51 protein-coding genes, 1 tRNA gene and 1 other RNA gene (2 of these 53 only partly in view) are annotated in these 56394 nt (G+C 63.8%); 23 read left to right on the top strand and 30 right to left on the bottom strand.

What is annotated here, in order from left to right:
* The 3 genes from J2Y68_RS19605 to J2Y68_RS19595 all read left to right on the top strand — a co-directional run.
* Positions 1-85 carry the 3' end of a carbohydrate ABC transporter permease gene (locus tag J2Y68_RS19605; protein ID WP_307843849.1) on the top strand. 932 nt of this gene lie to the left of the window's left edge, so only the last 85 of its 1017 coding nucleotides appear in the window; its start codon lies beyond the left edge, outside the window; its stop codon occupies positions 83-85.
* Positions 85-978, top strand: coding sequence for a carbohydrate ABC transporter permease (locus J2Y68_RS19600; protein ID WP_309995978.1), 894 nt, complete (start codon positions 85-87; stop codon positions 976-978). The genes J2Y68_RS19605 and J2Y68_RS19600 overlap by 1 nt, the downstream gene beginning before the upstream one ends.
* A 117-nt stretch (positions 979-1095) precedes the next feature.
* A complete protein-coding gene (locus J2Y68_RS19595) occupies positions 1096-1416 on the top strand; it encodes a putative quinol monooxygenase (protein WP_309995975.1) in 321 nt (106 codons plus the stop codon).
* A gap of 90 nt (positions 1417-1506) precedes the next feature.
* Here J2Y68_RS19595 and J2Y68_RS19590 read toward each other — a convergent pair whose 3' ends face one another.
* From J2Y68_RS19590 to J2Y68_RS19565, 6 genes are read right to left on the bottom strand one after another with little or no spacing between them, the layout of a single operon-like run.
* Positions 1507-2031 (bottom strand): flavin reductase family protein, encoded by a 525-nt coding sequence (locus tag J2Y68_RS19590; RefSeq protein ID WP_105693877.1) that lies wholly within the window; start codon positions 2029-2031, stop codon positions 1507-1509.
* A 1-nt stretch (position 2032) separates the two neighbouring features.
* Positions 2033-2404 carry a cupin domain-containing protein gene (locus J2Y68_RS19585; RefSeq protein WP_284985261.1) on the bottom strand — a complete coding sequence of 124 codons (372 nt, stop codon included), beginning with the start codon at positions 2402-2404 and terminating at the stop codon, positions 2033-2035.
* Positions 2405-2406: 2 nt separating this feature from the next.
* On the bottom strand, positions 2407-3873 hold the full coding sequence (locus tag J2Y68_RS19580; RefSeq protein ID WP_309995970.1) for a 4-hydroxyphenylacetate 3-hydroxylase family protein: 1467 nt from the start codon (positions 3871-3873) through the stop codon (positions 2407-2409).
* Entirely contained in the window at positions 3873-4565 is a 693-nt protein-coding gene (locus J2Y68_RS19575) for a DUF2848 family protein (protein ID WP_309995967.1), read from the bottom strand. Before J2Y68_RS19575 ends, J2Y68_RS19580 begins: the two co-directional genes overlap by 1 nt.
* A gap of 10 nt (positions 4566-4575) precedes the next feature.
* A complete protein-coding gene (locus J2Y68_RS19570) occupies positions 4576-5370 on the bottom strand; it encodes a carbon-nitrogen family hydrolase (protein ID WP_309995964.1) in 795 nt (264 codons plus the stop codon).
* Positions 5367-6710 (bottom strand): MFS transporter, encoded by a 1344-nt coding sequence (locus tag J2Y68_RS19565; protein WP_284985266.1) that lies wholly within the window; start codon positions 6708-6710, stop codon positions 5367-5369. Before J2Y68_RS19565 ends, J2Y68_RS19570 begins: the two co-directional genes overlap by 4 nt.
* A gap of 230 nt (positions 6711-6940) precedes the next feature.
* Between J2Y68_RS19565 and J2Y68_RS19560 the strand changes: the two genes are divergently transcribed.
* Entirely contained in the window at positions 6941-7582 is a 642-nt protein-coding gene (locus J2Y68_RS19560; protein ID WP_309995961.1) for a GntR family transcriptional regulator, read from the top strand.
* On the opposite strand, the gene J2Y68_RS19555 is transcribed toward J2Y68_RS19560, so the two are convergent.
* Entirely contained in the window at positions 7579-7872 is a 294-nt protein-coding gene (locus J2Y68_RS19555) for a DUF503 domain-containing protein (protein ID WP_309995959.1), read from the bottom strand. The two genes, J2Y68_RS19560 and J2Y68_RS19555, sit on opposite strands and share 4 nt — an antisense overlap.
* A 159-nt stretch (positions 7873-8031) precedes the next feature.
* On the opposite strand from J2Y68_RS19555, the gene J2Y68_RS19550 reads away from it, so the two are divergent.
* From J2Y68_RS19550 to J2Y68_RS19525, 6 genes are all read left to right on the top strand, one after another.
* Positions 8032-10023: a cellulose biosynthesis cyclic di-GMP-binding regulatory protein BcsB gene (locus J2Y68_RS19550; RefSeq protein ID WP_309995957.1), complete on the top strand. Its 1992-nt coding sequence runs from the start codon at positions 8032-8034 to the stop codon at positions 10021-10023.
* Complete coding sequence (locus J2Y68_RS19545) at positions 10013-11701, top strand: ArnT family glycosyltransferase (protein WP_309995954.1); 1689 nt, start codon at positions 10013-10015, stop codon at positions 11699-11701. Before J2Y68_RS19550 ends, J2Y68_RS19545 begins: the two co-directional genes overlap by 11 nt.
* Complete coding sequence (locus J2Y68_RS19540) at positions 11701-13659, top strand: glycosyltransferase family 2 protein (RefSeq protein WP_309995951.1); 1959 nt, start codon at positions 11701-11703, stop codon at positions 13657-13659. Before J2Y68_RS19545 ends, J2Y68_RS19540 begins: the two co-directional genes overlap by 1 nt.
* A gap of 122 nt (positions 13660-13781) precedes the next feature.
* Positions 13782-14960: a GGDEF domain-containing protein gene (locus J2Y68_RS19535; RefSeq protein ID WP_309995949.1), complete on the top strand. Its 1179-nt coding sequence runs from the start codon at positions 13782-13784 to the stop codon at positions 14958-14960.
* Complete coding sequence (locus J2Y68_RS19530) at positions 14957-15454, top strand: hypothetical protein (RefSeq protein WP_309995946.1); 498 nt, start codon at positions 14957-14959, stop codon at positions 15452-15454. The genes J2Y68_RS19535 and J2Y68_RS19530 overlap by 4 nt, the downstream gene beginning before the upstream one ends.
* A complete protein-coding gene (locus tag J2Y68_RS19525; protein ID WP_309995943.1) occupies positions 15451-16869 on the top strand; it encodes a putative bifunctional diguanylate cyclase/phosphodiesterase in 1419 nt (472 codons plus the stop codon). The genes J2Y68_RS19530 and J2Y68_RS19525 overlap by 4 nt, the downstream gene beginning before the upstream one ends.
* Positions 16870-16953: 84 nt before the next feature.
* On the opposite strand, the gene purL is transcribed toward J2Y68_RS19525, so the two are convergent.
* The 3 genes from purL to purS are packed head-to-tail and all read right to left on the bottom strand — an operon-like array spanning position 16954 to position 20283.
* On the bottom strand, positions 16954-19263 hold the full coding sequence (purL, locus tag J2Y68_RS19520; protein WP_309995938.1) for a phosphoribosylformylglycinamidine synthase subunit PurL: 2310 nt from the start codon (positions 19261-19263) through the stop codon (positions 16954-16956).
* Positions 19260-20030 carry a phosphoribosylformylglycinamidine synthase subunit PurQ gene (purQ, locus tag J2Y68_RS19515; RefSeq protein ID WP_309995935.1) on the bottom strand — a complete coding sequence of 257 codons (771 nt, stop codon included), beginning with the start codon at positions 20028-20030 and terminating at the stop codon, positions 19260-19262. Before purQ ends, purL begins: the two co-directional genes overlap by 4 nt.
* A gap of 1 nt (position 20031) precedes the next feature.
* Complete coding sequence (gene purS / locus J2Y68_RS19510) at positions 20032-20283, bottom strand: phosphoribosylformylglycinamidine synthase subunit PurS (protein WP_011773385.1); 252 nt, start codon at positions 20281-20283, stop codon at positions 20032-20034.
* Positions 20284-20634: 351 nt separating this feature from the next.
* Here purS and J2Y68_RS19505 point away from each other — a divergent pair, with 351 nt between their 5' ends.
* Both J2Y68_RS19505 and J2Y68_RS19500 read left to right on the top strand, forming a co-directional pair.
* Entirely contained in the window at positions 20635-20820 is a 186-nt protein-coding gene (locus J2Y68_RS19505; protein WP_309995932.1) for a hypothetical protein, read from the top strand.
* 122 nt (positions 20821-20942) lie between these two features.
* Complete coding sequence (locus J2Y68_RS19500; RefSeq protein ID WP_211713976.1) at positions 20943-21233, top strand: DUF1540 domain-containing protein; 291 nt, start codon at positions 20943-20945, stop codon at positions 21231-21233.
* A 69-nt stretch (positions 21234-21302) separates the two neighbouring features.
* Here J2Y68_RS19500 and J2Y68_RS19495 read toward each other — a convergent pair whose 3' ends face one another.
* A complete protein-coding gene (locus J2Y68_RS19495; RefSeq protein ID WP_309995928.1) occupies positions 21303-22250 on the bottom strand; it encodes an NAD(P)-dependent oxidoreductase in 948 nt (315 codons plus the stop codon).
* Positions 22251-22410: 160 nt separating this feature from the next.
* Here J2Y68_RS19495 and J2Y68_RS19490 point away from each other — a divergent pair, with 160 nt between their 5' ends.
* Both J2Y68_RS19490 and J2Y68_RS19485 read left to right on the top strand, forming a co-directional pair.
* The gene (locus tag J2Y68_RS19490; RefSeq protein WP_309995925.1) at positions 22411-25341 is read left to right on the top strand and encodes an exo-alpha-sialidase; all 2931 of its coding nucleotides are present in this window, start codon (positions 22411-22413) and stop codon (positions 25339-25341) included.
* A 256-nt stretch (positions 25342-25597) separates the two neighbouring features.
* Positions 25598-28774 carry a S8 family serine peptidase gene (locus tag J2Y68_RS19485; RefSeq protein WP_463675855.1) on the top strand — a complete coding sequence of 1059 codons (3177 nt, stop codon included), beginning with the start codon at positions 25598-25600 and terminating at the stop codon, positions 28772-28774.
* Positions 28775-28853: 79 nt separating this feature from the next.
* Here J2Y68_RS19485 and J2Y68_RS19480 read toward each other — a convergent pair whose 3' ends face one another.
* The 4 genes from J2Y68_RS19480 to J2Y68_RS19465 all read right to left on the bottom strand — a co-directional run bounded on the left by J2Y68_RS19480 (position 28854) and on the right by J2Y68_RS19465 (position 31284).
* Positions 28854-29258 carry a serine protease inhibitor gene (locus tag J2Y68_RS19480; RefSeq protein WP_309995923.1) on the bottom strand — a complete coding sequence of 135 codons (405 nt, stop codon included), beginning with the start codon at positions 29256-29258 and terminating at the stop codon, positions 28854-28856.
* A 29-nt stretch (positions 29259-29287) separates the two neighbouring features.
* Entirely contained in the window at positions 29288-30226 is a 939-nt protein-coding gene (locus J2Y68_RS19475; RefSeq protein WP_309995920.1) for a 3-methyladenine DNA glycosylase, read from the bottom strand.
* Positions 30213-30728, bottom strand: coding sequence for an SSI family serine proteinase inhibitor (locus J2Y68_RS19470; RefSeq protein WP_309995917.1), 516 nt, complete (start codon positions 30726-30728; stop codon positions 30213-30215). The genes J2Y68_RS19475 and J2Y68_RS19470 overlap by 14 nt, the downstream gene beginning before the upstream one ends.
* Before the next feature lie 94 nt (positions 30729-30822).
* Positions 30823-31284, bottom strand: a complete 462-nt coding sequence (locus tag J2Y68_RS19465; RefSeq protein WP_235521240.1) for a MarR family winged helix-turn-helix transcriptional regulator — start codon at positions 31282-31284, stop codon at positions 30823-30825.
* A gap of 95 nt (positions 31285-31379) precedes the next feature.
* On the opposite strand from J2Y68_RS19465, the gene J2Y68_RS19460 reads away from it, so the two are divergent.
* The 3 genes from J2Y68_RS19460 (at position 31380) to J2Y68_RS19450 (ending at position 32418) form a co-directional block, all read left to right on the top strand.
* On the top strand, positions 31380-31604 hold the full coding sequence (locus tag J2Y68_RS19460) for a hypothetical protein (protein ID WP_235521238.1): 225 nt from the start codon (positions 31380-31382) through the stop codon (positions 31602-31604).
* 98 nt (positions 31605-31702) lie between these two features.
* Entirely contained in the window at positions 31703-31936 is a 234-nt protein-coding gene (locus J2Y68_RS19455; protein ID WP_309996151.1) for a hypothetical protein, read from the top strand.
* 98 nt (positions 31937-32034) lie between these two features.
* On the top strand, positions 32035-32418 hold the full coding sequence (locus J2Y68_RS19450; protein WP_309995914.1) for a LapA family protein: 384 nt from the start codon (positions 32035-32037) through the stop codon (positions 32416-32418).
* A 110-nt stretch (positions 32419-32528) separates the two neighbouring features.
* On the opposite strand, the gene J2Y68_RS19445 is transcribed toward J2Y68_RS19450, so the two are convergent.
* The 3 genes from J2Y68_RS19445 to J2Y68_RS19435 all read right to left on the bottom strand — a co-directional run bounded on the left by J2Y68_RS19445 (position 32529) and on the right by J2Y68_RS19435 (position 36750).
* Positions 32529-32828, bottom strand: coding sequence for a DUF4193 domain-containing protein (locus J2Y68_RS19445; protein WP_211713967.1), 300 nt, complete (start codon positions 32826-32828; stop codon positions 32529-32531).
* Positions 32829-32982: 154 nt separating this feature from the next.
* A complete protein-coding gene (locus J2Y68_RS19440; protein WP_309995912.1) occupies positions 32983-35478 on the bottom strand; it encodes a beta-glucosidase family protein in 2496 nt (831 codons plus the stop codon).
* Positions 35479-36750, bottom strand: coding sequence for an MFS transporter (locus J2Y68_RS19435; RefSeq protein WP_309995908.1), 1272 nt, complete (start codon positions 36748-36750; stop codon positions 35479-35481).
* 133 nt (positions 36751-36883) lie between these two features.
* Here J2Y68_RS19435 and J2Y68_RS19430 point away from each other — a divergent pair, with 133 nt between their 5' ends.
* The gene (locus J2Y68_RS19430; protein ID WP_309995905.1) at positions 36884-37480 is read left to right on the top strand and encodes a TetR/AcrR family transcriptional regulator; all 597 of its coding nucleotides are present in this window, start codon (positions 36884-36886) and stop codon (positions 37478-37480) included.
* A 71-nt stretch (positions 37481-37551) separates the two neighbouring features.
* Here J2Y68_RS19430 and J2Y68_RS19425 read toward each other — a convergent pair whose 3' ends face one another.
* From J2Y68_RS19425 to J2Y68_RS19410, 4 genes are all read right to left on the bottom strand, one after another.
* Positions 37552-38898 (bottom strand): aspartate kinase, encoded by a 1347-nt coding sequence (locus J2Y68_RS19425; protein WP_309995904.1) that lies wholly within the window; start codon positions 38896-38898, stop codon positions 37552-37554.
* 180 nt (positions 38899-39078) lie between these two features.
* Positions 39079-39672 carry a hypothetical protein gene (locus J2Y68_RS19420; RefSeq protein WP_309995903.1) on the bottom strand — a complete coding sequence of 198 codons (594 nt, stop codon included), beginning with the start codon at positions 39670-39672 and terminating at the stop codon, positions 39079-39081.
* 23 nt (positions 39673-39695) lie between these two features.
* Positions 39696-41693: an alpha/beta hydrolase gene (locus J2Y68_RS19415; protein ID WP_309995902.1), complete on the bottom strand. Its 1998-nt coding sequence runs from the start codon at positions 41691-41693 to the stop codon at positions 39696-39698.
* Positions 41694-41791: 98 nt separating this feature from the next.
* Positions 41792-42310 carry a DUF427 domain-containing protein gene (locus J2Y68_RS19410; protein WP_309995901.1) on the bottom strand — a complete coding sequence of 173 codons (519 nt, stop codon included), beginning with the start codon at positions 42308-42310 and terminating at the stop codon, positions 41792-41794.
* Between the two features lie 75 nt (positions 42311-42385).
* Between J2Y68_RS19410 and J2Y68_RS19405 the strand changes: the two genes are divergently transcribed.
* The 3 genes from J2Y68_RS19405 to J2Y68_RS19395 all read left to right on the top strand — a co-directional run bounded on the left by J2Y68_RS19405 (position 42386) and on the right by J2Y68_RS19395 (position 44501).
* Positions 42386-43459, top strand: coding sequence for a hypothetical protein (locus J2Y68_RS19405; protein ID WP_309995900.1), 1074 nt, complete (start codon positions 42386-42388; stop codon positions 43457-43459).
* Between the two features lie 50 nt (positions 43460-43509).
* Positions 43510-43836 (top strand): PadR family transcriptional regulator, encoded by a 327-nt coding sequence (locus J2Y68_RS19400; RefSeq protein ID WP_309995899.1) that lies wholly within the window; start codon positions 43510-43512, stop codon positions 43834-43836.
* A 224-nt stretch (positions 43837-44060) separates the two neighbouring features.
* Complete coding sequence (locus J2Y68_RS19395) at positions 44061-44501, top strand: hypothetical protein (protein WP_309995898.1); 441 nt, start codon at positions 44061-44063, stop codon at positions 44499-44501.
* 20 nt (positions 44502-44521) lie between these two features.
* Here J2Y68_RS19395 and recR read toward each other — a convergent pair whose 3' ends face one another.
* The 5 genes from recR to J2Y68_RS19370 form a co-directional block, all read right to left on the bottom strand.
* Positions 44522-45121, bottom strand: coding sequence for a recombination mediator RecR (gene recR / locus J2Y68_RS19390; protein WP_026541824.1), 600 nt, complete (start codon positions 45119-45121; stop codon positions 44522-44524).
* Between the two features lie 33 nt (positions 45122-45154).
* Positions 45155-48316, bottom strand: coding sequence for a DNA polymerase III subunit gamma and tau (locus tag J2Y68_RS19385; protein ID WP_309995897.1), 3162 nt, complete (start codon positions 48314-48316; stop codon positions 45155-45157).
* A gap of 33 nt (positions 48317-48349) precedes the next feature.
* An RNA gene (gene ffs, locus J2Y68_RS19380) (signal recognition particle sRNA small type) lies at positions 48350-48446 on the bottom strand.
* Positions 48447-48553: 107 nt separating this feature from the next.
* Positions 48554-49237 (bottom strand): M15 family metallopeptidase, encoded by a 684-nt coding sequence (locus J2Y68_RS19375; protein WP_309995895.1) that lies wholly within the window; start codon positions 49235-49237, stop codon positions 48554-48556.
* 92 nt (positions 49238-49329) lie between these two features.
* Entirely contained in the window at positions 49330-49653 is a 324-nt protein-coding gene (locus tag J2Y68_RS19370; protein WP_211713955.1) for a YqfO family protein, read from the bottom strand.
* Positions 49654-49957: 304 nt separating this feature from the next.
* On the opposite strand from J2Y68_RS19370, the gene J2Y68_RS19365 reads away from it, so the two are divergent.
* Positions 49958-50042: transfer RNA gene (locus tag J2Y68_RS19365), tRNA-Ser, on the top strand.
* 47 nt (positions 50043-50089) lie between these two features.
* Here the strand turns inward: J2Y68_RS19365 and J2Y68_RS19360 are convergent.
* Positions 50090-51019 carry a LysR family transcriptional regulator gene (locus tag J2Y68_RS19360; RefSeq protein WP_309995893.1) on the bottom strand — a complete coding sequence of 310 codons (930 nt, stop codon included), beginning with the start codon at positions 51017-51019 and terminating at the stop codon, positions 50090-50092.
* Positions 51020-51142: 123 nt separating this feature from the next.
* Here J2Y68_RS19360 and J2Y68_RS19355 point away from each other — a divergent pair, with 123 nt between their 5' ends.
* Positions 51143-54616: a proline dehydrogenase family protein gene (locus tag J2Y68_RS19355; RefSeq protein ID WP_309995891.1), complete on the top strand. Its 3474-nt coding sequence runs from the start codon at positions 51143-51145 to the stop codon at positions 54614-54616.
* A gap of 168 nt (positions 54617-54784) precedes the next feature.
* On the opposite strand, the gene J2Y68_RS19350 is transcribed toward J2Y68_RS19355, so the two are convergent.
* Together J2Y68_RS19350 and J2Y68_RS19345 are read right to left on the bottom strand one after the other, a co-directional pair.
* On the bottom strand, positions 54785-55981 hold the full coding sequence (locus tag J2Y68_RS19350) for an amidohydrolase family protein (protein ID WP_309995889.1): 1197 nt from the start codon (positions 55979-55981) through the stop codon (positions 54785-54787).
* A 19-nt stretch (positions 55982-56000) separates the two neighbouring features.
* Positions 56001-56394, bottom strand: the 3' portion of a protein-coding gene (locus J2Y68_RS19345; RefSeq protein ID WP_309996147.1) for an amino acid ABC transporter ATP-binding protein. 359 nt of this gene lie beyond the right edge of the window; 394 of the gene's 753 nt are visible here — the last part of the coding sequence; its start codon lies off the right edge, out of view; it ends in the stop codon at positions 56001-56003.

Raw genomic sequence — 56394 nt, 5'->3', positions numbered from 1 at the left:
GCTGGCCATCGCGACGCTGATCTTCTCCGGTTTGGTCTTCGCGGTCAACAAGCTCACCGGCGGCGATAAGGATGTGAGCCTGTAATGAGTACCAAAGTTTCGACACCGGAAATGAAGTCACTGCACTTCCAACCGCGGAAACCGGCAACCTCGACGGGCGACAAAGTGGTGGGAGCAGTCTCGCACACGGCTTTGACCATTTGGACGCTCATTGTCATCCTGCCGCTCCTGTGGACGTTCATGTCCTCCTTCAAGACGTCCAGCGAGATTTTCGCCTCGCCGTTCTCCTTGCCGGCCGAATGGAAGCTGGACAACTACATCAAAGCCTGGAGCGAAGCCGGGATCGGCAGCGCGTTCCTGAACTCGGTGATTGTTGTCGCCGTGGCCTTGGTGATCGTGATGGTTCTGGGCGCCATGTGCGCCTACGTCCTGGCCCGCTACACCTTCCCGGGCAGCAGGGCCATCTACTACCTGATGCTTGCCGGCCTCACCTTCCCGATCTTCCTGGCCATGGTGCCGTTGTTCTTCGTCTTGAAGAACATGGGCCTGCTGAACACGTTGCCCGGGCTGATCCTGGTCTACGTTGGCTTCGCGCTTCCGTTCACGGTGTTCTTCCTGTTCTCCTTCTTCAAGTCGCTGCCTCACGAAATCACCGAAGCAGCTGCCCTTGACGGCGCAGGGGAGTGGCGGACGTTCTTCCAGGTCATGTTGCCGATGGCCAAGCCGGGGCTTGCCTCGGTTGCCATCTTCAACTTCCTGGGCCTGTGGAACCAGTTCCTCATTCCGGTGTCCATCAACGCTGCCGGCCCGCGCGTCCTTTCCCAGGAACTCGCGGCCTTCGCCGGCCAGATGGGCTATGCGGTGGACTACGGCGCGCTGTTCGCAGCCGTCAGCGTCACGGTCATCCCGGTGCTCATCGTCTACGTGATCTTCCAGCGCCAGCTGCAGGGTTCCGTTTCGCAAGGAACCTCTAAGTAGTACAACCACGCCAAATAAGCGTTCGACGGCGGTCGTCACCTGAGGTGGCGGCCGCCGTCGGGCTTTAACTCTGGAAGGATGGGAACGGATCTGTAGTGCAACGAAAGGCAGCAGCCCGTGATCTTTATTGTGGTCAAATTCAACGTCAAGCCCGACTGGTCCGAGCGGTGGCTGGACCTCGTAGCCGACTTCACTAAGGCAACCCGCGAGGAGTCTGGCAACCTGTGGTTCGACTGGTCCCGCAGCGTGGATAACCCCAACGAGTTCGTGCTGGTGGAAGCGTTCCAGGACGATGCCGCTGAGGCCCACGTCAACAGCGAACACTTCAAGAAGGCCATGGCCGACATGCCCCAGGCGCTGGTGGAGACTCCCCACATCATCAGCCGTCAGTTCGAAGGCAGCGGTTGGGACCGCATGGGCGAGCTGACCATCGAGTAATCCGCCAGCCAACAGCAACGCGGGGTCACTTACGGCCCATCCTGAGGGGGATTATGGGCCGTAAGTGACCCCGCGTTGCTCTATGGGAACTCAGAACATCCAGGGGATCTCTGCGTGTCCGAAGTCGGAGAAGGAACCGAAGCGTCCGGCCTTGAACGCGAGCACCTCTCCGTCCCGGTCCCGGCACGTGGTGACCTGGCCGAAGAAGACCTGGTGGTCACCGACGTCGTACTGCTGCACAACGGTGCAGTCCGCCTGGGCGAGGGCGCCCTTGATCACCGGCAGCCCACTGTCGGTGATGTCGAAGTCGCCGTCGCCGAAGCGATCGCCGCCCCGGACAGCGAAACGCCGGGCCACCGACTCCTGTTTGGCGCCGAGGATGGAAACCGCGAACTTGCCGCTCTCCATCAGTGCCTCGCCCGTCCGGGTCCCGAAGTTCAGCGAGATCATGAGGATGGGCGGTTCCAAGCTGATGGAGGTCAGCGAACTGATGGTCATCCCGTACTGCTCATCCTGGTGCTGGGTGGTGACCACGGCGACGCCGGTGAGGAAGCGGCCCATGGCGCGGCGCATCCCCATGGCATCGGGGATGGTGAAGGCTGGTGCCAGGCTCATGTCAGTTGCTCCGCTCGGCTGGTACGGAATCCGTGTAGTACCGGACTTCGAACATCTTGGCGCCATTCTCGGAGACCCACGGCCCGTGTTCCATTCCGGGAGGACGGGTGGCCCAGTCGCCGGCCTTGAACGTCTTGCCCAGGCGCTGGTCCACGAAGGAGCCCTCGAAGATGAAGACTTCTTCCCAGAAATCGTGGGTCAGGACGCCGTTGGGGGAGGTGTCCGTGCCAGGCTCGAACTTCAGAATGCGGGTGACGCTGTCGTTGTCCGAATCCCGTGCCAGGATGGCCTCGGACAGGCCTTCGATGGGCGGGTTGCAGGGTGCGAAGTCCACCGAGGAGACGGGGGTGAACTCGAATTCGGGCTTTGCCATGGTCAGATTCCTTCCGGTGCGGAGTCGATGCCGTAGGAACCCAGGAACGTGTCCAGCTCCGCCACCAGGGCGTCGTAGCCGTAGTTCCGGTAGGTGTAGGCGCCGCGGACCACGAATGGAGCGCCGGCATAGAACATCTCGTACTGCTGGTGGCGGCCGGCGAACTCGGAACCGATGATGTCCCAGGCGAGTTTGAAGAGCTTGACGCGCTCCTCGCTGCTGACGCCGGGGGACTGGACGTAGCGTTCCATGTCCGGCCGGGTCACGCTGCTGGTCATGTCGGCGACGCTGGAGGGCAACTGCAGGACGCCGCCGCCCACCAAGTCCCGGAGGATCGAAATCACTCGCGGGTACGTCTCGGACTGCAGGCCCATGGCCCCGTACAGTGCACTCTTTCCCGGGACCCTCATACCGGCGTCGTCCGTTGTGGCCGTGTACTCGGCAGCCAGTACGGCAGACTCTACGGACTGGACAATCGCGGCGAGTTCGCCGAGCTTCTCCTGGACACCGGGGATTTTGTCCGTGCCGTTCACCTGCGTGACCTTGCGGGCAACGGAGGCGATGAACTTCAGCTTGGTGGAGAACCGGATCTGGGCCTGCCAGTTACCCAGGGCGTGGGCGCCGGTGTCGAAGAACTGGCGGCGCAGGGTGTCGATGTTCCGGTTAATGAAGACGCGGTCCCACGGGATGAGGACGTCGTCGAACACCACCAGGGCATCCGGCTCGTCGTAGTGGCTGGTCAGCGGGTAGTCGAAGTCGCTGGTGGCAGCCGGTGCGAAGGGGCGGCGGCAGTACAGCTTCAGGCCGTCAGTGGCAACCGGGATGGCGAAGCTGACGGCGAAGTCCACGTCGTCCGGGCCCAGCGGTTTGATGCAGGTGACGAAGACTTCATCAGCGATCGCGGCACCGGTGGCGAGCATCTGCGAACCGCGGACAATGATGCCCTCCTCGGTTTCACGCACGACGCCGACCTGCAGGTACTCGCCTTCCCAACCGGACGCTGTGGTTGCGCGGGAAACCTGCGGGGGAATGATCGCGTAGGAAAGGTACAGGTTTTCGGACAGGATCTTCTTGTAGTACCGCTCCACGTTGCCGGCGAAGTCGCGTTCCTCGTTCTTGAAGACGTCCGCGTGCGATCCGAAGGCGGCAAAGAAGGTGCCAACGTGGTCAGGGCTCCGGCCCACCCAGCCATGGGTGTGCTTGGCCCACTTCTCGATGGCCTCGCGTCGCAGCACCAGTTCTTCCTGGGTGCGGGGAGCAGCGAAGGTGCGGTTGGCCGGGCCGTCAATTTCTTCGGAGTGGAACTGCATGCCGTTGGCGGGATCGGCTGCGATGTCGAACAGCTCGGACATGGTGTGGGCAACCTTCGCGAAGGCCGGGTGTTCCAGGACGTTGCCGACCACCTCGCCGTCGAGGATCACTGTCCGGCCGTCGTTCAGGGACTTCAGGTACTCTTTTCCGGTCCTCATCAGAGTGAGCCTTTCTTGATTTTGTAGTTATGTTCAATGGTGGTCCCATTCGGGAAGGAGAGCTCCAACTTCCAGGAAGTTCCGTCAACAAACTTTCCGTTCAGCAGCGGCAGGGTTCCGCCGAGGCACATGAAGTCGGCTTCACCGATGTCCGTGCGGGCCAAAAGGCGTTCGACGACGTCCGCCGGCTTCCGCAGGCCGCTCAACGGGCCATCCTGGTACAACTCGCCATCCACCCAGGAGCGTGCAGTGCACTGGTCAAGGTCGAGGTTCTCCAAGGATTCGACGGCGATCACCTCACCGGCGACCGGCTTGGGGCACGCCCGCTTGGAATCGCCGATGTCCGTGGCTTCGATGTCACGGTCGGTGTGGTCGGATCCGATGCCCAGGTAGAACTTCCCCTCGTGGCGGATGTAGAGGGGTTCGATCTCACCGGAGGTCAGGTTGTCCGAAGCGTCATGCTCGCCCGAGGTCTCGAACAGGTCAGAGTCCATGCGGTAGAACATAGGCACTTCCGGCGGTGGTGCTACTCCGATGGCCGCCAGTTCATCGATGTGGTGTTGGACTGCTTCAGGATCACGGCCTGTGTAGCCGGCCACCACTCCGTGGAAATCCGTGAGAGTGATTGTTTTTTCCGTTCCCACCACCCTGAAAGTGGGTGGGACTTGCCTTGTTGTTTGCTGTGTTTGCATTTATTTTCCTCTAGACAGTCAAGGTGTCGTATGCGGCGAGGCGGTCGCCGATGACGGGAAATTCGGTGCGGACTGCGTTCACTTGCTGCGGGTCGATGTCCACCATGAGCACGGCTTCTCCGGAGTCCGCTTCGGCGATAACTTTGCCTGCGGGGTCCACCACCCTGCTGTGGCCGCCCAGCTCGGCACCTTCCTGGCTGCCGGCGGCGTTGCAGGCAATCACGAAGATCTGGTGCTCCACGGCCCGTGCAGTGGTGAGCAGGCGCCAGTGTTCCCGCCGCGCTGCAGGCCAAGCTGCGGGGACGATGACGATCTCCGCACCCCGGGTGCTCAGCTCCATCCACAATCCGGGGAAGCGGAGGTCGTAGCAGGTGATGCCCGCAACGGCACCGAACGGCAGCTGGACAACAGGCAGTGATGACCCTGCCGTGAGCAGGCTCGCCTCCTTGGACTTGTAACCGAAGACGTGGACCTTCCGGTACGTGTGGACCACGCTGCCGTCCGGTCCCAGCAGGATGGAGGTGTTGCTGAGCCGGCCGTCCTCGTGGGCTTCAATGATGCTGCCGAGGTGGAGGTGGACGCCCAGGTCCGCGGCCACCCGTGCGCACATGGACACCGTGGGCCCGGTGAGTGTTTCCGCCAGGGCCTGGTATTCATCGAAATGGAAGTAGCCGGCGCTCCAAAGTTCAGGAAGGACTATCAGCTCGGCGCCCTTGATGTCCCGCAGGGTGGCTTCGACGCGGTCGATCCGCTCTTCACGTGTTTCGGAGTCGGGGCTGGCTACCTGGACGAGTGCGATTTTCATGCTCGGTCCTCATCCAGGTCGCTGAGCCGCAGGCCCTTGGTTTCCTTGGCGAACATCACAGAGACCATGGAGATCAAGCCCATGGCGGCGAGGTAGATTCCGATCGCGTAACCGGTGCCGAAAGCGCTGTACAGGGCCAGGGCGATGATGGGGGACAACGAGCCGGCGATCAGCGAGGCAAGGTTGTAGGACACGGAGGTACCGCTGTAGCGCACATCGGTGGGGAAGAGCTCGGAGAAAAAGGCTCCGATGACCGAGCTGTACGCTGCGAAGATCAGCAGTCCACCCACTGCGGCGGCGATGATGCCCCACAGTTGCCCGGTGTTCAGCAGGAAGAAGAAGGCGAAAGCCCAGACCACGGTGGCAATGGAGGCGCCGATCAGGATTGGTTTGCGGCCGACTTTGTCCGCGTAAAGGGCCAGGATGGGAATGGCGACCACTGCCACGGCCTGGCCGATCATGACGGCGGTGAGGCCTGTCTGCCTCTGCAGCCCCATGATCTGGGTGACGTACGTGATGATGAACAGGGAGTAGATGTAGAAGCCTGCGTTCTCGCCCATGCGGCTGCCCGTGGCGATGAGGATTTCCCGCCAGTTGCGGCGGAAAAGGATGGCCAGCGGCATCTTGCGTTCCGGGCTGCCTTCGGCTTCGCGCTTCCGCTGTGCTTCCTTGAACAGCGGAGTCTCCTGGACGTAGAGCCGCAGGACGAGGCCAATGATTACCAGCAATGCAGACAATCCGAAGGCGATGCGCCAGCCCCAGGCCAGGAATTCGCTCTCCGGCATGGTGGCGGCCAGTATGGCCAGGACACCGGCTGCCATGAGGTTGCCGAGGGGCGGTCCCATGTTGGGCCAGGAGGCCCAGAAGGCGCGACGCGCACTTTCGTTGCTGTGTTCGGAGACGAGGAGGACCGCGCCGCCCCATTCGCCACCGAGGGCAAATCCTTGAATCAGGCGGAGGAGCAGGAGGAGCAGTGGAGCGGCCACGCCGATCGCAGCGTAGGAGGGAATGAAGGCGATGAGGGTGGTGGCTACGCCCATGAGCATGAGGCTGGCCACCAGGGTGGCGCGGCGTCCGTACTTGTCGCCGAGGTGCCCCAGGACGATTGCTCCGATAGGCCGGGCCAGGAAGCCCGCCGCAAACGTTCCGAGGGCCAGCATGGTGCCCACCAGGGGATCATCCGTGGGGAAAAAGAGTTTGTTGAATACCAGTGCAGCGGCAGTCCCGTAGAGAAAGAAGTCGTACCACTCGACGGCGGTACCGGCCAGGCTCGAAGCAGCCACGACGGGCAGGCTGGAATGCTTCTGCTGCCTCAGTTCTGCTTTCTTCAAATCGGTCATAGTGGGGATCCTTTTGCGGTTGGGACAGGGGGCTCTGGGGAACAAGCCCGGGAGGTCCCAGGAAATTGAGGGGTTCCGTACGTGAGCGGAGTCACTGGGAAACCGTCACTGAACAACACTGTAGACGGGCTGTATACAACCTGTCTATATTTATGGAAGAAGTTTCCTGGAGGTATTAGGGACGGCCCTGAATGCAACTCGTATACTGGGCTTCGCGAGAAAGGCTCTGCATGATCCAGATGACCCCAGCTGCACAATCGCAGCCGGAAGTGGCGTACCAGTGGATGAAAAGCTATATCGCGGCCCTTCCCCGCGACGAGGAAACATTCCTCAACGAGGGAGTCCTGGCCAAGACCACGGGCACCTCCCGCACCCCGGTACGCGAAGCCCTGCTCCGGCTCGAAGCCGAAGGATTCGTCAAGCGCATCCCGCACAAAGGCGCTTATGTCCCACCAATCTCGGACCCGGATGTCCGCGCCATTTTGCAGGCCAGGTCCGTGGTGGAGAAGTGGGCTGTCCAGTCGCTCGAATCCATGGCCGAAGCCCAAATCGACGCCTTCCAGGCCATCATCGACCAACAGCGCGAAGCGAAGAAGGATCCCTCGAGGTTTATCGAGTTGGATACCGAGTTCCACACACTGATGGTCCGTGCAGGTGGCAACCCCGTCCTCGCCGACTTCTACGCCTCGCTACGGCAAAAGCAACTGAGGATCGGCGTCAAGGCCGTCTCCCGGGGGACGGACCGCGCCGGCGATGTGCTCCGCGAGCATCAGCTCATAGTGGACGCCCTGCGCAGCCGGAGCCTCGACGCAGCGCACCAGGCCATCGATTCCCACCTGGAATCCACGCGACTGGCCGTCATCGGCTACTAGTCCTCGCTGTGCAGCTCCCGCTGGCGGGCGCTCAGCAGCTCAAACTCGGGCCGGGCAGCCACGAACCGTTCAACGGCGTCGAGCACTTGCTGGAGATGCGCGTGGTCCGGGGCCACCAGGGCGGCGCCAACCAGTGCGCGGCGGTGCTGGTCCTGGAACCCGGTCTCTGCGGCTGAAACCTCGAAACGCCGTTTCAATTCCGCCACAAGGGGTCGCACCAGCGAGCGCTTCTCCTTCAGGCTATGGATATCGCTTAAGAGGACATCGAATTCGATCCAACCGATCCACATGGTTCATTATCACCGCAGGTCAGCGTGATGGAACCGTGAGGACTTGATGGAATCTTGAGGAAATGCAGTAACGCACCTTGAGTTGGGGTTGGCAGTGTCTATGAGGTTGGCCCAAAAGGCTGACGGACTCATTCGCTGCTAGTTACCAGGACTGACATCGTGCCCTTAGCCCCTGCCCGAATCCGAACCAGACCCCATACCCGTTTCCGTGCCGCGGCTGCGACGCTGGCCTGTGTTGCCTCTTTGGCCTTGTCCGTTGCCGCTATTCCGGCGGCCGTGGCTGCGCCCTCCCAAGGCTCCACCCTGCAGGCATCGTCCAGCGTTTCGGCCCTCGCCGGGCAGGCGGAGCAGGTGCTGGTGGTGCCGGTGACGGCGGGCCTGGAGCCCACTCGGGTCAGGGGAACAATCGTGGTGTCCGGGAAGCCGGAGGGCACGGTCCGGGCAACGGTCAACGGGCGTGTAGTGCTCGAAGCCGGCGCTGCTGCCAGCATCCCCCTCGACGCGGCCGTCAGCAGCGCCGACGTGCTGACCCAGCAACTGACAGTGGGCCTGCAGTTCGTCCCCGCAACCCAGACCATGTGTGTCCTCTCCAACGCCACGGCAACCCTGAACAACATGGTGGTGGACTTCAGCGGGACCGCCAAAGCACCCACAACGGTGGGGGAGTTCTTCCCGGCGTCCGTTCCCGCCGTCGTGCTTCCCGTCCCGACCGATCCGGGCGCCGATGTGTCCGCGGCCATCATGACTGCCTCGGCAGCGATGTCGCACCGCTACCCGGACGCCGCAGTCGCGGTGGTTCCGGAAAGCGAACTTGCGGCGCGCGTGGCAAACCTGCCTGCGGGCAGTCGGATCCTCAGCGTCGTCGCCGACCCAGGCGAGGTGGGCACCAAGCTCGCCACCGCCGCCGGACTGCCGCAGCTCATCCTTGCCGGCCACGACGAACAACTCCGCACCGCTGCCAGGGCCCTGGCCAGCGACAAGACAGCGCTCGCAGTAACGCCTTCGGTCACCGGCCTGACCTCTGCGCTTCCCGCGGCACCGGGCCTGGCGCAGAGCATCAAGGACCTCGGGAGCGCCACGCTTAAGCTTTCGGGGTATGGCACGCCGGAATCGTATGTTGGTGTCTCGCAATCACAGTTTGGCGGACCGGTTTCCTCGGTGAAAGTCCAGCTCAAGGGCACGCACACGGCCGTGCCGGATAACGCCCACGCGCAGCTTTCCGTCTTCTGGAACGACTACCTGCTGAGTTCCCAGAACCTCGACGGCGGCGACAACTTCACCGTGGACGCTGAGGTTCCAGCCGGGCAGCTTCAGGGGAAGAACGGCCTGCGTATCCGGCTGGCCGCCCTCCCCGCCGGCGGTGACTGCTCCGGACCGGCGGGCGTCATGCCCATGGAAGTCACACTTGATACGGCGGGCAGCACCGTGACCGCTGTTCGTGGTGAGTCAACCAAGGCTGGCTTCGCGCGCTTCCCGCAGGTCTTGGGCCAGAGCGTTCCGGTAGCCTTCGGCGACGGCAGCGCGCAGGCGAACACCGTCAACGCCGCCACCTTGGTCGCTGCGCTCCAGCGGGACAGCGCCACGCTCCTGGACACCCGGGTTGTGGGTATCGATGCGCTGGCCGATTCGAGCGAGTCCGGGCTGGTGGTCGGTGCCACGGCAGAGATGGCCAACAAGCTCTCGGCACCCCTGCGCTTGGCGGAGTTCCGCACCATCTCACCGGACGACGTCGAATATGGCGTGGGCGTATCGGCGCCGTATGGCGTGCTGGAAGCCTTTGAACAGGGCGGCCGGAACCTGCTCCTGCTGGGTGCATGGGCCCCCGAGGGCGACGTTGCGGCAGCCGCCACGCTCCAGGGGCAGTTGGCCGCGCACGTGGGTGGGGTTGAAGGCGGTTGGGGTTCCTTGTCCCGCAACCTCCTGGTGACGCAACCATCGGGAACCCCGGTGTTGTTGGAGAGCAACGTGGTTGTTCCGCAGAAGGCCGTCACCGATGACTACCGTCCCTACGCCTGGTGGATCGGCGGGGCCGTGCTGGTCCTCGGCCTCGCGTTCGCGCTGCGCACCGTGCTCATGAGGAAGCGCGCCAGGGAAGCGCAGGCCTACGTGGACGCTGAGCTGAAATCTTCCGAACCGGGTCATGGCAACTAGCCTCGCCACGCGCCGTGCCGGCCACCGCAAAGCGGCAGTACCTGCGGCCTTGGGTTTGCTGGCCCGGGCATGGGAACGGCTCGGCGCCCCGGTTGCTGGCCGGAAGGTCCCGGGCACCAGGATCGTCGCCGTCCTGTCCGCCGTGGTTGGCTACCTCGCCTGCCTGTACACGATCGGGCACGGCACCAACCTGGACTACTCCGACGCCCAGAGCCACCTGACCATCGCGCGCCGGATCTTCGACAGCAAGGCCCCGGGCTTCGAGCAGCTGGGAACCGTCTGGTTGCCTATGCCGCACCTGCTACTCGCGCCCTTCGTGCTGAACATGTGGTTGTTCAGCACCGGCTGGGCGGCCGGGCTCCTGGGAATCCTGGCGTTGTCCGCCACCACCACCGGCCTGTACCTGATCGCAGCCCGCCTGGGGTTGGGCCGGGCCGGTCGACTCGCTACCACACTGGTTGTCCTGGCCAACCCCGCGGTCCTCTACGTCTACACCACCGCGCTCACCGAGCCCGTGCTGATCATGTGCATCGTGGGCGGCATGGCGGGGCTTGCGCATTGGGCCACAAGCCGGCGTCGCATGAGCGCCGGCGAACTGGCTGTCTTCGCCGGCATTCCGTCAGCCGCCGCCGTGCTGTCGAGGTACGAAGGCTGGGCGCTGGTGATGACCGGGACCTTGTTCGTGCTCATCGTCGGCAAGCGCCGCACGGGCTCCTGGCGCGAAGCACTCACTATGGCCGGCGGTTACGTAATGATTCCGGCAGCCGCCGTGCTGTGGTGGATCTCCTACAACTGGGCCATCTACGGCAACCCGCTGGAGTTCATGTTCGGGCAATACTCCGCCTACGCGCAGCAGAAAAACATTACCGACGGCGGACTGTTGCCCACCAAGGGCAACCTGGGGCTCACGCTGACTACTTTCCATTGGTCGCTGCTGGAGACAGCCGGCGTCCTCGTCCTCGCTGTGGCGGCATGCGGCGCCGTCGTGCTTGTCTTCAGGAGGGGCTTCGCGAACAGCACCCTGCTGGTGGCAGTGACCGGCAGTGCCTACGCATTTGCGCTGCTGAGCCTGTTCCTGGGCCAGACTGCCATCAACAACGACCATTCGCTGCCGTCCACGTGGTGGAACAACCGCTTCGCACTGACCGCCTTGCCGCTGGTAGCGATCCTTGTTGCCGTGTTCGTCCAGGAAATCACGCGGTCCCGGCGGTTCAGGCCCTGGGTAATCGGCGCATTGCTGGCAGGACTCGTGGCGCAAAACATGTGGTGGCATGAGGACCCTACCGCTCGCCTTGCCGTTCTGGCAGAAGGCCGGATGTCCGCAGAATCCACCACCCATTCAACCGCTGCAGCTCGCTGGCTCAACGAGCATTACGAGTCCGGCGGGATCCTTATGGATGAAAGCGCCCGCGGCAATGCGGTCCTCCCTGTCATGGGCATCCCGCTCAAGGAAATCTACAACCGTGCCTCCGGCGACTACTTTGGCCCTGCCCTGGAGGACCCCGCGAAGTACGCCAAGTGGGTCTTCGTCAATGTCGAGGCAGGCTCGGGCGCCCGGGACTCCGGCCCCACCGACCTGGTGTACCAGGCGATGGTGAAGGACCCCGGTTTCAACGTCCGCTACTCGATCGCTTTCTCCACACCAACGCACCGGATCTATGAAAGGTCCTCAGACTGATGACACCTTCTTCCCACGTTGCGGACGCCCAGCTCAACCGGAAGTCGATCGGCCAGACCCTGCTCGAAGCCGGACTGGTCACCCCCGGGCAGCTTCAGCGGGCACTGGACCGCGCCGCAAGTGAAGGCGGCCTGCTGGGACGGCACCTGATCCTGGAGGCAGGGCTGGACCGCCGTCGGATTTATGAAGTGCTGGCCCAGCAGTGGCAGGCTCCGTTGGTTGACCTGGTGGCTGAGCCTGCCGACGACGCACTCATGGAGATGCTCGGTTACAGCGAGCTCGGTGAGCCGTTCTGGCTGCCGTGGCGGATGGAAGGCGATGTCCTCACTGTCGCCACCGCCGTGGCACCCACGGCGGCCATTGCGCATGAAGCGGCCCTGACGTTCGGGGCCAACGACGTCCAGTTCCGCACCACCACCGACTGGGACATCAATCAATCCATCCAACGATCCTTCCGCCGCCACCTCCTCTACGAATCGGCCGAACGCCTTGCCGAAGAACGCCCGGGGGAGTCTGCGCGCACGGCCCTGACGCGCTGGCAGCGCTACCTGCCGGTGGTCCTCGGGGCAGGCGTCGTGGCCGCGTTTGTGGTGTCGCCCCTGACCGCCGTCATCGTTCTGCTTGCTGCGGCCAACATCGTGTTCCTGGTCAGCATCGGTTTCAAGTCCCTCGCGAGCCTCCGCCGCCCCTTCGACAGCTTGCACGAGGCCGCAGTCGCCAAGGCCCGGAACAGGGAAAGGGCCAGACGCGGCCTCCCTCCACTCGCGGAAGAACGGGTGCCCGACGCCGAGCTCCCTGTCTACACCATCCTGGTTCCGGTGTTCCGCGAGGCCAACATCATCGACAAACTACTGGCCAACCTTGGGCAGCTGGACTACCCGCGTTCCAAGCTTGACGTCCTCGTGCTCCTGGAGGAGGACGACGCCGAGACCATTGCCGCCGCAAAAGCTTCCAGGCCGCCGGAGTACGTGCGAATCCTCATCGTGCCCAAGGGCGACCCGCAAACCAAGCCCCGTGCGTGCAACTACGGGCTGACGTTCGCCCGCGGGGAGTACGTGGTGATTTACGACGCCGAAGACCGCCCGGACCCCGGCCAGTTGCGGGCATCCATCGCTGCGTTCAAGCAGGACGAGTTCGAGCGGCAACACCTCAACCCGAACCGCAAACCCCTCATCTGCGTCCAGGCAGCCCTCAACTATTTCAACGCAGACCAAAACGTCCTCACCCGTATGTTCACCATTGAATACACCCACTGGTTCGACTCCATGCTTCCCGGCCTGGACAACTCCGGGATTCCCCTGCCGTTGGGCGGCACCTCCAACCACTTCGTCACGTCCTTGCTCAAGGAAGTCGGCGCGTGGGACCCATGGAACGTCACGGAAGACGCGGACCTGGGCCTCCGGGCCGCAGTGGAGGGATACCGGGTGGGCGTCATCGACTCCACCACCTGGGAGGAGGCCTGCTCGCAAGTCCCCGCATGGATCAAGCAACGCACCCGGTGGATCAAGGGCTATATGGTGACCTCCGCCGTCAATACCCGGAACTCGCTGCGCTACATCCGGAGCACCGGAATCGCGGGCACCATCGGCTTCCTCGGCCTGATCCTGGGAACACCGTTGGCGTTCCTCGCCTACCCGTTGGTGGTCGGGTTCACGGTGGTCACGTACATCGGCTACGACATCGTCGGATTGGTCCTGCCTCAATGGCTGTTGGTGGGAGGTGTGGTGTCCATGCTGTTCGGCAACGCCATGATGATCGTCGTCTCCGGTGTAGCCACGCTGCGGCGCCATGGCTGGCGGATCGCCATCTTCGCGTTGCTCAACCCCTTCTACTGGGTGCTGCACTCGGTGGCGGCCTGGCGGGCCGCGTGGCAGATGCTGACGAGTCCCCACAAATGGGAGAAGACACCGCACGGGTTGGAAGCCGAGTACCACGACGACGGCCACTGGGCCGGGTGAGATATCCTCCTCGAAGTAAAAGGATCTTGAGTCAATCTTGAGGAAATGCCGCAGTGGGGTTGAGCGAGCAGCACCACACTGGGCTCAAAGACCGAAGCATAACCAGCTGAGGGGGTTGGGCCATGGTTCTCGATGCATTCTCTGTACGGGTTGCCTTGGGCGTGGTCACAGTGACGCTCTTCATTCTTTTCTGCGCGTCTTTCCACCGCACCCGCTCGCCCTACGCAGGCTGGTGGAGCCTAGCACTGCTGGAATTCATGGTGGGCAACGCTGCGTTCCTTCTCAACGGCACCACACACCAGCAATGGGCCAACCCCGTGGGTAACGTCCTGGTGGTGGCCGGGGCGTTCAGCGTCTGGGCCGGCGCGCGGTCGTTGCGGGACCTCAAAACAACGCCTTGGCAGTTGGCGGTAGGCGCCGGCATCACGGCTGTTGCTTCCGTTCTGGAGGACCCCGGAACCAACGTGTGGTCCGGGGGCTTCGTTTACCTGGCCATGATGACGGTTGGCATTGCGCTGGCGGCCAAGGATCTCTGGTTCATCAAGGCCTCCCACTCCCAAGTGCACAAGGCGCTCTCCCTGGCCGCGGGGCTTTTGGCCCTCTATTACCTGGGCCGTTGGGGCGTCTACGCCGCCGAAGGCCCCACCAGCGCTACTTTCCGCACATACTTTGGGCCCGCACCCTCAGGGCTTGTGTCCATGGTTCTTCTGGTCACGGTGTCCTTCAGCATGACGGCGCTGACCAGCGACCAGCTCATCAAGGGGCTCAAGGAACGGGCCGCCCGGGACCACCTGACAGGCCTGCTGAACCGGGGCACCTTCCTGGAGCTCGCCACCGGCGAACTCAACCGACTGCGGGCCACGGAGTCCGGCGTCGCGATCGTCCTGGCGGACCTGGACCACTTCAAGGCCGTCAACGACGAATATGGACACGGCGCCGGGGACGTCGCCCTCAAAGCTTTCGCAGCGGCCTGCACTGCCTCTGCCAGGTCCACCGACCTCATAGCCCGTTACGGTGGCGAGGAGTTCATTCTGTTCCTCCCGGGGGCTACACAGGAACGTGCTGAGAGCATAGCCAGCGAAATCAGTCGCCGCATGGCTGCAATGGCCGTACCTGAGGGTGTCACGTTCCCCACGATCAGCTACGGCGTAACGTCCAGCCCCCGTGCTGCGGCGGACCTGGCCTTCATGATCGAGGTGGCGGATGCGGCCCTTTACAGCGCCAAAGCACAGGGAAGAAACCGGATTGTTGGAGCAGACCGCCTCGAGGCGGCCATTATCGCGGACGAGGCACGATCATGAATGAACTCACCACCAGGATCCAGATCCAGCACAACCACGAGTTGTCCGCTTTCAGGCAGGACATCACCAGCGCACCCTACCAAGGCCTATCGCACCCGTCCCTGAACGCCAGCCGCCGCTCAGTAAGGATGAGTCCGGTGCAGTCGGTCGAGGACGGGAATGCCAACCTGACCATCGTGGCCGACGTCGAAGGACTCGCCTGGTTCACCGCGGACAAGGGCCTGCTGGGCAGCTGCATCACGGTGTCCATCGCCGGGCACCGCCGCAACACAGGTACCCGCGTCCACCTGCCGCTGGCCGAATGCGACGCCTGGATCGAGGCCATCCTCGGCGGATCCTGGATCACCCACGTTTACCGCGCCGGGAACAAGGTTGAACCGGACGGCCGGCTGGACATCGCCTCCTACCGGCTCTTCCTGGACGAGCGCAGGAACCCCGTTTCCAAACCCCAAGCCGTTGCCGACTCCACGTTGCGCCGCCTGGAAGAGTCGTGACCAGCACTGCGTCCGGCTCTCCAGCAGACCTCGACCCCAGGATCGGAAGGCTGGAACGGCATATCCAGGCCCTCATGGAGGAACTGCACCAGGCACGCTACGACCAGCATCGGGACACCCTGACCGATTCCCTGACAGGGCTGGGCAACCGCTTGGCGCTGATCAACGCCTTCGGTGACGCGCAGGACGCCGCGGCCCGGGGCGCAGCACCCCCGGCGCTGCTCCTCCTGAACCTGGACGGCTTCAAAGCCCTGAAGAACTCCGCCGGCCATGCCGCCGCGGACCAGATCCTGGTGACCGTCGCCATGCGCATCAGGTCGGCCGTCCGGGATGACGACGTCGTCACCCGCCTGGGTGGCGACGAGTTCGCCGTGCTGTTGCCGGCCACCCCGCAAACCCGGGCCACCGCCGTCGGGAACCGCATCCTGGCCGCGCTGGAACCAAACATCGACCTGGGAAACAATTCGGTCCGATGCGGGGCGAGCATGGGCCTGAGGATCGCCGAACCGCACCACAGCGCTGAGGATCTCCTCCAGGAAGCCGACCTGGCCATGGAGGAATCGAAAAGCGAGGGCCGGAACAAGCTCAAAGTGTTCGACCCCGGAACGTTGCATGCCAGGCAGCTTCAACGCCAGATCGTGGGCGAACTCCGCGACGCCATCCGTTCGGACCAGCTGGTCCTGTATTACCAGCCCATCGTGGAGCTTGCCACGGGACGGATCGAGGGGTCCGAGGCACTGGTCCGCTGGAACCACCCCGTGCACGGCCTCATCATGCCGGACCAGTTCATCCCGGTCGCCGAAGCCACCGGCCTCATCGCGGAGTTGGGCCGGTGGGTCCTCCGGACAGCCGCGCGGCAGTTGCGCGAGTGGAGGGTCAATCCCGCAACCGCACAACATCACTTTTCCATGCGGATAAACGTCTCCGCCGCGGACCTGCAGAGCCTGGAATTCGTGGACGACGTCAGCGAGGCCCTCGCCGAGGAGTCCCTGGCGCCGGAATCCCTGGTGCTGGAGTTAACGGAAAGCGCCATCATCCACAACAACGAGCTGGACCGTTACACCCTGGCCAGTTTGCAGAGGCTGGGCGTGGGGCTGGAAATCGATGACTTCGGTGCTGGCTATTCGTCCATGGGCTACCTCCGGAAGCTCCCCGTGGACCGCGTAAAAGTGGACCGGCAATTCGTGAAGGATCTCGGCAAAGATTCCGCGCAGCTCGGCTTCCTCGCCGCCATCCAGCAGGTCATCCGCTCCTGCGGCCTCGATGGCATCTGGGAGGGAATCGAAACGAAGGAGCAGGCCGAAGCCCTTCGAAGCATTGGCTGCACCAGCGGCCAAGGCTACTACTTCGGCAGGCCGTTGCCAGAGGCGGAGTTCACCGCGCAGCTGGCCCGGCAGCAAACCTGGCCGGCTTAAACAAGCAACGCGGGGTCACTTAAGGCCCATCCCGAGGGGATTTATGGGCTGTAAGTGACCCCGCGTTGCTTTAAGCGGGGAGGATCAGCCGAAGTACTTCGGCAGCGTACCTTCGTGCGCTTCGCTGAGGGCGTCCAAGGAGAGCTCGTCCACGCCGTTGATCTCCAGCTTTCCACCGGCAGCGTCAACGACGCCGATCCGGATGTGGGCGAAGCCGCGGGCCGTGCACATGTCCTTGAAGCGAACTTCCTCTGAACGCGGCACCGAAACGATTGCGCGGGCCTGGGATTCGGAGAAGAGGGCCGTGAACAGGTCCACGCCGTCACGTTCCATGAGTTCCTCAAGGGCAATGCGGGCGCCGACGCCGTAGCGCAGCGAGGACTCAACCAAGGCAGCCGCGAGGCCACCCTCGGAGAGGTCGTGGGCGGCGTCAACCATGCCATCGCGGGAAGCGTTGATCAGGATCTGGCCCAATTCACGCTCGGCCGCGAGATCGACCTTCGGCGGCAGGCCACCGAGGTGTCCGCGCAGGTTGGACCATTCCGAACCGTCCAGCTCCGCTGCGGTGGTTCCCAGCAGGTAGATGGCCTGGCCGTCCTCGCGCCAGCCTGACGGCGTGCGGCGTGCGACGTCGTCGAGCTTGCCCAGGACTGCCACCACGGGGGAGGGGTGGATGGGCGTGGTGCCGGTCTGGTTGTACAGGGAGACGTTGCCGCCCGTCACCGGGATGCCGAGCTCCATGCAGGCATCGGAGAGGCCACGGATGGCTTCGGCGAGCTGCCACATGACATCCGGGTCCTCGGGGGAACCGAAGTTCAAGCAGTCACTGACGGCCATCGGAACGGCGCCGGAGGTGGCGACGTTGCGGTACGCCTCAGCCAGTGCCAGCTGCGCACCCTGGTACGGCTCCAAGTAGGTGTAGCGGCCGTTGGCGTCGGTAGCCAGGGCAACGCCCAGGCCTGTCTCCTCGTCAACGCGGACCACGCCGGCGTCGTCGGGGAACGCCATGGCGGTGTTCCCGCCAACGTAGCGGTCGTACTGGTTGGTGATCCAGGACTTGCTGCACATGTTCGGCGATGCCACCAGCTCGGTGACCGCCGCAGCCAGCTCGGACGGAGCAGACGGACGGCCGGCGTCTTCGACGGAACCGGTGAACGTGTTGGCCTGGACCGAGTCCTGCCACTCCGGGCGGGCGAACGGACGGTCGTAGACCGGGCCGTCGTGCGCAACGGTGCGGGGATCGACGTCGACGATTACTTCGCCTTCCCAGGTGATGATGAGGCGACCAGTGTCGGTCACTTCACCCAGCCAGGAGTACTCCACGGCCCACTTGTCCATCACGGCTTCGAAAGCTGCGATGTTCTCAGGGGTGACCACGGCCATCATGCGTTCCTGCGACTCGGACATGAGGATCTCGCCCGGGGTCAGCGTGGGATCGCGCAGCAGGACGGAGGTCAGTTCGACCTCCATGCCGCCGTCACCGTTGGAGGCGAGCTCGGACGTGGCGCAGGAAATGCCTGCGGCGCCGAGGTCCTGGATGCCTTCAACCAGCGAGCCCTTGAAGAGCTCCAGGCAGCATTCGATCAGGACCTTCTCGGCGAAGGGGTCGCCCACCTGGACGGCCGGACGCTTGGAGGGCTTGGTGTCGTCGAAGGACTCCGAAGCGAGCACCGAAGCGCCGCCAATGCCGTCGCCGCCGGTGCGGGCACCGAACAGGACAACCTTGTTGCCCTTGCCGGACGCGTTGGCCAGGCGGATATCCTCGTGGCGCATGACGCCCACGGCCAGGGCGTTTACCAGCGGGTTGCCTTGGTAGACGGAGTCGAAGACCATTTCGCCGCCGATGTTCGGCAGGCCCAGGCAGTTGCCGTAGCCACCGATACCGGCAACTGCACCGTGCATGACACGGGCGGTGTCCGGGTGGTCGATTGCGCCGAAGCGCAGCGGATCCATCACGGCAACCGGGCGGGCGCCCATGGAGATGATGTCGCGGACAATGCCGCCGATGCCGGTAGCGGCACCCTGGTACGGCTCAACGAACGACGGCGAGTTGTGCGACTCGATCTTGAACGTCACGGCCCAGCCGTCGCCCAGGTTGGTGACGCCGGCGTTTTCGCCGATGCCCACCAGCATGTCCTTCTTCATCTCCTCGGTGACCTTCTCGCCGAACTGGCGGAGGTGGTTCTTGGAGGATTTGTAGGAGCAATGCTCGCTCCACATGACGGAGTACATGGCCAGCTCGGCGCCGGTGGGGCGGCGGCCAAGGACCTTCACGATCTCGTCGAATTCGTTCTGCTTCAGGCCCAGCTCGGACCACGGAAGTTCCGTGTCCGGGGTCTTGGCAGCGTGCTCAACGGTGTCGATGTTGAACTTCTTGGTGGTTTCCGTGGTCACTTGTCGCCTCCCACAATCTTGGTCAGTACGGAGGTGAAGAAGCCGAGGCCGTCGGTGTCGCGGGGAGCGCCATCCAGTGACTCGGGGCCGAAGCCGGTCTCCACAGCGTGCTCGGGGTGCGGCATGAGGCCCACCACGTTGCCTGCGGCGTTGGAGATGCCGGCGATGTCGCGGCGGGAGCCGTTCGGGTTGAAGCCCACGTAGCGGAACACCACGCGGCCTTCGGCCTCAAGGGCATCCAGGGTCTTCTCGTCGGCGATGTACTGGCCATCCTGGTTCTTCAACGGCACGATGATTTCCTGGCCGTCGGTGTAGTCCACGGTCCAGGCGGTGTTGGCGTTTTCCACGCGCAGCGTCTGGTCGCGGCAGATGAACTTCAGGTGGTCGTTTTTGATCATGGAACCGGGCAGCAGGTGCGACTCGGTGAGGATCTGGAAGCCGTTGCAAATACCCAGCACGGGGAGCTTTGCGTCGGAGTTGGCTGCGTCAATGATCTTGGACATCAGCGGCGCGAAACGAGAGATGGCGCCTGCGCGAAGGTAGTCGCCGTAGGAGAATCCGCCGGGGATGATGACAGCGTCAACGTCGCCCAGTTCGGAATCGGCGTGCCAGAGCGGAACCGCCGTGGCGCCGGCGAGCCGTACTGCACGGGCGGCGTCGCGGTCGTCAAGGGTGCCGGGGAAGGTGACGACGCCAACCTTGGCGCCTGCGAGCCTGGGCTCGGCGGCGACGGCTACAGCCTCGCCAATCAGGGGGATCGACGTCATATCAGGCCTCAACGACCTCGACGTTGACAACATCCTCGATCACCGGGTTGGACAGGAGCGTCTCGGCAGCTTCGCGGGCCTGGGCCAGGATAGCGTCGGTCACCTCGCCGTCGACGGTCAGTTCAAAGCGCTTGCCTTGGCGGACTGCGCTGAAGCTGTTGAAACCGAGGCGGGGCAATGCACCCACGATGGCCTTCCCCTGGGGGTCCAGAATCTCGGGCTTGGGCATGACGTCAACGACGATCCGGGGCATCCGGTAACTCCTGTGCGGTGAGTTGGGTGAACCTTAAATAAGGCTGCCGCGGAGATGCCGTCTCACGCCGTTCAGCCGCATCCAAACAGCGTGATGAACAAAGGGTTAAACACGGTTGTGAACTGCAATGTTTGAACGGCATGGGGGCGCTCCGCGAGCTTGCACACCTATTCTACCGGGACTGGCGCACATACCCTATTCAGCCCGTTTCCGCGAGGACACCCCGCCGTCATGGCAGAAATGCCCCATTTGAAGGCCCGACGGCGGCTCCCGCCAAGGCCTGCCGGTTCCCGGTGGGAAGGTTCGACGGCGGCGCTGGCCGCGGGTGGCCCGCATCACTAGGATTGCGGCATGGCTGAGAAACCGAAATCGATGGTGCTGGGCGTTGTGGCCGCGGCCGTTTTTGCCGGGCTTGGCCGGATGGTCGTCCAAAAAATCCTGTCCGACAGGGCGGCGCGGGAGCGTCATCTCACGGCGCCGCTGGATCAGGAAACGCGGGCAAAGATCAGCGAAGCACTGCGTACACCCCGCAAATAGCTTTCCATTAGCGCACGCACAAATGCGCTAATGGTTCGGGTTCAACCGTGGAATTCCGGCGTAGCTTGGAGGTACACGCGGGGTTCGCCCCAGTACCATTCAGGATCCAGCCAGGAGGAACAATGACCGAACACATTGCCGAAGTATCCGCCTGTAGCGTGGGCAGTTGCGGCTTCAACCACGACGGCTGCACCGCTTTTGGAATCACCATCGGTGGCACCCAGGACCACGCTTCCTGTGCAACGTTCATCGACACCAACGCGATGGGCGGCCTTCCCAAGGTCCTCGCGCATGTGGGTGCTTGCCAGCGCTCCGAGTGCGTCCACAACAACAACCTCATGTGCGAAGCGCACGACGTCAGGGTCGGCCCCGGCCGTGAAGCGGCTGACTGCCTGACCTACGAGCACGCCTGATTGTTCCGCGGCAAGCGGGCCTGCCCTCTTCGGAGGGCAGGCCCGCTTTTCCTTTCTCCCGAGTAGTCCCTAGCCGGCAACCTTGTTTGTGAGCGGATCGCCTGCCTTGACTGCGTTGACATTGGTGAGGATCAACTGGGATGCGCCTTTGGGGCGGTTGCCGGCCACATGCGGGGTGATGATCAGGTTCGGCGCAGCCCACAGCTCCGACCATGCCGGGAGCGGCTCCTGCTTGGTCACGTCAAGGGCGGCCACGCGCAGCCTTCCCTCCTGCAGGGCGGCCAGCAGTGCATCCTCGTCGACAGTGGCACCGCGGCCCACGTTGACGAAAATAGCCCGGGCCGGGAGGAGCCGGAGAATGTCGTCATTCAGGGCATCTGCGGTGTCGGGGGTAGCGGGAAGAATGGAGATCAGCACATCGGTGGTGCCCAGGACGTGGGGGAGTTCCTCCGTTGAGACCACTGGGAAGCCGTAGCGCTCACCTTTGGAGTTGGCCACGCCGGTGACTTTCGCGCCCAGGGCTGCCAGCAGGGGAGCGAGCCGCCCGGCGATCGAGCCGAAGCCCCAAATGGTGACCTTGGCGCCGTCGAGCGTATAAAGCTGTTCGGTCGCAGGATCGGACTGTGCAGCGTTGAATTCGGTGTTCCAGGTGGCATTCCCTTGGGCTTCCTGCAGGACATCCAAGCGCCTGACTGCTGCCAGCACCAGCGCAAGCGCGTGTTCGGCGACGGGGCCGTCGTGCAATGAGCGACCTGAGGTGATGGCCACGTGGCGGGCGAAACCTGCCGCCAGCACGGAGTCAGGCCCGGCAGCCAGAGTCTGGACCAGCTTGAGGTTCGGCATTTCGCGGGCTGCGTCCGCCAGGTTCTCCGCGGTGTTGCGCCAGACAACGAGGACCTCAGCGTCGCGGTGCCCGCTGGGGATGGGCTGGTCCACGGCGTAGGTGGCTACCTGGTCCCCGGCATCGGAGAGTTCGGCGAGGTCCAGTTCGATGGTGTCCGGGGCAAGGATCTTCACGGCAACTCCAAGTGATGAGGGTGGACGGTTCCGTCTTGAGGCTACCGCTTCGGCCCGTCGGGAGCCGCTCCCGCTCAACCCTTGGCAATGTGACCGGGAACACTTAGGGTGGTAGGACGTTCGACGTAGCACGTAGCACCCATTTGGAAGGACACTCGATTTGAGATCACCATCGCTCGCCCACATCGCAGCTGCCAGCGCCCTGAGCCTGGGCCTCCTGGCCGGTCTCGGCCTCCCCGCAACCGCCGCGCCCATCCCGCCCACCAACCCAACAGCAACCCCGGGCACCTTCGCCGAGGCCAATATCGGTGCGGACCGTACGGCAGCCAACTTCTTCTACCGGATCCCCGCATTGACGTACCTGGGCAACAACGTGGTGCTTGCTGCCTGGGATGGCCGTCCCGGATCCGCTGCGGACGCACCGAACCCCAACTCGATAGTTCAGCGCCGCAGCACCGATGGCGGGCAAACGTGGGGGCCTGTCACGGTCATTGCCGCCGGACATGTTGCCGACTCCAGCGGACCCAAGTACGGATACAGCGACCCCTCCTACGTCTTCGACGCCGAGGCCGGCAAAGTCTTCGCCTTCTTCGTGTACTCCAAGGACCAGGGTTTTGGTGGCAGCCAATTTGGAAACAGCGACGCCGACCGGACGGTGATCTCCTCCGCGGTCATTGAATCCTCGGACAACGGCGTCACATGGAGCCAGCCGCGGCTCATCACCAACGTCACCAAGCCCGGAACCAGCAAGACCAGCCCCGCGGCGGGAGACGTACGCTCCAACTTTGCCTCGTCCGGCGAAGGCATCCAGCTCAAATATGGCCAGTACAAAGGCCGCTTGATCCAGCAATATGCCGGAGACGTCCGCCAGGCTGACGGAACCAACAAAATCCAGGCCTACTCGGTCTACTCCGATGACCACGGGGCTACGTGGAAGAAGGGCGCCAACACCGGCGACCGGATGGACGAAAACAAAACCGTTGAACTCTCCGACGGCCGCGTACTCCTGAACTCCCGCGATAACGCCAACCAGGGGTACCGCAAGGTGGCCATCTCCACGGACGGCGGGGCAACGTACGGTCCCGTCACGCAGGACACTGAACTCCCGGACCCGGCCAACAACGGCGCCATCGCGCGCATGTTCCCGGACGCCGCACAGGGTTCGGCCGATGCCAAAAAACTGATCTTCACCAACGCCAACTCCAAGACCGGGAGGGAAAACGTCTCGGCGCGCGTCTCCTGTGATGACGGCGCAACCTGGCCGGGCGTCCGCACCATCCGGGCGGGTTTCTCCGCCTACTCCACGGTCACGCGGCTGGAAGCGGGCAAGTTCGGTGTGCTCTACGAGGGCAACTACACGGACAACATGCCGTTCGCTAAGTTCGACGACGCGTGGTTGAACTATGCCTGCGCTCCGTTGTCAGTTCCTGCCGTTACCACCGCTTCGGGGAGCACCCAGCAAGTTCCAGTGACCGTCACCAACCAGGAAGCCTCCACGCTATCCGGTGCCAACGCCACCATTTACACTCCCAGTGGCTGGTCAGCTGCCACAGTGCCGGTTCCGGATGTCGCCCCAGGTTCCTCGGTGACCGTCAACGTGCCGCTCACCGCACCGGCGAATGCCAGCGGACCGCAGAACCTCAACGCGGCATTCACGACGACGGATGGCCGGGTTTCGCAGTTCACCTTCACCGCAACCGTCCCCGTGGCCCCGCAGGTGGGCTTGACCATCACCGGAACGGCACCCAGTCGCGATGTCGTTGCCAGCCCATATCAGGTGGGGGAAGCGCTCAACTACTCCTTCAACATCAAGAGCACCGCCAATGTCACGGCCAACTCCGTACCCCTTTCCGGGACATTCGACTCCGGCTTCCTGCCGCCGTCGGCCCCCAACTGCCGGTACAACAACCTGGCCGTAGGTGCCAGCTACAACTGCACCACCGCCAAGCATGTCATCACGGCAGCCGACGTCCAGCGCGGCTACTTCGTGCCGGAAGCGAGCTTCAGCATCACGGCCAGCACGACGCCGTCGCTCACCAAAACAGTGCCGTTCACAGGCGCTGCAGTAGCCTTGCGCGACGGTTTGCTGACGGCCGACATCAGCGGGGCGCGTGCCGACGTCGGGCGTGATCTTGCCACCCAGCCGTACGCGGCCGGCGATCTTGTCCCCTATACCTTCACGGTAAAGAACACGAGTCCGCAGGTGGAGAAAGTGGTTCCCACCGCAGGCAACTTCAGCCCGTTCCTCCCGGAAGGGCCGGGCAACTGCCGCTACAGCGTCCTTCCGGCCGGTCAGGGCTACCAATGCACCACTCCGCGCCACACTGTGACCGCTGAAGAAGCCGAGCAGGGATTCTTCACCCCGAAGACCACATGGGAAGTCAGTTCGGCGGGCCAAAGCACCAAGACCATGGTGGTGGACGGCGGCGAAGTGGATCTCAAGGTCCGTGAACCGAAGCTTGAAGCGACCGTCTCGGCAACATGGGAAGACGCCGACGGTGACCGGTTCGCCAGTGCCGGTGATCCTGTCATGTACACGTTCACCGTGGGCAACGCCGGCAATGTAGCGGTAACCGGCTTGGAAGCGCCCGACGCCGGTATCTCCGCAGCCGCCCTTGCTGCCGGTGAGTCCGTGACCGCCACCCGTGAGCATGTGCTGACGGCCGCGGACGTCGCTGCCGGCAGCCTGGGCGCGATCTCTTTTGAGGCGACGGCCCGCAACGGAGCCCTGGAAGCGGCAACGTCGGCATCGGGTGATCCCCTCGAACTGAAGGTTCAGCCGGCAAAGCCTGAGAGCACTCCCGAATTCAAGGTCCAGGAGCTGGGTGCGCCGCCGACCGATTTGGGCACGGCGGACAAGTACCGCACTGGCCAGAAGGTTGTGCTGAAGGGCCTCGAATATGGGGACTGGTATTACGTTTACCTCAACAAGAAGAGCTACCGGGTTGGTTGGATCTTCCCCACGACGGACAACACCGTTGAGTTCATCCTGCCCTCGGATGTGCAGAACGGGCGGGACGATGTGGTGGTCCTGGACAAGCACGGCGTCCAGGTCTCCTTTGACCGGCTGCAGGTCACACCCAAGGGCTGACGTTCCCCGACAGGCTCAGGCAACGGACTGCAGGAGATTCCTGCAGTCCGTTGTGTTTGTTGTGTGACGGATTACCTCTTGCGTGACAAGACAAATTTCCCGAAATGTGCTGTATGTCATATTCGCCTATCACTAGGTACTCTGTGACTCGGCTGGTTGCGCGTGTTTGACAAGAACTGTCAAAGGTTCAACCAACTCAAAGTTGACAGGCCCTGGCGATGGAGCCCGGGCTCCTCAGTGAAAGGTGCATCCACACGTGAAACCACAAGGAAAGAGCTTCGCCAGAAGCGGGAGCCTCCGGAAGGCCGCGGCGCTCGCCGTTGGACTGCCGTTGCTGCTCTCATCCATGGCGATGCCGGCCCAGGCCGCTCCCGCCCCGGAGACGCCCGGGAATGTTGCAGGCGTGGCCAAGAAGAACCTTGACCCCAGCGCCTACAAGGACGGCCGTTACATGGTTGTCCTGGCCGAAAAGCCTGCGGCCACTTACGACGGCGGCACGGCCGGCCTCGCGCCCACCAAGCCGGAGGAGGGCAAAAAGCTCGACGCCGACAGCGCAGAGGTAAAGGAATACCAGTCGCACCTGCAGCAGAAGCAGCAGGAAGTCGCCAAGCAGGAAAACGTGAACATCAAGCGGGAGTTCACCACCGCCGTCAACGGTTTCAGTGCCAACCTCACGGCCGACCAGGCCATCAACCTTGCCAAGGACCCCAAGGTCCTCATGGTTGCACCAGACACGCAGTACGCACCGGACTACTCAACCAGCGACTTCCTCAAGCTCAGCGGCCCCACCGGGACCTGGGCCACCCAGTACGGCGGGCAGGAAAACGCCGGTAAGGGAACTGTTGTTGGCGTGATCGACACGGGCTACACCCCCTCCAACCCGTTCTTCGCCGGCGAGCCTGTGGGCCCGCTGGTGGGCAACGCCCAGGTGGGCGTTCCCTACCGCACGGCAGACGGCAAGATCGCCATGCTCAAGGCCGACGGCGACACGTTCGTTGGCGAATGCCAGCCCGGAACCGGCACCGGTGCTGACTACGATGGCAGCGCCTGCAACTCCAAGGTCCTCAGCACCCACTACTTCGCCGATGCCTTCCTTGACACCGTGGCACCGGAAAACCGGGCTCCGGAAGAAGTCATTTCCGCAGTGGACGTTGACAGTCACGGCACCCACACGGCAAGCACAGCCGCAGGTAACGCCAACGTTGACGCCGTTGTGGACGGCCGCAGCTTCGGAACCACCAGCGGCATCGCACCCGCCGCCAAGCTCTCCATCTACAAGGTCTGCTGGGAAGACACTGACCCCGCTACCGGCGGCTGCTACGGCTCCGCGTCCGTGGACGCGATCGAGCAGGCCATCCTGGATGGCGTGGACGTGCTGAACTACTCCATCTCGGGCTCAACAACCACCACTACCGACCCCGTCTCGCTGGCATTCCTGTCGGCAGCATCGGCCGGCATCTTCGTGGCCGCCTCGGCTGGTAACTCCGGTCCGAGCGCCAGCACCGTGAACCACGGCGCACCCTGGCTGACTACGGTCGCCGCTACTTCCTTCTCCCAGGAGCTTCAGGGAACGGTTGAATTCTCCGACGGCAGCAAGTACCGCGGAGCCAGCATCATGAACCGTGAGGTGACCGGGGCCGGCGTCGTGCTTTCCACCAGCGCCGCAAGCGGCCAAGGCGATGCTGCGCTGTGTGCCCCCGGCTCGCTGGACCCGGCAAAGGTTACCGGCAAGGTTGTTGTCTGTGACCGCGGCGTGGTTGACCGGACGGCCAAGAGCGCTGAGGTCCTGCGTGGCGGTGGCGTCGGGATGATCCTGGTGAACCTGACCGATTCCTCGCTGGATACCGACAAGCACGCGATCCCCACCGTCCACGTGAACCCGCCCGCAACACAGGCCATCAAGGACAAGATCAACGCCAACCCGGCCGTCACCGTGTCCTTGCTTAACCGCGACACCACGGGCCTGCCTGCCGAGGCCCAGCCGCAGATCGCCGGGTTCTCGTCGCGCGGTCCGCTGCTCGCCACCGACTCCGACCTGCTGAAGCCTGACGTTTCCGCTCCCGGCGTCGCCATCCTCGCCGGTGTGTCACCGATCGGAACCGGTGGGGACAACTTCGGGTTCCTGTCCGGAACGTCCATGGCTTCACCGCACGTTGCCGGTTTCGGCGCCCTGATCCTGGGCAAGAACCCGCAGTGGTCCCCGGCCACCGTGAAGTCCGCCATGATGACCACCGCTGGACCGGTCAAGCTGGCCAACGGCGCCATCAACAAGGACGTCTTCGCCACCGGTGCGGGCCAGGTCGATCCGGCCAAGGTCCTCAGCCCCGGCCTCGTCTACGACGCAACCACTGAGGACTACCTGAAGTTCATCCAGGGCACCGGCATGGACCTGGGCATGGAAGGCCTCGGCACCACCGCGCCGCGCGATATGAACGTTCCGTCGTTCGCGCTGGGCAACCTCGCGGGCAAGATCGAAGTCACCCGCACCGTAACCGCCCTGACGCCGGGTCTCTACCGCGCCTCGGTCAACGTTCCGGGCGTCAACGTCAAGGTCACTCCGTCAGTGCTGAACTTCGGTGCTCCGGGTGAGAAGAAGACGTTCAAGGTGCAGTTCGAAAACAACAACGCAGCCCTGGGTAAGTTCGCCATGGGTTCGCTGAGTTGGACGGGTGCCAACAAGACTGTCACCTCGCCGATCGCCGTCCGCCCGCAGTCCGTCATTGCGGACAAGGCGCTGGCATTCACGGGAACGGGCCCCAACGGCTCAGCAGCCATCAACATCACCTCCGGCACCAACCTTCCGGTGGGAGTGACCATTGATGGACTGTCCAAGGCCGATTCGTCGGCAGTGGAACTGGTTCCCGGCCCGTTTGCGGGCGAGACCAACGCGTCCAACTTCGTGAAGAAGGTGACCGTGGGTGAGGGCAGTGCGCTGGCCAAGTTCTCGGTCATTTCCTCCAACGACGCCGCGGACTTCGACATGCTGGTCCTGACGCCCTCCGGCCAGCAGTTGCCGGCAGCGACAGCCTCCGCCAGTGAAACACTGTCCGTTCCCGACCCGGCCGCGGGCGACTACTACGTCTTCGCCAACCTCTACGCAAGCCCCAACAACCAGGCCACCAAGGCCACGGTTGATGCCGCCGTACTGGGAGCGAACCAGGGCAACGCTACCGTGACGCCGAATCCGATCCGCCTCGCCAACGGCAAGACCGGCCAGGTTTCGCTGAACTGGAAGAACCTGGAGCCGGGCTCCTACATTGGCCGCCTTACCTTCGCCGGGACCAGCGAACCGAGCTTCGTTACGGTCCTGATCAACCCGGGCGGAACCGTAGTGGTTCCGGACGAGGAAGACCCCAAGAAGGACAAGAAGGACAAGAAGCCCCGCGGCAAGATCCGCGCTGACGAGCCGACGCAAAGCAACAACGCTGGCTAGTCCGGCTTGATCCACTAAGCACAGTGGCCGGTGGGATTTCCCACCGGCCACTGCTGTGTTCGCCGACTTTTTGCTGCCGCTACACGGTGCCGGATGCGCCCCCGATGTTGCCCAGCAATGCTGCCAACGTTTTCCAGCGCGCGATCTCGCAGCCATCGGTCCGGCTGAAGTGGCTATGGACCTTGCGTCCACGGAACCAGCCCTTAACCACGGCAACCTGCGGGCCGCCGTATTGCTGGGTGCAGATCCTGTCCGGACGTGGTTCCGGGAAGAAGATTTCCTCCCCGAACTGCTCGACGGCGGCAAGCGCCGCAGGCGCGTCCGGCAGGTTCGAGTCCAGTGACTTCGGGTCGGGCGAGAGAACGCCGCCCGCTGACCGAAGGTGGAACTCCCTGCCCTCAGCGCCTGGTGCCTCGGTCAACGTCACCGTCAGGTCGACGTCGTACTCGCTCTTCTCTGCGTCGCTCGTGTCTGGGGAAACCATGGTTACCTTTCGCTGGTGGCGTCGGGTGCTCAGGCAGCCAGGCCGCTCAGTTCGTCCAAGAGGGGCCCTACTGCCTGGAGCACACGGGTCCGCAGCTCCTGGGATTCGGCCGCGAAAGCCCGCTGGTATTCAACGTACTCGGCCTTGCCCTGCGGTGTCTCGATCCTGATGGGCGGGTAGCCCCATTCCTCGAGATCGTAAGGTGAGGCCTGCATGTCCATGGCCCGGATCCGCCACGACAACTCGAAGCAGTCCATCACCAGCTCACTTGGCAGCGCAGGCGTCAGCTTGTAGGCCCATTTGTAGAGGTCCATGTTGGCGTGCAGGCAGCCCGGCTGTTCCATGGTCCGCTGGTTCTCGCGCGTGGGCGTGAGCTCGTTCAGGGGCAGGGCGTCCGGGGTGTAGAAGCGGAAGGCATCGAAATGGGAACAGCGGATGCGGTTCTCTTCCACCACGGCGTCCGTGCGTTGGCCGCCGAGCCTCAGCTGGAGGTATTCATGCCGCAGTTCGAACTTCTCCTGACGGTAGACCATGGCCCACTCGTGCAAGCCGAAACAGCCGAATTGGGCCGGGCGCTTGGAGGTTCCCGCAAGGATGACTCCGGCGAACCGGACGGCCTCGGCGCGGTCCGCCAGAAAGCTGCCGCGGTCAAAGGCGACCGCAGGCGTTCCGGCGGGCAGGCCCGCTGCGGCGAGTTCGTCGTCGTCGGCTGTCCGGTAGAACTTCCAGTTGGCGCGCTCAAGGGCGCGCTCGCCGCTGAGAAGTACCGCCTGGCCGGGATGCCAGCGCAGCAACTGTCCCGGCTTTTGGGTGTAATACGTGAAGAGGAAATCCTCCACGGGGTGTTTCTTGCCGGCCGAACGCCGGGCCAGGTACGGGTCGGCGTAGCGTGCCACGCGGGCATGATGGGCTGCCTCCAGCCCGAGCCATTGCTCCTGGGGGAGGTGCTGCAGGCTAGACGCCGCCATCTGAACCGAGAATACTCTTGGCGGCGTCCCACAAGGCGATCTGGCAGCCGTCCGTGCGGTTGAAGGACGCGCTGACTTCCTTGCCGTCCACGGCGCCTGTCACCTTGGCTGTTGCCGGGCCACCGTACTGCATGGTGCAGGCCTGGTCGGTCCGGGGTGGGGCAGGGCTCAGAATGGCGGGGCTGTTCTTGATAGTGGCGCAGGCTTCAGCGGGGGACGGGTGCTTGCTTTCCGCCGCGGGCTTCCCATCGGCGCACACAAGCGTGAAGGTCTTGGCTGCGGCTTCCGGGGTTTCCCTGAGCGTGATGGACAGTTCGGCGTTGCCCTGGCCTGGGCTGCCGCTTGTTGGGCTGCTGCTTGCAGGAGCGGACGACGACGGTGCTTGGGTTGCGCTGCCCGTGGAGCCCGGCGTGGGGGTGCCTGAGCATGCCACAAGGCTGGCAACGGTCAACACGGTCAGTGCCGGTACCGCCAATAGTGGGCGAACGAATCGCATGCGCATGGGATCTCCTGGGTCTGCGTCCATTTTACGTGGCACTTTTGGTGCTTTGCGCCTGGGTTCACTCCCAAGCAGAACACCACTGCCCGGCGCTTGGCTAGGGGGTGCGCTGGGTAGTGGCTATCAACCCGATCATGGCCTGATGAAGCTCGGCTACCTCTTCGCGGCTGAGTTGCAGGCGCTCGCGGATCTGCCCGGGGACCGCCGTGGCTTGTTCACGCAGGGCGGCGCCCTTCGGCGTCAGATTGATGGCCAGGGCACGTTCGTTGCCGGCCACGCGCTCGCGGGTGATGAGTTCGGCGTCTTCGAGCCGTTTGAGCAAGGGGGAGAGAGTGGCGGGCTCGTGGAGGAGGCTGTCGCTGATGTCCTTGAGCGTCCGGGGGCTTCGTTCCCAGAGGGCCAGCATCACCAGGTACTGGGGATGGGTAAGTCCCAGTTTCTCCAAGACAGGCTTATAGATGCCGACGACGCTCCGGGACGCCACGGTCAGTGCGAAGCACAGCTGACGCTCCAGAAGGAGGTCATCGGTCTCCTCGGTGGTTTCGCTGACGCTGGTCATGTCTTTCCTTCCCGACACCCTGCGGATTAGTTAGTGCACTAATAATTAGCGTACTATGAAGGAGTTGAACCGTCTAAAAGAGGAGTCGATCAAGCGTGGCAAAGGAATCCCTGACTCGGAAGTTCATGCGCGCCACAGGGAAGTTCCGGATCATTTTCGGCCCGGCGCAGAGCAGTTCCCTCGATCACGAGATGACCGAGGCCAACCGGCAGCTGCTCGCCCAGCGCCAGGCCGAGACCCAGCAATGGGAAACCCTCCGCCGCCCCGACGGCAGCACCTACGTGGTGCCCCGCAACCCGGACGACAAGTCCCTGCGCTAAGCCCTCTCGCATGGGGTGATCCGGGCGTAAAATAGGCTCACTAACGGCACCGCTTCAGCCCTGCCGCTTCTCTCTCCTGTGGAAAGGGGGTGGAGATGATGGGACGCAGATTGGAAAGCTTCCAGCACGTCACAGAGCGGCTGCAATACGTCTTTGGACCCGCGACGCACGGCGATACGGACACCCCCGTGGTGCACAGGCACGATGACTTCGAGACCGCTTCGGAGGAAGACCTGAAGAACTTCGATGTGGAGACCGATTCCGAAGGGCATCACTACGCGGTCCGCAACAATGATCCAGGTCCAACCAGCACCGACTACTCAATGAAGTAGGCGCTGGTTCACCCCACTTCAGGCATGCCTTTGTCCACTTATCAATAAGCATGCTTATGATGCTTATGAACGACATCAGCCGACGGGTAGGGGTCCACATGAGTTTCCAGGATGATGCAGCAAGAACTCCTGCCGGTTCCAACCCGCGGGAGCGAGACACCGCGCCGCCAGCGCAGCGGGTGGTTCAACCTCCGGCGCCAGGGCGGAGCCGTCCGACGCGTACGGCTGCCTTGTGGGTGGCGGTGGCAGTTGGACTGGTGGTCCTTGTGATGCTGATTGTTTTCTTCGTCCAAAACCAGGACATGATCACCGTCCGGTTCTTTGGACTGGAAGGGACGCTGGCGCTGGGCACTACGTTGTTCATCGCAGCCGTCGGTGGGGGCGTCCTGGTGGCGCTCGCAGGCGGAGCCCGGATCCTCCAGCTCAGGCTAAGCAACCACCGGCGCCAGAAGGCCGTTGGCGGTCCCGGAACGCCACGGTAGCGTGGTTTTAATTGCGGAAGGACCGGAGCAATCGCTCCGGTCCTTCCGCAATTTAATCCCGACGGCGGCACTCCCTGACGACGTTCAGTCCGCCGGGGTGGTGGGTCGTCTTAGCCTTCGCAGTCAGTGCAGTAGGCGACGCCATCTTTTTCGCGGGCAATCTGCGAACGGTGGCGGACCAGGAAACAAGAGTTGCACGTGAACTCATCGCTCGCCTGCGGGATGACCTGGATAACCAGTTCTTCAGCGACGATTTCGCCGCCGGGGCCGTTGGCATCGAGGCCATCGGTTTCGTCCAGTTCAAGCACGACACTCTTGGCCGTGGGAGCGCTGGCGGATTGGAGAGCCTGGAGGGACTGCTCCTGGTTCTCTTTTACATCGGTACGGAGTTCGTCGTAATCGGCTGCCACTTTTTAATGCCTCTTCGTGTTAGGGGGTTACCGGGTATGCAACGTACAGCATGCCACGAAAATTCCATACCATACCCCAGTTCTACAGCTTGTGGCGAAAACCACGTGGGTGACGGCCCAAAAAAGCCGTCACCCAGCGCTTTTCAACACCGCATTACCGGAGTTCGATCTCCATCGACTGGAAGTCGTCCATGGCGTGGCGACCAACCAGGATACGGAACATACCCCGCTCAAACTGCCATCCGCCGTCGTAATGTGCAAACGCCTTGGCGGGGATGCGTATTTCCACGCTCTCGGTTCCGTTCGCGGCGAGGTGCGTTCCGGCGTAGCCGGCCAGCCAGCGGACGGGACGATCGACGGCGGAATCGGCGCGGTCCAGGTAAACCTGCACCACTTCCCGCCCGGTACGGGTGCCGGTGTTCTTGACCGGCACGTGGACCACCACGTCGTTGCCAGCCTGTACTGCCTGCGGGGCGTGGGCTGTGCCGAGTTCGAAGGTGGTGTAGCCCAGTCCATAACCGAAAGGAAGAGCCGGAGCTGCCCCGCCCTCGGCTTCCTGCTTCAGCCAGGCACGGTATCCGACGTGGATTCCCTCGGCGTACACCACTTTGCCGTCCACCGGCGTGGTGTTGAGGACAGGGACATCCTCCAGGGCTGCCGGCCACGTGGTGGGCAGGCGTCCGCCCGGCTCTTCGTGGCCCAGGAGAATGTCCGCGATGGCGTTGCCGAACTCCTGGCCACCGAACCAGCCCAGCAGGACAGCGTCCACCGTGTCGAGCCAAGGCATCAGCACGGGCGATCCGGAGTTCACCACCACGACCGTCCGGGGATTGGCCGCCGCGACGGCCTCCACCAGCTGGTTCTGGTAGCCGGGTAGGTCAAGGTCCTTACGGTCGAAGCCCTCCGATTCGATGGCGGCGTTGGTGCCCACCACAACCACGGCGACGTCGGAAGCCCGGGCAGCCTCCACCGCGGCGTCAATCTCGGCCTGCGGTTCGGCGACCACCGTTTCTTCACCCAGCAGGATCGCCGTGAACGGAATGACCTGTTCCTCGGGCAGCTGGTATTCGGCCTCGATCCGTACACTCTGGCCGGCCGTGGCTTCGATGGCGTGGACGGTCTTGGGCGGATCGAACAGCGCCGCGCCCAGGACTTCAGTATCGTCCTCAAGTTCGCCGTTGAAGACCTCCGTGCCGTCCAGGACAAAGCGGATCCGGCCAACGGTCCCGACGCCAAGGTGGTGGATGCCTGCTGTTTCGGCTGTCCAGTCTGCTTCCATGCGAATGGAGGCGGCGCCGTCGGGAATACCGATGCCGAACCAAATCAGGTGGGACGCCAGGCGGTCTTCCCCGGAAATCTCCGAGCCGTCCGCAGCGAGGAACGTCACCCGGATGCCGGGTACGCCGGAAACAGGGTTGTGCAGGGATGTGCGGGGGAACGCCTGGATGCCCTCCGCTACCTTGGCGCCGCGCGCGTAGGTGACCTTCACGTCGTCGGGCAGTGCCTTCTGCAGCCCCGCCAACGGCGACACGGTGTACTTGGGCATCACCGTGGCGCTCCCGCCGCCCTGCGTGCGGGCTTCGTCGGCGTTGTGGCCAATCACGGCCACGCTGGTGAGCGACGTGGCGTCCAGGGGCAGCAGGCCCTTGTTGCGGACCAGCACCGCGCCGCGGACGGCGACTTCACGCGCGACGGCGGCACCGTCGAGTTGCGTGGGGAGTGCGGTGACCGCTGGCGTGAACCCTTCCAGAGAGCCTACGCGGGCTGCCAGGCGTAGGATGCGGGTGACCTTCTCCAAGATGGCTTTACGGCTGACCCGTCCATCATTGACGGCGGCCAGCAGCTTGGGTCCCCAATGGCCAACCGGGCCCGGCATCTCCAGGTCCTGGTGGGCGTTGGCGGCGTCTACGGAGCGGACGCCGGTCCAATCGGAGACCACGACGCCGTCGAAGCCCCACTCGGAGGACAACGGCGTTTCCAGCAGCTTGTTCTCGCTGGCAGTGGTGCCGTTGATGGAGTTGTAGGAACTCATCACCAACCAGGCGCGGGCCTCGGTGATAGCGTCCTCGAAGGCGGCGAGGTAGAGCTCGCGCAGTGGTCGCTCGTCCACCACGGAGTCCGCGGTGAAGCGCTCGGTTTCTGCCTCATTTGCCAAGTAGTGCTTGGGCGTCGCACCAACACCCATGGACTGGACGCCGGCGACGTAGCCTGCGGCCATGGTTGCTGTGAGCCGGGGGTCCTCGCTCATGCACTCGAAGTGGCGGCCGCCCAGCGGGGAACGGTGCAGGTTGATGGTGGGGCCCAGGATCGCGTGGACGCCCTTGCGGCGGGCCTCCTGGCCCAGGACCTGGCCGTAGCGATGGGCAGTTTCAACGCTCCATGTCGCGGACAAGGCGGACGACGACGGGAGGGAGACGGAGTCATGGCGCTCATCGAAGTCCTCGCCGCGGACGCCGGCCGGGCCGTCGGACATCACGACGCGTGACAGGCCGATTTCCGGGATGGCGTGCGTGGACCAGACGTCCGCGCCGGTCAGGAGCTGCACCTGTTGCTCGAGGGACAGACTCCGGGCCAGTTCGAGGATCCTGGCCTCCGCGTCCTGTGTTCCTGCCTGTGGCGCCGTGACAGCTGCCGGGAGGGTGGGATTCATTTACTTGACTCCTTTGATACGTGTGACGAGGAGGGCGCCGATGATGCCGACTACCGCACCACCGAGGAACAAGGCCGGGTAACCACCAATGGCGATCACCGGAAAGGCAATGGCAGGCACCAGGGACTGGGGGAGGGCCTGTGCGATGTTGAAGACACCGAAGGTTTTGGCATTCTCCGACTGGTCTTTCGGCAGCAGGTCCGTGATGAGGGCGACGTCCACGGCGCTGAAGACGCCAAGGCCCAATCCGAGGATGCCCTGGCCTACCAAAACCTGGCCGGTGCCCGTGCTGGTGGCGATGACGATCAGGCCGGCCATCATGATCAGCGCGGAGATGATCACCATGCCCTTGCGCTTGCCGATGCGGTCGCTGATCCAGCCCCCGGCGAGGCTGGTGATGACGGTGCCGGCTGAGCTCACCAGCGTTGCCTGGAACACCAGGCTGGTGACTTGCGTTTCGGCCACGTGGAGGTGGTCTGTGAAGAAGTACGGAAGGTAGAGCAGGCCCGCGCAATATCCTACGTAGACCATGAATTTGGTAAGCCATGCCCAACCCAAGCCTGGGAACAGCCTCGGGTTGAAGTAGAACGAACCGAGGATTTCCCTGAAGTTCAGCGGTTCGGGCTTCTCGGTGAGCACGCGGTCCTTGAACGTGAAGGCAAAGGCGATGGCTATCGCCGTGCCTACGATTCCAGGGACAACTGCCATTTGCAGGGCGTTATCGAACATCTGCGCGAAGTACGCGGCGGACACGAGTCCGATGGGAAGGGTCATGCCGATCAAGCCGGAGAGGCGTCCGCGCTCAGACGGCGCTGCCTGGTCCGGGAGCGTCGCGACCAGGGCTGCGAGGGCAGCGTTGAAGCCCAGCTGTGCTACAACCCAGGCTGCGAGGACGGTTCCGACGTCCGCGGCTGAGCCGAGCAGGAAGAGTGCCGCCAGTCCTATCAGCGAGCCTCCGACGATCCAGGGTTTCCGCATGCCGAAGCGGGACGTTGTGCGGTCGCTGAGGCGTCCAAAGAACGGGTTGGCGAGCAAGGCGACCGCGGCCCCGACTCCTGCCACAAGGCTGAGTGCTCCGGCGCGTGTATCCGGGGTGGTGATCTCCGAAACCTTGATGGCCAGCACAACCAGGGCCGGGGCCAGAAGGGCCATCCATAGGCCTGCGCTGGCGATGGGCATGCCGATGACGTAGGCGCGGGGCGCCCGGCCGGTCGCTGCACTGTTTGGCCCGGTACTGGAGACCGGAGCCTTTTGGGTGATATCGAGGGCCACATTGCCTCCTGTGAACGGTGACCCACCGTTGGGTCTCTGCAAAGACTGTAGCGACAAAAATCAAGTCTGACTAGGTTTTCGTGTAAATAAGTCGAGTGGCACTGGGCTTTGGAGTGTGAAATAGACTGATCCAATGCCTACTTCGAGGGCCCGTGGCCAGTACGCCAAGGGAGCGGAACGCCGCGAACAGATCATCCAGACAGCAACAGACGTCTTCGCGACGGAAGGCTTTGAAGGCACGGCCCTCAAGCGTGTCGCCGAACTCGTGGGCGTCAAGGAAGCCACCCTGTTCCACTACTTCAAGGGCAAGCAGGAACTCCTCACGGCCGTCCTGGCCGAACGGGATCGCAGGTCCATTGCCGTCAGCGGCCAGGATGACGTAGGACTGAGCCTGATGGCCCCCATCGCGGAACGGAACGTGCGTGAGCCCGGCCTCACAACGCTCTACGCCGTTGCTTCAGCCACGGCCAATGATCCCGGGCACGATTCCCATGCCTACTTCAAGGAGCGCTATGAGGCGGTAGTGCGGGATATCGCAGCTGACATTGAGCGGCGCCAAGCTTCGGGGGACGTCCGTACCGACGTTGACTCGGTGATGTTGGCCAGGCTGACAGTTGCCGCCTTTGACGGCCTGCAGCTCCAGTGGCTCTACGACAAGGATGTCGACATGGCTGACGGACTCCGGCAGCTCATTGACGTTCTCCTGGCGCCGGCTCACCGAACTGAGTAACAGATAAGGCCGTTCTGAGAGCTCAGAACGGCCTTATCTGTTACTTACTTGGGGCGTTGCCCGTGGCGATGCTAGCGGCCGGTGCCGCCGTAGACGGTTGCCTCAGCGTCGCCGTCGAGCTCGAACGCATTGTGGATGGCGCGGACGGCGTCATCCAGTGCGTCGGCGCTGGTGACGACGGAGATGCGGATCTCCGAGGTGGAGATCATGTCGATGTTGATGCCCGCGTCGGAGAGGGCCTTGAAGAACGTGGCCGAGACGCCCGGGTGCGAACGCATGCCCGCGCCGATCAGCGAAAGCTTGCCCACGTGCTCGTTGTATTCGATGCTTTCGAAGCCGATCTGGCCCTCAGCAGCGCGCAAGGCGGCCAAGGCGTCGGCGCCCTCAACGATGGGGAGGGTGAAGGAGATGTCCGTGCGGCCGGTGCCGTGCGTCGAGACGTTCTGGACAATCATGTCGATGTTCGAGTGGGCATCGGCGATCACCTGGAAGATCGCAGCAGCCTTGCCGGGGATGTCCGGAACGCCCACAACGGTGACCTTGGCTTCGGACCGGTCGTGTGCAACGCCGGAGATGATTGGCTGCTCCAAGGCAACTCCCTCTTGAATCGTGAACTTTTCTTCGGCACCCGGGATGACCCAAGTGCCTTCGTTCTGGCTGAATGACGAACGGACGTGCAGCGGCACACCGAAACGACGGGCATACTCCACGCAACGGAGGTGGAGGATCTTGGCGCCGGAAGCAGCCAACTCCAGCATTTCTTCACTGGAAATACGGTCGATCTTCTGGGCGCTGGTCACTACGCGGGGGTCGGCGGTGTAAATGCCGTCCACGTCCGTGTAGATCTCGCAAACGTCTGCTTCCAACGCTGCGGCCAAAGCGACGGCCGTAGTGTCCGAGCCGCCGCGACCCAACGTGGTGATCTCATGGGTGGCGCGGCTCATGCCCTGGAAGCCCGCGACGATGGCGATGTGTCCCTTGTCCAGCGCCGTGCGGATGCGGTGGGGGTCGACGTCGATAATCCGCGCCTTGCCGTGGATGCCGTCGGTAATCATGCCGGCCTGGGAGCCCGTGAAGGACTGCGCCGAAGCACCAAACTTGTTGATGGCCATGGCAAGGAGGGCCATGGAAATACGTTCGCCGGCGGACAGCAACATGTCCATCTCACGGGCCGGAGCGGAGTCCGTGACCTGGCTCGCGAGGTCCAGGAGTTCATCGGTGGTGTCGCCCATCGCGGAGACGACAACCACAACCTCGTTGCCGGCCTTCTGCGCATCCACGACGCGCTGTGCGACCCGTTTGATGCCATCAGCATCGGCAACCGAGGAACCGCCGAACTTCTGAACGATCAGCTGCTTGGTAATGGCAGCCTCGTTGGAGAGCTCTTCGATCTTCACTTCGGTAGTGGGCATAGTCATGCGCGCACCCTCACTGCATCAATAGGGTTCGAACGCGGCGCGCTAATTTTCAATTGGAGCACGCCTGCGTAGCTTATTTGCCCAGTTTATCGCCGCGTGCGGGGCTGGTAGGAATTGTGACCACATGGCGGCCAGGGCCTGCGGGAATAGCCGCATCCCTGGGAGCGTCGAGTCGCGGTTCTACTTGGTGGTGGGAGTTGGGCTGGCGCTGGCATCCTGTCTGTCCAGCTCTTCGTACATCGCGCCGAGGTCTCCTGCGATGCAGACGGTGTCCATTTCCAGGCCGGATCCTTTGATGTTTGCGTAGTAGGACATGAGTTGTCCGCCGTTCTGATCGGCGTAGAGGCGGATGAGTCCCGGGTCTTTGGGGTTGGTTTCGGTGCGGGTGGTGAAGCCTTTGGATTCCCAAAACGTTTTGACGGCGTTGACGGAGGCTTCAAGGTCGACGGGGTCGGGGGTTTGGCTCAGGACGATGTAGTTCACGCCGTCTTCCCCGTCGGGAGTGCTGCAGGGGCCGTTTCGGAGGCCCTCGTCGGCCCATTTTTGAGGCCCGATAACTTTGTGGGTTTCGGTTTTGAAGGCGTGGAGGTCTGCGAGGGCTTGTTTGAGTTCTTGGACCTGGGCTTTGACGGTTGCAGGGTCACTAGGATTGCTTGTTCCGGTCATGGGGTTCTCCGTGGTGGTGGGGGTGCAGGCGCTCAGCGCCAATAGCATGCATAGCAAGCCGGTAAGGATATAGAGGGTCCTGAGACGGGCCTTGGGTTCATGGGACATGAGCTTCACTCTTTCGGACTTGTTCATCGGCCAGCAAATCCGGCCGGTGGCGAGACAGGCCGCGCGCCTGAAAGGATATGGTCTCCGTGGCCGGTCGTTGTGAGGGCGGCTTCGTACAGGGCTGTTGTTCCTTTGTCCAAGTACCCGTAGCCGTCCCGGGCAGTCCTGTGTACCAGTGTGTTGTGTTCGGTAGTGCCTTGATACCGGGTCCCGTCGATAGTGGCTCCTTCTGAAGAGAACACGTTCGCGCCGAACGATTCCAGGCGAGGATCTTGGCGTTGGAAGCGACCCAAATCAGCCAGCCCGTCGCCTGCGGCTTCCGTGGCGAAGACCTGCCCGGCAGGGACGTGGAGTGCCCCAGTGTTCTGGATCTCCTTTTCGATGCCGGCGGAACCCAGCATCGTGAAGGTGGCAACGTTCAATTCCGCAGCGGCAAGGGCGTTGGAGGTGACCGTGGTGCCGTACGAATGTCCCAAAACATTCAAGGTCTCCGGGGTCCTGTTGCCCAAATGCTGTCTGACGGCGTTGAAGCCCTGAAGGTCTGTGACGAACCGGTCGGCGCCGGCTCGGGCGGCATCGCCACTGTTCACGCTCGGAACCGTGGGCGGTTCGTAGTTGATCCATGCCACCACAGCGAAAGATTTATCCCTGGAGAGCAACTTTTGTTGCGCTTGAAGGTTCGCGGCGTTGAACGCCCAGTCATTGAAACCGCTCTGCGGTGTGATGTTCATGCCGGACACGGCGTAGGTCACGTTGTCAGCCGTATCGGGGTTACCCGCAGAGACCTGTGCTTTGGGGGAGCCGTCGCTGAGGTCGAAGCCGATCAGGAAGGCACTGGTTTCGCCCGCGTTCCTGATGGCCTGAGTAATGCCACTAAGGGCCTTTTGCTGCGTTTGCAGCCGTGTCCAAACAGGGTTGGTCACGGACAGGCCCTGGCTGGCGGGCAGGAATTGAGGCGTTTTGGTGAGTTCGTCTTTGATGCGCTCGTCCTCGGTGGCGAGGCGTATGCGATTGGCCTTGTCCCGGGCAGTGGCAGTGACACCGTTCAGGTTCCCGATGACCCCGGGAAGGGTCTGGATCAGAAGAATCTGGGCCTCGCCGGGTTCGATTGTCCCGCTGGCGACCGCCTGGCCGAGTCCGGCCCACCACTTGGCAATCATCACAGGGTCCAGCCCTGGTTGCTCGAGCAGCCCCTGAAGCCGGTCCCTGTTAGCTGGGGTGGCCAGCCACGCCTTTAGTTGTGCGGCGCTAAGGGCCCCGACGTCGGTCAAACTCACTTGCCGTGGGGGAGCGTACTGAATGAGGACGCTGTTGAGGATGGTGTCAGCCATGGAGCCGCTGCCAGCTGCTTCAAATGCTGCGGCGACGCGTTCGACCCACCCAGCATCAGCAGTGTTCTCACTGAGCAGCTGCTCGAAACCGGACACGAAGGTGACGCTGCCGCTGTTCACCCAGGAACAAGCAGCGGTGAAACTACCCCAGGCGTGGCGGACACGTCCGAGTTCACTGCTGAGGATGTTTGTGGAGGTTCGGGATTGGGACACGAAGTCGCGCAGCTTTCCCGGGTCCGCCGCGCTTGTCCCGGCTCCCGATCCACCGGCGAACCTTGTCCGCTCCCTTGCGGAGAATACTGCTGAAATCGCCGGTGCAGGCAGCGGCCACTCCGCGGGCATTGGATCACCCAACGGGCTCACGAACAACTGGAAGTTCTGTTCACGGATATCGGCGCGTTGCTGCCAGTCGGCGAGGTTCTTCAGCCGCGATTTCTCCCGCGCGGCCCGTAGTTTCGCTTCCTGGACGTCCTCCGCCAACGCGGCGAGAACACTGGCAAGGCGGACGCGGTCATCAGCCCTGACGGCACAGGCCTGGAGGAATAAGCGGGCGTAGCCCCCTTTGAAATCCTCCATGACACGATCAATGGCTCCCGACAGGAACGCGCCCTCGGAGCGTAGAACCTCGTCCGCGGAATCGGCAGCACTGATCAGAGCATCGGCCGCGCCGTCATCGAAAGCAATCCCCATAACCGAATCCCCCGAACGAATGGTTTATCCATCGAATAGCATAACAGCTCGAGTGGCCTCCATTGACGCGTTCGCGGGGGGTGACAGGGTTCGGGATCTCACCAGCCTGCGGAGCCGGGTTCGCCCTTGAAAGGCCCCACAATGCGCCGAGTGATCCAACCCCCGTAGAAACCGCCAGATTGCGCCGTTACTGGTTCGCCGTCGACTTCGCATGACTCCATACGGCCCGGGTAGAGGGCAACCCGTGTTCTGAGAGCATCGAAACCCTGGGTGGGTTCCGGGTAGGTCCACCCGCCGCGGGATGCGACCACACCGTTTGCCACGACGTCGAAGTAGGCGGCCATCCCCTTGAATTCGCAGAAAGTTCCGCCTTCCACCGGGATCAATACTCCGGCAGGGAACGCCTCGAAGGGCAGGTAATAGACGGGAGGGTGGCTGGTTTCGAGGACCCTGACCGAATCTACGGTGTCCGCAATGGTCCGGCCGCCAAGCCGGACCACAATCCTTTCCGAGCGGTGCTGCACCACCGGAGGCCTTGGATAGTCCCACACTGACTCCTGACCGCTCAGCGGGGTAGCGGGCTGCGGGCGCTTGGGGAAACGGGGGAGTTGGGCCATGAACTATGGTCCCACCTCTCTGTTGATGCGTGACGCCCAGGCGTACCATCCACGTCATGAGGATTGCGTGGTGCCTTGGCCGGCGTTCCTGACCGTCCGGGCAAGCGGGGTGCCGGTGCAAACGAGCCGGAGTACGAGGTCATCGGCGGTGGATTGGTTGACGATCAGCCGCGGGTGACTTCATCCAGGGGTGGTTCGGAACCACCGCCTGCGGCCGTCGTCAAAACTGCCCTGAAAATGGCTTGGCGGGATGCCCGGAATTCGTTGTCCTCCTGGTGGTTTTGGCTGGGCTGCTGTTGCTCCATCGTCTTTGCAGGTGGCGTTGCCGCTGCAATGGTTGCATGGGTGCAATCGCTCGGAGGGTTCGACTCGGACGTCCCGGGTGCCACCTACGTCTTCATGGCTGGATTCCTGGCCTTGGCCGCCGCGATACTGGGCGTCATCTGTGGCTTCCGGCACGCCCAGAGCAGCATTCTGGTCCGCTTCCTCGCAGCGACCATCCGCGGAGTCGTTTTCGCTGCACCGTCATGTGCGGTCCTGCTGATGGTGGGTCTCAGCACGGGTGGGCCGCCAGCGCTGGCTGGCGCGGCCGCCGTCGTGATTGTCCTGGAGGTGGGACTGTTCGGACTCATGGGCGGAGGTGCGCAGGCGTGCTTTGCCTCTCCCGTTCCGGCGGGCGTCCTGGCTGGGGTGGTGACGATGTTCCTTTGCTTCGGGAATGGTGCTCTCACTCTGTTGCTGCTTGCCGGAACCAGTGAGATGGGCGGCGCCTCAGTGCCCGTGAACGTGGAGAGGGACGACGCGGGGAGGATCACTGCATACGAGTGTGTTGGCAGCCTGCACGAGGTGGAGGTGGTGCATGCGGAACGCGTGGCATGGCTAGCGGCATCGAATCCTGCGCTGCTCCTGGGGAGTATTGGAGCCCAGTTTGTGCCCCCTGACCACGTCGTCGGATGGATGTTGGCCGGCCTCCAGTACGCCGCCGACGGCCCGTCCCGCGAAGTCCCTTGCCTGGACGGAGAATCGAGTGCCGGGCTCGCGCCGCCGGTGCCCGTGGCTTTCGCCGGCTTTGCAGTACAGGCCGCATTTGCTGCGCTACTCACCATTTCAGGGCGTTGGTTGGAGGCGCGGAGGGCGGGCATTTCCTGACTGCCCCAGGCTCCTCTTGACTTCTATATCTATATAGCTAGATTAGAGCCATGGAGAGTTTGGGGCGGGTCACGCCAGCCACGGCGCTTGTTCTGGAGGCCTTGCTCGCCGCCGAAAGCGTGTGGGGGCTTCAGATAGTCAAAGACACCGGCAAAAAGCCCGGCACGGTCTATCCGATTTTGGAGCGACTCGAAGGCGCTGGCTGGGTCCAGGGGGAATGGGAAACGGCGGAAGACCGCAAGGGACCTCGGCGGCGCTATTACCGCCTCGTTGCTGACGCACGTTCGCTGGCACAGGAGTTCGTCAGGGCCCAACGGTCAAAAGCGGCGGCACGTCCGACCCCGGCTTTCAGCGAGGGTTCCTGGAGGGCCACGTGAGGCTGGGCGAGGCGATTCTGACCGTCTGCCTGGCGCTGACGCCAGCGCACCTCCGGTCCCTAAGGGAAGAGCAATGGAGGGCCGACCTCCTTGACGGACCGGGGATGGGGATTTCCACTTCTGCAGTGCTTTTTGGGGCCGCGAGTTCGTCAGTGACGTCCAGGATTCACGAGTTAAAACGTCGTGGCGGCATGATCATGTCACGCATTATCAAGGGGGAAAACATGAAACTGGTACTGGGTGCAGTAGGCACGGCCATTGCGATAGCGACAGTTGTCGCCGTCGGAATCCAAGCGAACGCCACCACCGTTCAAGATGACGCTTCCCACTTCAAGGGGCCGGTGGCAGATCGGCCAATAGCGGGCTACGAAGGGTGGTGGAATTCAACGCATTTGGACGGCACCCCGGCGGGCCCGGCTGAGACTGTTGCGGTCAACACCAACACCGGAAAGATCGTTGACTACTCCAACATGGCGAGGAGCGCAGCCGGGCAAGTGCTCACAGCCGCAGATGCCACTTACGTGGTGGTGCCGGACCCAATGTGGCCCGCCAGCTCCATAGTCATCATCGACACTGCCACGGACAAGGTGATCGAAGACTTCCCCGTGGACGAAAAGGGCCGGGTCATCTATACCCGCGAAGACGGCACCACTTTCGTCGGCTGACGACTGGCGGGCAAGCGAAGCTACAACAGCGCATTGCGCCTTCCCTCGAAGGCCCGGCCCAGCGTGACTTCGTCGGCGTACTCAAGGTCGCCGCCCACGGGAAGACCGGAAGCCAACCTTGTCACCGCTATCCCAATCGACTTGAGCATGCGGGCCAGGTACGTTGCTGTGGCCTCGCCTTCGAGGTTGGGGTCCGTGGCGATGATGATTTCCTGGATGGCGCCATCATTCAATCGGGTCAGGAGCTCGCGGATCCGCAACTGCTCCGGACCGATGCCCGCGATCGGATTGATAGCGCCACCCAGCACGTGGTACCGGCCACGGAAGGACCGGGTCCGCTCAACGGCCAGAACGTCTTTGGACTCCTCAACCACGCAGATGACCGACGGGTCCCTGCGCGGATCGCGGCAAATATTGCATGTCTCCTGCTCGGTCACGTTGAAGCAGACCGAGCAGAACTTCACCCGTTCCTTGACCGTGGTGATGGCTGTCACCAGACGCTTCATGTCCTCTGGATCAGCCTCCAGGATGTGGAACGCCAGGCGCTGCGCTGATTTGGGGCCCACACCGGGAAGCCGGCCGAGCTCGTCAATCAGCTCCTGAACTGCACCTTCGTACACAATGTCCTCATTTGGTTGAAATCAATGCTGCAATCAGCGGTTGTGCAGGGGAGAACCGTCCAAGGCGCGCTCCTCGATCAGCTTTCCGCCCAGAATACGCTCCACCGCAGCCCGCCCAAAGACCCTCGATTCCTCGATGGTTTCGTCCTCCGGGCTGGGAATGTCCTCCGCACTCGCCGTGGGGGCTGCCTGGGTCCTGGCGGGCGCCTGTACGCGACCAGCCTGTGCTTCAGGGCTGTTGGTCAGGCGCTGATACAGGCTCTGACGACCATTGGGACTGCCCGACGCCGGGCCTTCCTCGAGCGTGGCAACGGAACCATGCGCTTCAACCGGCTGCGCGGCCAAGGACGGCCACGTGGGGGGTGCGCTGGCCCCCGGGTTGCTGGCTGCCGAGGCGCCGCTGCTTGCAGGCGCGGGCATGGATTGCGTTGCGGGCCAGCTCGACGCCGATGCGACGTCCCAGCTGGAGCTGGGGTTTTGCTCGGCGTTGGTTGGGTGTCCGTAAGCCCCTGTAGTTGCCTCGGGAACCTGTGCTGCAGCTGGCTCGTAGTCCGGGGCGTCCTTTGTTGGGACAGCGGCTTCCTCTGCGGCCTGGGGTTGCTTGCCCACATTGGATTCCGTGCCCACAACCCATGTGCCCGGCGCCTGCTCAACTGCCCTGGACCAAGGGTCGTCTGAGGTGCTGGACGTTGCCGAGGGGACGGCTGCCGTTGGACGTGGCTCTGGCGATGCCGACGACGGTGCTGCCGGTGCCGGGGGTGATGGTGCCGTAGCTGCCGGAGGCTGGCTCTGGCGGGTGTATCCGGACGGTGGTTCCCAGTCAGCCGGGGGTTCTTCTTCCAGCGGCGGGGCATCTTCGTCGAGCGGCGGACCCCAGTCGTCGTCAGGGTAGGAGTAATCGCCGGCCGGCTCGGAGGCCGGTGTTTGCACGGGCACGCCGGGAGCGGGCGCGGATGCGACCGGAGCCGGCGCCTGGGCAGCGAGCTCCGACGGCGCGGGTGCAGCGGTTGGTGGAGCAGGCGGAGCTGCCTGGGTTGGAGCTGTTGTCGCTGGAGCTGGTGCCGCCGGAATTGCCGCCGCTGAGGTTGACGGTGGCGCAGGCGCTACGGCAGGGCTGGCTGGGGCGAGACCCCATGCGGAGTCGACCGCCGACATTGCGGCGGATGGGGATGCTCCCGCTGGGGCGGTTGTTTCAGATGCCGGTGCACCGCTTACCGGCGCAGCGGCACCCGCCGGAGTCTCCCGACTAGTAGGTGCTTTTGGGTTTGGCTCAGAGCTCGCTGAACTGTTGCCGCCGGCCACCGCGACGATCTGGCAATCAATGCCCAGGGTTTTGTGGATTGCTTGGCGAAGGTTCTCGGAGTGGTCCGCGCGCCCGAAGGCACCGGCCAAGCCACCGGTAGTGAACGCCAGGGTGAGCATTTGTCCGTCGAACTGGGCCACTTGGGCGTTGGGCTCTACGAGGGCCCACGTGCTGCGCTTGATCTTGGTCAGCGTTTGGAGAACGTCAGGCCAGGCACGGCGAAGGGCCTCTACGTCGCCGCCCCCTGAAGGAGCCGGTGCGGTCTGTGCCGGAGCAGCCTGTGCCGGAGCGGCCTGCCCGGGAGCAGCGGACTGCGGCGCAGGCGTGGGTGCTTGTTGCGCGACCGGGGCCACGGGCTGTGCCTGGGGCGTCGCCTGTGGTGCGGGAGACTGTGGTGCGGGAGACTGCGGTGTGCGAGCCGAACCAGGACGGTCTTCCACAGGCCAATCGTTGGTGGATACCCGCGGCGCGGTGATGGAGTCGCGGGTGGTGGCGTCAATCGACGGTTCCGGAGCAGCCGGTGCCGGCGTGACAGGTGCCGGCGTGACAGGTGCCGGTGTGGCAGGTGCCTGTGCTGCAGGAGCAGCCGGAACCCGCTCTGACTGGGTTGGCGCAGGATCCGCAGCTGCGGCGGGAGTTACTGGCGCGGACGGCGCTGCTGCGGGCGAGGAAGCCGCCGCGGCAGGCGGGCCTGCAGCAACAGCCGGCGTTCCGGCGTCGCCCGCGTAGTTCAGGCGGCGTTCCACGCGGTCGATCCGGGCGGCGATACCCCGTTCCGTCTGCTCGGAGCTGGGGAGGAGGATCCGGGCACACAGCAGTTCAAGGTGCAGCCGTGGTGAGGTGGCCCCAGTCATTTCTGTGAGAGCGGTGTTGGTGACATCCGCGGCGCGGGAAAGTTCGGCCGCGCCCAGGTTGGTCGCCTGGTTGCGCATGCGGGCAATCTGGTCCGCGGGCATGCCGCGGAGGATGGCTTGGGCGCTCTCGGGCATCGCCTGAACAATGATCAGGTCGCGGAAGCGTTCCAAAAGGTCTTCGACGAAACGCCGGGGATCGTGCCCGGTCTGGATGACGCGATCCACGGCGCGGAACACAGTGGCGGCGTCGGCCGCGGCAATGGCATCCACGATGTCGTCCAGCAGGGAAGCGTGCGTGTAGCCGAGCAGCGCGACGGCGAGCTCGTAGTCCAGGCCGTTGGGTCCGGCGCCGGCCATGAGTTGGTCCAGCACGGACAGGGTGTCACGGACTGAACCGCCACCCGCGCGGATGACCAGCGACAGCACTCCCGGGGCTACGGGGACGTTCTCCTGCTGGCAGAGGAGCTCGAGGTATTTCATCAGCGGCTCGGGCGGCACCAACCGGAAGGGATAGTGGTGGGTGCGGGACCGGATGGTGCCGATGACCTTGTCCGGCTCCGTGGTGGCGAAGATGAACTTGATGTGTTCCGGCGGTTCTTCAACGATCTTCAGGAGCGCGTTGAAGCCGGCCGACGTGACCATGTGGGCTTCGTCGATGATGAAGATCTTGTAGCGGTCGCGGACCGGGGCGAAGGTTGCCCGTTCGCGGAGATCGCGGGCGTCATCCACGCCACCGTGGCTGGCGGCGTCGATCTCGATGACGTCGAGGGAACCTGATCCGCCGCGCGCCAGTTCGATGCAGCTGGGGCACTTGCCGCAGGGAGTGTCAGTGGGGCCTTCTGCACAGTTCAGGCAGCGGGCCAAGATGCGCGCGGACGTGGTCTTGCCACAGCCGCGGGGGCCGGAGAAGAGGTAGGCGTGGTTCACGCGGTTCTTGCGGAGCGCCGTCATCAGCGGCTCTGTGACGTGTTCCTGCCCGATAACGTCCGCGAAAGAGTCGGGCCGGTACCGTCGATACAGGGCAGTTGTAACAGTCACAAGTGAAACCTACCTATAGGGACTGACATTTAAATAAGAGACCCCTCATGCACCCGCCAGAGCCCATCTACCCTTGCTACCTTCCGGTCCTGGGGGAGTTCAACAGGATGACGCCACATGAGGGGCCGTCGACAAGCTTACCCGAACTCGGGGCGGGGTTCGAATCGGCCAGCGAGGGCTGTGGATAAGGCGCGACGGCGGGTGGTTGACCCGGCTCTGGGGGCCGGAGGTGGCCGGTTAGGAAACGTAGGCAGGCGCGTCCTCAAGACCGAAATATCGCTCAAGGGTCCCAAGTCCGTCGGGGTTCGTGGCTCTCCATGCCTCTAACAACCCCGCGAGCTCTTTGCCGACAAATCGCAGGTGCCACGGCTCATACGCGTAGCCAGTAATGCTCTGGGCTCCGGCGGGATAGCGAATGATGAAGCCATATTTCCAGCCATCGGAGGCTGCGAAACGGCCCACCGGTGTGTCTGCGAAGCACGCTTGTAGAGCACATGCCCCGCTGGAATTTCCGACATCCATGGCCAAGCCGGTCTGGTGCTCGCTATAACCGGGACGGGCAGCCAAGCTGTCAGCTGTCTCCTGCCCGTATTGTGCGACGTAGTCGGCGTAGAGGCTCTGCTGCTGCGCGTAGGATCGGTATCCGCTGACAGCCCGGACGTTGACACCGGCCGCCTTGGCTGCCTTAACAAAGGCGTTAAACGCCGTCGCCGCATCTGCGCGCAACCGTTCAGTCGCAACCCGTGTGAGCGATGATGGGACGTAACTGGGCGGATTCAGCATCCGGTGCTTATTGACTACAACCTGGAGGCTGTTGGCCGAGTCAATATCGTATTGGACCGCGACAGCAGCCTGCGGTGCCATAAGTCCCACGGACAGCATGGCCCCTGCGATCCCCAGCCAAAATTTGCGCAGCCTCATTGGGTCCTCCACTACGGGTCGTCGGGCGATGGGGCGACTTTACTCCCGGAACCCGGACCCTACAATCCTTGTAAATAACGCCGGTTCGGGGATCAACGCCAACCGTTCACCGGCCACGTCATGAAGGCGGGTTCCTCGTAAGGGTGCGACGCCCGCAAAGCCAGCACAACGCCGTCGAGAATTTCCTCCTCCACCACGCACTCGACCCGAATTTCCGGCACCTGCTCCTCAATCCCAACGTCGCCAACGAACGGCCGCGCCCCCGGCAACGGTGTGAAGCGACCGGTGCCTGGGGAGGTGAAAGCGCAGTGGGAGTAGTCGCCGATCCGACCCGCGCCGGCGTCACCGATGGCCAGGAGAACTTCCTCAATATGCGTCTCAGGTACGTAAACCACCAGTGCATGAAGCTGCGTCATGCAGACATCTTGTCAGCAACTTCGGCTACAAACAGGTCTCAACCATTGCAAATCCGAGGTTCGCGGCGGACCATGGGTATGTACACCGATTGGGGCAATCTCAAGGTTGTGAGCTGCGGGGCCTGGGGGCGAGGGGCCGGACCCGGTAGCTCAACGGCGGTACCGCAAGAATGGGCGCGTTGGGGGCGTCCATTTTTCCGTTAATCGGCAGTTCGGCAACCCTGTCCGAGGACGCCAGCACGGGTCGATTACACGATGCCGAAATTCTCAGGTACAGTAGTATCTGCTTTCGAATCGGAAGCAAGGAGAATTCGCCTAGCGGCCTATGGCGCACGCCTGGAACGCGTGTTGGGTTAACGCCCTCGGGGGTTCAAATCCCCCATTCTCCGCGTTTGGCCCCAGTCCTCGGACTGGGGCCTTTTTGCGTTTCCGGGAGCTACCCGGCGTCCACCTGCTGTTCCGCGTCCAGTTGTTGTGCCGATGCGACGCGCTCCAGCACTTCACGGCACGCCGCGGTGGCTGGGTGGATGCGCCCGGCCGTTCGGGTGGAGGTGAACACGGTCCGCTTCGGCAGCCCGGGGAGGTCCAGCAGCTGAACAGTCCGGGTCCGGCCCGTCCAGACCAGGTCGGGCATGAGCGCTACGGCGTTTCCGGATTCGATGAGCCGGATTTGGGCTTGGAGGTCGGCTGTTTCATATCGCACGTCGGGTTCGAAACCTGCGGACCGGCAGGCCTGCTCGGCCCAATGCCGGGAGGCCGCGCCACGGGGTTCCATGACCCAGGGCATCGACGCTGTGTCCGCGAGGGTGGCTACAGTTTCGCCACCGAGCCCCACTGGGGGAGTGGCCAGCCTGATGGCGTCGCTGGTGAGGATGACGCGGTCCAAGCCGCTGTGGTGCGGGGCGGCATGGCCTGGGTATTGCTCGGCTACTACCAGGTCGAAGTCCCGGGCCCACGTTTCGTACAGGGCCGTTTCGGGTTCGCGCTGGGTCATTTCGACGCGGACCTCGGGGTACTCGTTACGCATGATGCTGAGAAAGTCCGGGAGCAGGGCCAGTGCGGCGGACTGGAACACGGCCAGGCGCACGGTTCCCGTCACCATCGACAATGAGGCGGCCAAGTCGGTTTCGGCCTTTTCCAAGGTCTCCAGGAGGGCTGCGGTGTGGGCTACGAGGATCTCCGCCTGCGGGGTCAGTTGAACGCGGCGCCCGGCTTTGCGGAGCAGTTCAACCCCTGCTTCCTTCTCCAGGAGGGTCAGTTGCTGCGACACCGATGACGGGCTGTACTGCATCGCGTCGGCCACCTCGGCGAGCGTTCCGCGGATCTTTAACTCGTGCAGCAAACGGAGCCTGCGGACGTCCAGCAAGTCGGCCTCCAAAAGATCGGAATGGATAACGAATATTCGTCGGAAAAGATCGCTTTTCCTAACGTGATTGTAGATCCATACTGATGGAAACAAACAAACTTCTCCGCCTCAGAAGGAGCCCCCATGACCAGCACCATCCCGGATGCCACCGCCCCGAGCACCCAGGATTCCGGACAGTTCGATGATCTTGCCCAGGAAGCCATTGCCTTGGTCCGCCACTGGTTGACCGAAGCCAGCAAGATCCCCGTGGACGTCTCCGCCCAGCGCCTTGCCGGCGTCTTGAAGGACCCCAACGGCTTGGACTTCACGGTCGGATTCGTCGACGGCGTCATCCGCCCTGAGGATCTGTCCGTCGCCGGCCGTAAACTCGCCGAGCTGGCCCCGAAGGTCCCCAAGTTCCTCCCCTGGTACATGCGCAGCGCTGTCCGCGTGGGTGGCGTCATGGCTCCGATCCTCCCGCAGGTAGTTATTCCCATTGCCCGCCGCGTGCTCCGCGAAATGGTGGGTCACCTCATCGTCGATGCCACCGACGCAAAGCTCGGCCCGGCCATCGCCAAGATCCGGCAGGACGGCGTGCACCTGAACGTCAACCTCCTCGGCGAAGCCGTCCTGGGCGAGCATGAAGCACAGCGACGCCTCGACGGCACCCTGAAGCTCCTGGCCCGCGATGACGTTGACTATGTCTCCATCAAGGAATCCTCCACCGTGGCACCGCACTCCCCGTGGGCCTTCGACGAAGCCGTCGACCACGTGGTGGAGAAGCTCACCCCGCTGTACCGTCTTGCGGCGTCCTTCCCCAAGCCCAAGTTCATCAACCTGGACATGGAGGAATACAAGGACCTCAGCATGACCATCGCGGTGTTCAAGCGCATCCTGGACATGCCCGAGTTCAAGAACCTCGAAGCCGGCATCGTCCTTCAGGCCTACCTCCCGGACGCCCTCGGCGCCATGCAGGAACTGCAGGAATGGGCCGCGGCGCGCCGCGCCCAGGGCGGCGCGCCCATCAAGGTCCGCGTGGTCAAGGGCGCCAACCTTCCCATGGAACAGGTGGAAGCGTCGCTGCATGACTGGCCGCTGGCCACTTGGGGCAGCAAGCAGGACTCGGACACCAGCTACAAGAACGTCATCAATTACGCCCTCACCCCCGAGCACATTGATGCCGTCCGCATCGGCGTCGCGGGCCACAACCTGTTCGATGTCGCCTTCGCCTGGCTGCTGGCCAAGCAGCGCGGGATTGCCCAGCAGGGACCGAAAGCCATCGAATTCGAAATGCTCCTGGGCATGGCAACCGGCCAGGCCACTGCGGTCCGTAAGGATGTCGGCAGCCTCTTGCTCTACACGCCTGTGGTCCACCCGGGCGAGTTCGATGTCGCCATCGCTTACCTGATTCGCCGCCTCGAAGAGGGCGCCAGCCAGGAAAACTTCATGTCGGCAGTCTTCGAACTCAGTGAAAATGAGAGTCTCTTTGAGCGCGAGCAGCAGCGCTTCCTGAACTCCCTGGCCAACATGAAGGACGAGGTCCCGGGCCCCAACCGCCAGCAGGACCGCCGCCTTCCGGCCGAACCCGCACCCACCGAGGGATTCCGCAACACCCCTGACACCGACCCGGCACTCCCGGCAAACCGTGCCTGGGGCCGCGACATCCTCAAGCGCATCCCGGGATCCACGGCCGGGAACAAGATCGTCGACTCCACCAAGGTTTCCGACGCCGCCGAACTCGAGCAGATCATTGCCACCGCCGTTGACCACGGGAAGGCCTGGGGTGCCCGGCCCGCCGCCGAGCGCGCCGCCATCCTGCACCGCGCCGGTGAAGTCCTTGAGGCCCGACGCGCCGAACTCCTGGAGGTCATGGCTTCCGAGACCGGCAAGACCATCGACCAGGGCGACCCCGAGGTCAGCGAAGCAATCGACTTCGCGCACTACTACGCCGAGCGCGCCAAGGACCTGGAAACGGTCGACGGCGCCACGTTCGTCCCAGCGAACCTCACCGTGGTGACCCCGCCGTGGAACTTCCCGGTGGCAATCCCCGCAGGCTCGACCCTCGCAGCGCTCGCCTCAGGCTCCGCCGTCGTGATCAAGCCTGCAAAGCAGGCCCGCCGCTCCGGTTCCGTCATGGTGGACGCCCTGTGGGAAGCCGGTGTTCCGCGTGAAGTGCTGGCACTCGTCCAGCTCGAAGAGCGTGAGCTTGGCACCCAGTTGGTCTCGCACCCGAGCGTTGACCGTGTGATCCTCACCGGTGGCTATGAAACGGCTGAGCTGTTCCGTTCCTTCCGCAAGGACCTGCCGCTGCTCGCCGAGACCTCCGGCAAGAACGCCATCATCGTCACCCCCAGCGCTGACCTGGACCTCGCTGCGAAGGACGTCGTGTACTCGGCATTCGGCCACGCAGGACAGAAGTGCTCCGCCGCATCGCTGGTGATCCTGGTGGGCTCGGTCGCGAAGAGCGCCCGCTTCCACAACCAGCTGATCGACGCCGCACGCTCCCTGACCGTGGGCTACCCGGAGAACGCCACCACGCAGATGGGGCCGATCATCGAACCGGCCAACGGCAAGCTCCTGAACGCGCTCACCACCCTGGGCGACGGCGAAACCTGGGCCATCAAGCCCGAGCGCCTCGACGAGACCGGCCGTTTGTGGTCCCCGGGTATCCGCTCGGGCGTCAAACGTGGCTCCTACTTCCACCTGACCGAGTTCTTCGGCCCGGTGCTGGGTGTCATGACCGCCGAAACCCTTGAGGAAGCAATCGCCATCCAGAACGAGATCGAGTACGGCCTCACCGCCGGCCTGCACTCCCTGGACTCCGCCGAGATGGGCGTCTGGCTGGACACCATCCAGGCCGGCAACCTGTACGTCAACCGTGGCATCACCGGCGCGATCGTGCAGCGCCAGCCGTTCGGTGGCTGGAAGAAGTCGGCTGTTGGCGCGGGAACCAAGGCCGGTGGACCGAACTACCTGATCGGCCTGGGCAGCTGGCTCCCCGCAGAAGCCAAGGCCAAGCGCGGCACCGTCCTTCAGGGTGCGGCCTCGCAGATCCTTGCCGCTGCCAAGTCCGCTGACGTTACTGCCGAGGAACTCCAGACCCTCCAGCAGGCACTCTTCAGCGACGCCGCCGCCTGGGAATCCGAGTTCGGCACCCGCAAGGATGTTTCCGCCCTCTCCGCAGAGCGCAACGTCTTCCGCTACCGCTCCCTGCCTGTCACCATCCGTCTCTCCGAAGGCGAGCGACTCGCTGAGCTGCTCCGCGTCGTAGCAGCCGGTGCAGTGGCTGGCTCAAAGCTGACGGTGAGCTCCGCCGTCGTACTTCCCGACGCAGTGGTGACTGCTTTCGCCGGTCTCGGCGTCAACGTGCGGATCGAAGACGACGCCGCGTGGCTGGCCCGTGCGGCAAAGTTCGACGGCGGCCGCATACGCCTGATCGGAGGCGACTTCGCCGCGCTGAGCGCGGCCATGGGTGGCCGTCCGGACGTTGCGGTTTACCACGGCGCAGTAACCCAGGCCGGTCGGATCGAGATGTTGCCGTTCCTCCGCGAGCAGGCTGTGTCTATCACGGCCCACCGCTTCGGTACCCCGAACCACCTGTCGGACCACCTGATCTAGTTTGTGCGCCGAGGGGTGAGCTCTCGGCACAATACATGCGCGTAAAAGGTTGATAGCCAACCGCTCGGCGGGCCCCACACAAGGTGAGGTTCCGCCGAGGGGTTGGCTTTCGGCATTTCCGGGGTGCGGCTTCGGGATGGACCGCCGCTTTCGCTCCCTTTTCGTACGTCAGACCAGGACTTCGCCGTCGCGCGCTACAACGCGGCCTGCCGACAGGACGAGGCGCCGCTGCGGACAGCGCACCAGCGCATCCGGCACATTCTCGGCATCCAGGAGCACAACGTCGGCGGGTGCACCGGGCACGAGGTCGTGCAGTTCCCGCCCAACGAATGGTGCGCCGTGCTTGGTCGCGTGTTCAACCGCTGTGACAAGTTTGTCGTCGTGGCGGAACCCGTGCAGCCGTGCAAAAGCGAAGGCAACCCGCAACAAATCACCGTCACCGAACGGCGACCACAGGTCGCGTATGCCGTCAGTGCCAAGGCCCAAGGGCACCCCTCGGTCCCGCATCTGCTGCCAGGGCAGCGGCGCGGTACCGTTCATTGCGACGGTGGTCCACGAAATGCCCGCTTCGGCGAGCCCCTCGATGATCTCGTCCCTCACCTCCGGCTGAAGGGCGCCCATGGCGAAGCCGTGGGAGATGTTCACCTTGCCCTGTAAACCGGCGTCCAGCGTCCGCCGGATCACCTGGCGGTACTCGTACGCTCCCAGCGAGCCGAAATCGTGCAGATGCAGATCGAGACCGACACCGTGATCGACGGCGATTTGAAAAAGCCCCTCCAACTGGCCCCCAACGTCGCCGTCAATTGTGCCCGGGTCCAGCCCGCCAATGCTGTCGACGCCGGCCTGGGCTGCCTCCTCGAGCAGCCGCATCACACCGGGCCTGCGCAGCACGCCATCCTGCGGGAACGCGACCGTTTCAACGTGGATCGCACCGTCGAGCTCGGCGACGGCGGCCTGCACCGATTCCAGGCCCTTCAGCCCAATGCCGAGATCGACATCGATATGGGTGCGGGTTGCAGTGGTGCCATGACGGAGGAATTCCCGCAGCACCGCAGTTGCCGAGGCTGTGTTGGGGATGTCGTAGTTTCCGCGCTCGGCGCGTTCGTTGGCGATCCACCCCTCGACAGTCGGGTTTTCGGAATAGGTGTACGGCACCCATGGCTTGCCCCACCAGCTCTTGTCTATGTGGGCGTGTGTGTTGATGAACCCCGGCACGGCCAGCAGTCCGGCGCCGTCCAGATCGCCTGGCTCTGATGCGCCCCCGGCGGGAGCCACCTCGGTGATGATGCCATCACTGACAGTGATGTCCGCTGCGTCAGCGCCCCACGGCCGAACGTTCCTTAGGGTGATTCTCTTGTGAGTCATCGTCTTCTTTCTCTGTTGGTCAGTGCACGCGGCGCAGGAAGGCCGCCGTGCGCTCATGCTGGGGGTTGTCGAGCACCTCGCGTGCCGGGCCGTCCTCGAGGACTCGGCCTTGGTCCATGAAGACGACCCGGTCTGCGACCTCGCGCGCGAAGCCGATCTCGTGCGTAACGACGATCATCGTCATGCCTTCCTCGGCGACCTGTCGCATGGTGTGCAGAACTTCGCCGACCAATTCGGGGTCAAGGGCGCTCGTAGGTTCGTCAAACATCATGAGCCGCGGTTCCATGGCCAGGGCCCGGGCGATGGCGACGCGCTGCTGCTGTCCGCCAGAGAGCTGGCTGGGATAAGCCGCGTCTTTGTCGGCCAGGCCGACCTTGGCAAGCAGCTGCCGGGCTTGCGCGACAGCCTCCTTG

It is taken from the genome of Paenarthrobacter nitroguajacolicus (assembly GCF_031455195.1).
GTDB lineage: Bacteria > Actinomycetota > Actinomycetes > Actinomycetales > Micrococcaceae > Arthrobacter > Arthrobacter nitroguajacolicus_D.
This window is presented reverse-complemented; position numbering and strand designations above follow the sequence as displayed.

What these genes read in the sequence shown, in the direction of transcription:
- J2Y68_RS19400 (WP_309995899.1), top strand. Translation starts at nt 43,510, where the DNA reads ATGGAGAGTTTGGGGCGGGTCACGCCAGCCACGGCGCTTGTTCTGGAG.
- J2Y68_RS19470 (WP_309995917.1), bottom strand. Translation starts at nt 30,728, where the DNA reads ATGCGCATGCGATTCGTTCGCCCACTATTGGCGGTACCGGCACTGACC.
- purQ (WP_309995935.1), bottom strand. Translation starts at nt 20,030, where the DNA reads ATGACGTCGATCCCCCTGATTGGCGAGGCTGTAGCCGTCGCCGCCGAG.
- purS (WP_011773385.1), bottom strand. Translation starts at nt 20,283, where the DNA reads ATGCCCCGGATCGTCGTTGACGTCATGCCCAAGCCCGAGATTCTGGAC.
- J2Y68_RS19575 (WP_309995967.1), bottom strand. Translation starts at nt 4,565, where the DNA reads ATGCAAACACAGCAAACAACAAGGCAAGTCCCACCCACTTTCAGGGTG.
- J2Y68_RS19415 (WP_309995902.1), bottom strand. Translation starts at nt 41,693, where the DNA reads ATGGGGATTGCTTTCGATGACGGCGCGGCCGATGCTCTGATCAGTGCT.
- J2Y68_RS19535 (WP_309995949.1), top strand. Translation starts at nt 13,782, where the DNA reads ATGGTTCTCGATGCATTCTCTGTACGGGTTGCCTTGGGCGTGGTCACA.
- J2Y68_RS19580 (WP_309995970.1), bottom strand. Translation starts at nt 3,873, where the DNA reads ATGAGGACCGGAAAAGAGTACCTGAAGTCCCTGAACGACGGCCGGACA.
- J2Y68_RS19425 (WP_309995904.1), bottom strand. Translation starts at nt 38,898, where the DNA reads ATGACTATGCCCACTACCGAAGTGAAGATCGAAGAGCTCTCCAACGAG.
- J2Y68_RS19500 (WP_211713976.1), top strand. Translation starts at nt 20,943, where the DNA reads ATGACCGAACACATTGCCGAAGTATCCGCCTGTAGCGTGGGCAGTTGC.
- J2Y68_RS19480 (WP_309995923.1), bottom strand. Translation starts at nt 29,258, where the DNA reads ATGGTTTCCCCAGACACGAGCGACGCAGAGAAGAGCGAGTACGACGTC.
- J2Y68_RS19585 (WP_284985261.1), bottom strand. Translation starts at nt 2,404, where the DNA reads ATGGCAAAGCCCGAATTCGAGTTCACCCCCGTCTCCTCGGTGGACTTC.
- J2Y68_RS19375 (WP_309995895.1), bottom strand. Translation starts at nt 49,237, where the DNA reads ATGAGGCTGCGCAAATTTTGGCTGGGGATCGCAGGGGCCATGCTGTCC.
- J2Y68_RS19450 (WP_309995914.1), top strand. Translation starts at nt 32,035, where the DNA reads ATGAGTTTCCAGGATGATGCAGCAAGAACTCCTGCCGGTTCCAACCCG.
- J2Y68_RS19555 (WP_309995959.1), bottom strand. Translation starts at nt 7,872, where the DNA reads ATGTGGATCGGTTGGATCGAATTCGATGTCCTCTTAAGCGATATCCAT.
- J2Y68_RS19370 (WP_211713955.1), bottom strand. Translation starts at nt 49,653, where the DNA reads ATGACGCAGCTTCATGCACTGGTGGTTTACGTACCTGAGACGCATATT.
- J2Y68_RS19350 (WP_309995889.1), bottom strand. Translation starts at nt 55,981, where the DNA reads ATGACTCACAAGAGAATCACCCTAAGGAACGTTCGGCCGTGGGGCGCT.
- J2Y68_RS19455 (WP_309996151.1), top strand. Translation starts at nt 31,703, where the DNA reads ATGGGACGCAGATTGGAAAGCTTCCAGCACGTCACAGAGCGGCTGCAA.
- J2Y68_RS19570 (WP_309995964.1), bottom strand. Translation starts at nt 5,370, where the DNA reads ATGAAAATCGCACTCGTCCAGGTAGCCAGCCCCGACTCCGAAACACGT.
- J2Y68_RS19530 (WP_309995946.1), top strand. Translation starts at nt 14,957, where the DNA reads ATGAATGAACTCACCACCAGGATCCAGATCCAGCACAACCACGAGTTG.
- J2Y68_RS19565 (WP_284985266.1), bottom strand. Translation starts at nt 6,710, where the DNA reads ATGACCGATTTGAAGAAAGCAGAACTGAGGCAGCAGAAGCATTCCAGC.
- J2Y68_RS19430 (WP_309995905.1), top strand. Translation starts at nt 36,884, where the DNA reads ATGCCTACTTCGAGGGCCCGTGGCCAGTACGCCAAGGGAGCGGAACGC.
- J2Y68_RS19440 (WP_309995912.1), bottom strand. Translation starts at nt 35,478, where the DNA reads ATGAATCCCACCCTCCCGGCAGCTGTCACGGCGCCACAGGCAGGAACA.
- J2Y68_RS19560 (WP_309995961.1), top strand. Translation starts at nt 6,941, where the DNA reads ATGATCCAGATGACCCCAGCTGCACAATCGCAGCCGGAAGTGGCGTAC.
- J2Y68_RS19540 (WP_309995951.1), top strand. Translation starts at nt 11,701, where the DNA reads ATGACACCTTCTTCCCACGTTGCGGACGCCCAGCTCAACCGGAAGTCG.
- J2Y68_RS19465 (WP_235521240.1), bottom strand. Translation starts at nt 31,284, where the DNA reads ATGACCAGCGTCAGCGAAACCACCGAGGAGACCGATGACCTCCTTCTG.
- J2Y68_RS19355 (WP_309995891.1), top strand. Translation starts at nt 51,143, where the DNA reads ATGACCAGCACCATCCCGGATGCCACCGCCCCGAGCACCCAGGATTCC.
- J2Y68_RS19590 (WP_105693877.1), bottom strand. Translation starts at nt 2,031, where the DNA reads ATGAGCCTGGCACCAGCCTTCACCATCCCCGATGCCATGGGGATGCGC.
- J2Y68_RS19545 (WP_309995954.1), top strand. Translation starts at nt 10,013, where the DNA reads ATGGCAACTAGCCTCGCCACGCGCCGTGCCGGCCACCGCAAAGCGGCA.
- J2Y68_RS19420 (WP_309995903.1), bottom strand. Translation starts at nt 39,672, where the DNA reads ATGTCCCATGAACCCAAGGCCCGTCTCAGGACCCTCTATATCCTTACC.
- J2Y68_RS19600 (WP_309995978.1), top strand. Translation starts at nt 85, where the DNA reads ATGAGTACCAAAGTTTCGACACCGGAAATGAAGTCACTGCACTTCCAA.
- J2Y68_RS19475 (WP_309995920.1), bottom strand. Translation starts at nt 30,226, where the DNA reads ATGGCGGCGTCTAGCCTGCAGCACCTCCCCCAGGAGCAATGGCTCGGG.
- J2Y68_RS19395 (WP_309995898.1), top strand. Translation starts at nt 44,061, where the DNA reads ATGAAACTGGTACTGGGTGCAGTAGGCACGGCCATTGCGATAGCGACA.
- J2Y68_RS19410 (WP_309995901.1), bottom strand. Translation starts at nt 42,310, where the DNA reads ATGGCCCAACTCCCCCGTTTCCCCAAGCGCCCGCAGCCCGCTACCCCG.
- J2Y68_RS19505 (WP_309995932.1), top strand. Translation starts at nt 20,635, where the DNA reads ATGGCTGAGAAACCGAAATCGATGGTGCTGGGCGTTGTGGCCGCGGCC.